General features: G+C 61.9%; 51 protein-coding genes, 1 tRNA gene and 1 rRNA gene (1 of these 53 cut by a window edge). 18 read left to right on the forward strand and 35 right to left on the reverse strand.

All coding sequences use genetic code 11. The annotated features are described in order from the left end of the window. The 3 genes from rrf to ACZ881_RS21160 all read left to right on the forward strand — a co-directional run. Positions 1-94 (forward strand): 5S ribosomal RNA (gene rrf / locus ACZ881_RS21150); the annotation flags it as partial. A 121-nt stretch (positions 95-215) separates the two neighbouring features. Next, positions 216-710, forward strand: coding sequence for an SRPBCC domain-containing protein (locus ACZ881_RS21155; RefSeq protein WP_476117858.1), 495 nt, complete (start codon positions 216-218; stop codon positions 708-710). Further along, the gene (locus ACZ881_RS21160) at positions 703-1,224 is read left to right on the forward strand and encodes a GNAT family N-acetyltransferase (RefSeq protein WP_476117859.1); all 522 of its coding nucleotides are present in this window, start codon (positions 703-705) and stop codon (positions 1,222-1,224) included. Before ACZ881_RS21155 ends, ACZ881_RS21160 begins: the two co-directional genes overlap by 8 nt. A gap of 6 nt (positions 1,225-1,230) precedes the next feature. Here the strand turns inward: ACZ881_RS21160 and ACZ881_RS21165 are convergent, their stop codons facing one another. Next, positions 1,231-2,253, reverse strand: coding sequence for a LacI family DNA-binding transcriptional regulator (locus ACZ881_RS21165; RefSeq protein WP_476117860.1), 1,023 nt, complete (start codon positions 2,251-2,253; stop codon positions 1,231-1,233). Positions 2,254-2,273: 20 nt separating this feature from the next. Then, on the reverse strand, positions 2,274-4,067 hold the full coding sequence (locus ACZ881_RS21170; protein ID WP_476117861.1) for a glycoside hydrolase family 13 protein: 1,794 nt from the start codon (positions 4,065-4,067) through the stop codon (positions 2,274-2,276). Positions 4,068-4,274: 207 nt separating this feature from the next. Between ACZ881_RS21170 and ACZ881_RS21175 the strand changes: the two genes are divergently transcribed. The 7 genes from ACZ881_RS21175 (at position 4,275) to ACZ881_RS21205 (ending at position 14,059) form a co-directional block, all read left to right on the forward strand. After that, on the forward strand, positions 4,275-5,573 hold the full coding sequence (locus ACZ881_RS21175) for a sugar ABC transporter substrate-binding protein (protein ID WP_476117862.1): 1,299 nt from the start codon (positions 4,275-4,277) through the stop codon (positions 5,571-5,573). Between the two features lie 96 nt (positions 5,574-5,669). Beyond that, on the forward strand, positions 5,670-7,328 hold the full coding sequence (locus ACZ881_RS21180; RefSeq protein ID WP_476117863.1) for an ABC transporter permease subunit: 1,659 nt from the start codon (positions 5,670-5,672) through the stop codon (positions 7,326-7,328). Beyond that, complete coding sequence (locus tag ACZ881_RS21185) at positions 7,328-8,263, forward strand: sugar ABC transporter permease (protein WP_476117864.1); 936 nt, start codon at positions 7,328-7,330, stop codon at positions 8,261-8,263. Before ACZ881_RS21180 ends, ACZ881_RS21185 begins: the two co-directional genes overlap by 1 nt. Positions 8,264-8,265: 2 nt before the next feature. Next, on the forward strand, positions 8,266-10,272 hold the full coding sequence (locus tag ACZ881_RS21190; RefSeq protein ID WP_476117865.1) for a glycoside hydrolase family 13 protein: 2,007 nt from the start codon (positions 8,266-8,268) through the stop codon (positions 10,270-10,272). Positions 10,273-10,373: 101 nt separating this feature from the next. Further along, positions 10,374-11,837: an FAD-binding oxidoreductase gene (locus tag ACZ881_RS21195; protein WP_476117866.1), complete on the forward strand. Its 1,464-nt coding sequence runs from the start codon at positions 10,374-10,376 to the stop codon at positions 11,835-11,837. Between the two features lie 411 nt (positions 11,838-12,248). Then, a complete protein-coding gene (locus ACZ881_RS21200) occupies positions 12,249-13,466 on the forward strand; it encodes an MFS transporter (protein WP_476117867.1) in 1,218 nt (405 codons plus the stop codon). A 104-nt stretch (positions 13,467-13,570) separates the two neighbouring features. Continuing rightward, positions 13,571-14,059 (forward strand): pyridoxamine 5'-phosphate oxidase family protein, encoded by a 489-nt coding sequence (locus tag ACZ881_RS21205; protein ID WP_476117868.1) that lies wholly within the window; start codon positions 13,571-13,573, stop codon positions 14,057-14,059. An 83-nt stretch (positions 14,060-14,142) separates the two neighbouring features. Here the strand turns inward: ACZ881_RS21205 and ACZ881_RS21210 are convergent, their stop codons facing one another. The 6 genes from ACZ881_RS21210 to ACZ881_RS21235 all read right to left on the reverse strand — a co-directional run bounded on the left by ACZ881_RS21210 (position 14,143) and on the right by ACZ881_RS21235 (position 21,397). Next, positions 14,143-15,372, reverse strand: coding sequence for an amidohydrolase family protein (locus tag ACZ881_RS21210; protein ID WP_476117869.1), 1,230 nt, complete (start codon positions 15,370-15,372; stop codon positions 14,143-14,145). A 36-nt stretch (positions 15,373-15,408) separates the two neighbouring features. Beyond that, positions 15,409-16,431 (reverse strand): ABC transporter ATP-binding protein, encoded by a 1,023-nt coding sequence (locus ACZ881_RS21215; protein WP_476117870.1) that lies wholly within the window; start codon positions 16,429-16,431, stop codon positions 15,409-15,411. Between the two features lie 8 nt (positions 16,432-16,439). Continuing rightward, entirely contained in the window at positions 16,440-17,498 is a 1,059-nt protein-coding gene (locus ACZ881_RS21220; RefSeq protein ID WP_476117871.1) for an ABC transporter ATP-binding protein, read from the reverse strand. Next, on the reverse strand, positions 17,495-18,496 hold the full coding sequence (locus ACZ881_RS21225) for an ABC transporter permease (RefSeq protein WP_091465538.1): 1,002 nt from the start codon (positions 18,494-18,496) through the stop codon (positions 17,495-17,497). The genes ACZ881_RS21220 and ACZ881_RS21225 overlap by 4 nt, the downstream gene beginning before the upstream one ends. Before the next feature lie 81 nt (positions 18,497-18,577). Beyond that, on the reverse strand, positions 18,578-20,302 hold the full coding sequence (locus ACZ881_RS21230; RefSeq protein ID WP_178996081.1) for an ABC transporter substrate-binding protein: 1,725 nt from the start codon (positions 20,300-20,302) through the stop codon (positions 18,578-18,580). 45 nt (positions 20,303-20,347) lie between these two features. After that, entirely contained in the window at positions 20,348-21,397 is a 1,050-nt protein-coding gene (locus ACZ881_RS21235; RefSeq protein WP_476117872.1) for an ABC transporter permease, read from the reverse strand. A 142-nt stretch (positions 21,398-21,539) separates the two neighbouring features. Between ACZ881_RS21235 and ACZ881_RS21240 the strand changes: the two genes are divergently transcribed. Together ACZ881_RS21240 and ACZ881_RS21245 are read left to right on the forward strand one after the other, a co-directional pair. Further along, a complete protein-coding gene (locus ACZ881_RS21240) occupies positions 21,540-23,006 on the forward strand; it encodes a chlorohydrolase family protein (protein ID WP_476117873.1) in 1,467 nt (488 codons plus the stop codon). Positions 23,007-23,040: 34 nt separating this feature from the next. After that, a complete protein-coding gene (locus tag ACZ881_RS21245; protein WP_243836685.1) occupies positions 23,041-23,742 on the forward strand; it encodes a GntR family transcriptional regulator in 702 nt (233 codons plus the stop codon). On the opposite strand, the gene ACZ881_RS21250 is transcribed toward ACZ881_RS21245, so the two are convergent. The 5 genes from ACZ881_RS21250 to ACZ881_RS21270 form a co-directional block, all read right to left on the reverse strand. Then, positions 23,743-25,158, reverse strand: coding sequence for a DUF4032 domain-containing protein (locus ACZ881_RS21250; RefSeq protein ID WP_011773665.1), 1,416 nt, complete (start codon positions 25,156-25,158; stop codon positions 23,743-23,745). Next, entirely contained in the window at positions 25,155-26,744 is a 1,590-nt protein-coding gene (locus ACZ881_RS21255; protein WP_476117874.1) for a beta-N-acetylhexosaminidase, read from the reverse strand. The genes ACZ881_RS21250 and ACZ881_RS21255 overlap by 4 nt, the downstream gene beginning before the upstream one ends. A 160-nt stretch (positions 26,745-26,904) precedes the next feature. After that, positions 26,905-27,987 carry an ABC transporter ATP-binding protein gene (locus tag ACZ881_RS21260; protein WP_089593814.1) on the reverse strand — a complete coding sequence of 361 codons (1,083 nt, stop codon included), beginning with the start codon at positions 27,985-27,987 and terminating at the stop codon, positions 26,905-26,907. Between the two features lie 206 nt (positions 27,988-28,193). Next, positions 28,194-28,991 (reverse strand): trehalose-phosphatase, encoded by a 798-nt coding sequence (otsB, locus tag ACZ881_RS21265; RefSeq protein ID WP_091465546.1) that lies wholly within the window; start codon positions 28,989-28,991, stop codon positions 28,194-28,196. Then, entirely contained in the window at positions 28,981-30,483 is a 1,503-nt protein-coding gene (locus ACZ881_RS21270; RefSeq protein ID WP_091465547.1) for an alpha,alpha-trehalose-phosphate synthase (UDP-forming), read from the reverse strand. Before ACZ881_RS21270 ends, otsB begins: the two co-directional genes overlap by 11 nt. A gap of 174 nt (positions 30,484-30,657) precedes the next feature. Here ACZ881_RS21270 and ACZ881_RS21275 point away from each other — a divergent pair, with 174 nt between their 5' ends. Continuing rightward, the gene (locus tag ACZ881_RS21275) at positions 30,658-31,536 is read left to right on the forward strand and encodes a DsbA family protein (RefSeq protein WP_091465549.1); all 879 of its coding nucleotides are present in this window, start codon (positions 30,658-30,660) and stop codon (positions 31,534-31,536) included. A 157-nt stretch (positions 31,537-31,693) separates the two neighbouring features. Beyond that, positions 31,694-31,770: transfer RNA gene (locus ACZ881_RS21280), tRNA-Thr, on the forward strand. Between the two features lie 497 nt (positions 31,771-32,267). On the opposite strand, the gene ACZ881_RS21285 is transcribed toward ACZ881_RS21280, so the two are convergent. The 16 genes from ACZ881_RS21285 to ACZ881_RS21360 all read right to left on the reverse strand — a co-directional run bounded on the left by ACZ881_RS21285 (position 32,268) and on the right by ACZ881_RS21360 (position 49,110). Beyond that, positions 32,268-32,627 carry a hypothetical protein gene (locus tag ACZ881_RS21285; protein ID WP_476117875.1) on the reverse strand — a complete coding sequence of 120 codons (360 nt, stop codon included), beginning with the start codon at positions 32,625-32,627 and terminating at the stop codon, positions 32,268-32,270. Further along, complete coding sequence (locus ACZ881_RS21290) at positions 32,627-33,658, reverse strand: hypothetical protein (protein WP_476117876.1); 1,032 nt, start codon at positions 33,656-33,658, stop codon at positions 32,627-32,629. Before ACZ881_RS21290 ends, ACZ881_RS21285 begins: the two co-directional genes overlap by 1 nt. Positions 33,659-33,949: 291 nt before the next feature. Beyond that, positions 33,950-34,198, reverse strand: a complete 249-nt coding sequence (locus ACZ881_RS21295; protein ID WP_476117877.1) for a hypothetical protein — start codon at positions 34,196-34,198, stop codon at positions 33,950-33,952. Positions 34,199-34,315: 117 nt separating this feature from the next. Further along, the gene (locus ACZ881_RS21300; RefSeq protein ID WP_476117878.1) at positions 34,316-34,609 is read right to left on the reverse strand and encodes a hypothetical protein; all 294 of its coding nucleotides are present in this window, start codon (positions 34,607-34,609) and stop codon (positions 34,316-34,318) included. A gap of 256 nt (positions 34,610-34,865) precedes the next feature. Next, positions 34,866-37,253: a beta-ketoacyl synthase N-terminal-like domain-containing protein gene (locus ACZ881_RS21305; RefSeq protein ID WP_476117879.1), complete on the reverse strand. Its 2,388-nt coding sequence runs from the start codon at positions 37,251-37,253 to the stop codon at positions 34,866-34,868. A gap of 3 nt (positions 37,254-37,256) precedes the next feature. Continuing rightward, complete coding sequence (locus ACZ881_RS21310; protein ID WP_476117880.1) at positions 37,257-38,252, reverse strand: aminomethyl transferase family protein; 996 nt, start codon at positions 38,250-38,252, stop codon at positions 37,257-37,259. Next, positions 38,249-40,408, reverse strand: a complete 2,160-nt coding sequence (locus tag ACZ881_RS21315; protein WP_476117881.1) for a GNAT family N-acetyltransferase — start codon at positions 40,406-40,408, stop codon at positions 38,249-38,251. The genes ACZ881_RS21310 and ACZ881_RS21315 overlap by 4 nt, the downstream gene beginning before the upstream one ends. Further along, positions 40,405-40,857, reverse strand: coding sequence for a 3-hydroxyacyl-ACP dehydratase FabZ (gene fabZ, locus ACZ881_RS21320; RefSeq protein ID WP_476117882.1), 453 nt, complete (start codon positions 40,855-40,857; stop codon positions 40,405-40,407). Before fabZ ends, ACZ881_RS21315 begins: the two co-directional genes overlap by 4 nt. An 11-nt stretch (positions 40,858-40,868) precedes the next feature. Then, positions 40,869-41,162 (reverse strand): acyl carrier protein, encoded by a 294-nt coding sequence (locus tag ACZ881_RS21325; RefSeq protein WP_054808455.1) that lies wholly within the window; start codon positions 41,160-41,162, stop codon positions 40,869-40,871. 13 nt (positions 41,163-41,175) lie between these two features. After that, complete coding sequence (gene fabG, locus ACZ881_RS21330) at positions 41,176-41,922, reverse strand: 3-oxoacyl-ACP reductase FabG (RefSeq protein WP_476117883.1); 747 nt, start codon at positions 41,920-41,922, stop codon at positions 41,176-41,178. Continuing rightward, the gene (locus tag ACZ881_RS21335; protein ID WP_476117884.1) at positions 41,903-42,820 is read right to left on the reverse strand and encodes an ACP S-malonyltransferase; all 918 of its coding nucleotides are present in this window, start codon (positions 42,818-42,820) and stop codon (positions 41,903-41,905) included. Before ACZ881_RS21335 ends, fabG begins: the two co-directional genes overlap by 20 nt. Continuing rightward, the gene (locus tag ACZ881_RS21340; protein ID WP_178996093.1) at positions 42,817-43,695 is read right to left on the reverse strand and encodes an ABC transporter permease; all 879 of its coding nucleotides are present in this window, start codon (positions 43,693-43,695) and stop codon (positions 42,817-42,819) included. The genes ACZ881_RS21335 and ACZ881_RS21340 overlap by 4 nt, the downstream gene beginning before the upstream one ends. After that, positions 43,692-44,612 carry an ABC transporter ATP-binding protein gene (locus ACZ881_RS21345; protein ID WP_476117885.1) on the reverse strand — a complete coding sequence of 307 codons (921 nt, stop codon included), beginning with the start codon at positions 44,610-44,612 and terminating at the stop codon, positions 43,692-43,694. The genes ACZ881_RS21340 and ACZ881_RS21345 overlap by 4 nt, the downstream gene beginning before the upstream one ends. A gap of 1,081 nt (positions 44,613-45,693) precedes the next feature. Beyond that, complete coding sequence (locus tag ACZ881_RS21350; RefSeq protein ID WP_166660224.1) at positions 45,694-45,852, reverse strand: hypothetical protein; 159 nt, start codon at positions 45,850-45,852, stop codon at positions 45,694-45,696. Between the two features lie 210 nt (positions 45,853-46,062). Further along, positions 46,063-47,430, reverse strand: a complete 1,368-nt coding sequence (locus ACZ881_RS21355; protein WP_476117886.1) for an MFS transporter — start codon at positions 47,428-47,430, stop codon at positions 46,063-46,065. Between the two features lie 117 nt (positions 47,431-47,547). Further along, a complete protein-coding gene (locus tag ACZ881_RS21360) occupies positions 47,548-49,110 on the reverse strand; it encodes a helix-turn-helix domain-containing protein (RefSeq protein WP_476117887.1) in 1,563 nt (520 codons plus the stop codon). Between the two features lie 168 nt (positions 49,111-49,278). Here ACZ881_RS21360 and ppnP point away from each other — a divergent pair, with 168 nt between their 5' ends. Next, positions 49,279-49,590: a pyrimidine/purine nucleoside phosphorylase gene (gene ppnP, locus ACZ881_RS21365; RefSeq protein ID WP_091465575.1), complete on the forward strand. Its 312-nt coding sequence runs from the start codon at positions 49,279-49,281 to the stop codon at positions 49,588-49,590. 239 nt (positions 49,591-49,829) lie between these two features. Here ppnP and ACZ881_RS21370 read toward each other — a convergent pair whose 3' ends face one another. The 3 genes from ACZ881_RS21370 to pdxR form a co-directional block, all read right to left on the reverse strand. Beyond that, positions 49,830-50,180, reverse strand: a complete 351-nt coding sequence (locus tag ACZ881_RS21370) for a DMT family transporter (RefSeq protein WP_178996101.1) — start codon at positions 50,178-50,180, stop codon at positions 49,830-49,832. Next, a complete protein-coding gene (locus ACZ881_RS21375; protein ID WP_476117888.1) occupies positions 50,180-50,494 on the reverse strand; it encodes a DMT family transporter in 315 nt (104 codons plus the stop codon). The genes ACZ881_RS21370 and ACZ881_RS21375 overlap by 1 nt, the downstream gene beginning before the upstream one ends. Positions 50,495-50,609: 115 nt before the next feature. Next, on the reverse strand, positions 50,610-52,034 hold the full coding sequence (gene pdxR, locus ACZ881_RS21380) for a MocR-like pyridoxine biosynthesis transcription factor PdxR (protein ID WP_476117889.1): 1,425 nt from the start codon (positions 52,032-52,034) through the stop codon (positions 50,610-50,612). Between the two features lie 115 nt (positions 52,035-52,149). On the opposite strand from pdxR, the gene ACZ881_RS21385 reads away from it, so the two are divergent. Then, on the forward strand, positions 52,150-53,037 hold the full coding sequence (locus tag ACZ881_RS21385; protein ID WP_476117890.1) for a dihydrodipicolinate synthase family protein: 888 nt from the start codon (positions 52,150-52,152) through the stop codon (positions 53,035-53,037). Then, positions 53,038-54,261 carry an MFS transporter gene (locus tag ACZ881_RS21390; protein ID WP_476117891.1) on the forward strand — a complete coding sequence of 408 codons (1,224 nt, stop codon included), beginning with the start codon at positions 53,038-53,040 and terminating at the stop codon, positions 54,259-54,261. It begins immediately after the preceding gene. Positions 54,262-54,368: 107 nt separating this feature from the next. Here the strand turns inward: ACZ881_RS21390 and ACZ881_RS21395 are convergent, their stop codons facing one another. The 3 genes from ACZ881_RS21395 to ACZ881_RS21405 are packed head-to-tail and all read right to left on the reverse strand — an operon-like array spanning position 54,369 to position 56,958. Further along, positions 54,369-55,586, reverse strand: coding sequence for a trans-sulfuration enzyme family protein (locus tag ACZ881_RS21395; RefSeq protein ID WP_476117892.1), 1,218 nt, complete (start codon positions 55,584-55,586; stop codon positions 54,369-54,371). Between the two features lie 33 nt (positions 55,587-55,619). Continuing rightward, positions 55,620-56,363, reverse strand: coding sequence for a B3/B4 domain-containing protein (locus tag ACZ881_RS21400; RefSeq protein ID WP_476117893.1), 744 nt, complete (start codon positions 56,361-56,363; stop codon positions 55,620-55,622). Beyond that, complete coding sequence (locus tag ACZ881_RS21405; RefSeq protein WP_476117894.1) at positions 56,356-56,958, reverse strand: helix-turn-helix domain-containing protein; 603 nt, start codon at positions 56,956-56,958, stop codon at positions 56,356-56,358. The genes ACZ881_RS21400 and ACZ881_RS21405 overlap by 8 nt, the downstream gene beginning before the upstream one ends. 150 nt (positions 56,959-57,108) lie before the next feature. On the opposite strand from ACZ881_RS21405, the gene ACZ881_RS21410 reads away from it, so the two are divergent. Continuing rightward, a protein-coding gene (locus ACZ881_RS21410; RefSeq protein WP_476117895.1) for a LysR family transcriptional regulator crosses the window boundary here: on the forward strand, positions 57,109-57,139 show its 5' end (the start). It continues 215 nt past the right edge of the window; only the first 31 of its 246 coding nucleotides appear in the window; it begins with the start codon at positions 57,109-57,111; its stop codon lies beyond the right edge, outside the window.

Raw genomic sequence — 57,139 nt, forward strand, 5'->3', positions numbered from 1 at the left:
AACGCCCGGTCCCATTCCGAACCCGGAAGCTAAGACCCACAGCGCCGATGGTACTGCACCCGGGAGGGTGTGGGAGAGTAGGACACCGCCGGACATAATTTGAAAAGAGCCCCGACCTTTATGGTCGGGGCTCTTTGCATTTAACCGTTCCGCATAACCGAAGCCGTCCTGTTTAACCCAAGTGAGTGCCTTCTGCCCCGGTAGAGTTGGTGGTCATGGAAAACCTCTTCAGCCACCCCGAGTCGGAGCCCGAGCCGTCCCAGCAGGACAGCGATGCTCTGGAGCCCTTCATCATCACCGTCGTGGTCCCCACCAACGTCTCACATGCCTTCCAGGGATTCACGGATCACCCACACCTCTGGTGGCCCCTGGACCAAGAGAGCGTGTTCGGCGAGGGATCACATGTTGAGTTCGAAGAGAACCTGATCCTCGAGACGGCCGAGGACGGACGTACCTCCGTGTGGGGAACCATTGACGATTGGCAGCCGCCATTGTCTTTCCACGCCAGCTGGTATCCCGCGAGCACACCCCTTTGGTCCACCGAGATCCGTGTATCGTTCCGGGCCGTGGAAGAGGGCACTGAGGTTCGCTTGGTCCACGACGGGTGGGAGGGCGCCGAAGACCCCGTGGCCTCGCGCGCGTCCTACGCCGAGGGTTGGCCCCGTGTCCTGGAGCGCTACGTGAGATTCATGGGCGGAGCAGTTGCCTAGGATCCGCAGGCTCCACGCGAAAGATTGGGCCCTGTTGAGGGCCGTCCGCCTGGAGATGCTCAGAGATACGCCCATGGCCTACGTGGAAAGCCTGGATGCTGCGCGCCGGCAAACGGACACCCAGTGGCAGGAGCGTGCTGCCGCGATGTCCGGGGACGCCAGTGTCACCCTGGTTGCCGATGCTGGCAAAGACGGCAGCAGATTCTGCGGCCTGATGCGCGTGGTGGTCAAACACCCCCAGAGCCCGGAGAAACCGCTGCAGGCTATGCTGATCAGCGTCTATGTCGCACCCGAGCATCGCGGGCTGGGACTGGCCGACGAACTCCTCAATGAGGCGTGCAAGGCCGCAGCGGAAGACCTGGCAGCGGAAAGCATTGAGCTTGGGGTGCATGAGGACAACTCAAGGGCACTTGCGTTCTACAGGCGTCACGGATTCGAGACAACGGGTGCCAGCCGGCCTTATCCGCAGGACACGTCAAAGCTGGAGCTCGTGATGGAACGGCCGCTGCCCTAGAACGTCCTAGGATGTGCCGGGCCTGGGCACAGCGGTACTTGTCCGCACCACCAGCTTGGTGGGGTGCTCCGTGTCTGCGGGTTCCAGAACCAGCCCGTTGTTGATGGCCCCCAATAGCGTCCGGACAGCCAATGCCCCCTGCCCCTTGGCGTCCTGGTCGATGGTGGTCAAGCCAAGGACATTGCCCAGGTCATGCCCGTCGATGCCCATGACGGAGAGATCGTCGGGGATGCGCAGGCCGAAGTCCCTGGCGGCAAGGATGGTGCCAATGGCCATTTCGTCTGACGCTGCGAAAACGGCCGTGGGGCGTTCCGGTGCGCTGGCCAGCAGTTGCCTCGCAGCCGCGTAGGCGCCTTCTATGGTGAAGTCCGCGGAAACAATCCATTCGGGCCGGACCGGGCAGCCGGCGTCGTTCATTGCCTTTTCAAAACCGCTGCGGCGGGTTCCCGGCAGATGGAAGTCTTGGTCATAGGCTTCATTGCCGGTGATGTGCGCTATCTTGGTGTGCCCCAGACCCAGTAAGTGGTTGGTGGCTTTCAGCGCGATCCCGGAGTCGTCGATCCTGATAGTGGATGCTCCCGGTAAGGGGCCGCCGATACCCACTATGGGGCGGTGCACCGCGTGAAGCTGCTCGATTTCGTCTTCGCTAAGCTCCAGGGATACTGCGATGACCGCATCCACCCGCTTGCGGAGCAGGAAGTCGCTGAAGACGCTCTGCCGGTGTGCGGGGTTTTCACCAATGTTGTACAGGGTGAGGTCGTAGCCGGCCTCAAGCAATGCCGCTGAGGCGCCCTCGATCACCGCTGAGAAGAACCAGCGGTGGACCGAGGGCACCACCAAGCCGACATTGTGCGTGCGCCCGGAGGCCAGGCTCGACGCATGGTAGGAGAGCACGAATCCCAACTCGGCAGCTGCGGCACGGGCACGTTCACGGCTTGTGGGGGAGACATTGCCCTTCCCGCTCAGCGCCCGTGAGACCGTGGCAACGGACAGCCCTGCTCGCTCGGCTACGTCCTTGATGCCGGTCATGCTGCTCCTTGGTGGAAAAGTTAGCTGGCCGTGAGCCAGATTGTCTCCCCCGAGCCTAGTAGATCAACGCCTGGTAGATCGGCGCTTGGTAGATCGGCGCTTGGTAGATCGGCGCTTGGTAGATCAGCGGCGCTGCCTTCTGCAACGGAGCTCCGCAGGATGGTTTCCCCTGCCGGAAGCGGCATGGCCTCAGCCCCGACGTTCATGATCACCAGGGTGTTGCCGTTGAGGTAGGCGAGCGAGGTCTCACTGCAGTAGTCCTCCACCCACGCGAGGGAGCCCTCGCCCAGACGGTGCGTGGCCCGGAGGGCGAGCATCCGGCGGTACAGGTTAAGGTGCGACGCCGGATCAGACTCTTGCTTGTCTCTCGCCAGCGCGGGCCAGGACTCGGGCTGGGGCAGCCAGGGGTCCATGCCGCTGCCGAACCCGGTGTGAGGTTCTGACGAACGCCAGGGGAGCGGCACACGGCAGCCGTCGCGGCCGATGCGGGCTCCGCCGGTGCGGGCGAACGTGGGGTCCTGGCGCATGCTGCCGGGAATGCTGGAGGAGTCGGGTAGGCCCAGCTCTTCGCCTTGGTAGAGGTACGCGCCGCCGGGAAGTCCGAGCATGAACATGGTGGCCGCAGCAGCGCGTCGTCGTCCGAGTTCTTCGTTGGGCTGCATGTCATCAGGCCCAATGCCGTCACCGTCGCGGGGCCCTGGTCCGTCGTAACCGAAACGGGACACGTGCCTTACGACATCGTGGTTGGACAACACCCAGGTGCTCGGGGCACCCACGGCGTCCAGCGAGACCAGCGAGTCGGTGATGATGTGGCGGAGGCGGTTCACATCCAGTCCTGCGTGCAGGTAGGGGAAGTTGAAGGCCTGGTGCATTTCGTCGGGACGGACCCACTGCGCCAGCCGGGGGAGCGGGTCGACGTTGGCTTCGGCGCACAGGATGCGGTCCGGTCCGTACTCTTCCAGGATGGAGCGCCAGCGGCGATAGATATCGTGCAGGGCGGGCTGGCCGAACATCGGCGCATCCTGACCCGGGAAGCCGTCGGAGCTGTTGCCGTCCGCACGCCCACCCCAGTTGGGGAGGCCAGCGGCCTTGACCAGCGCGTGGGCAACGTCCACCCGGAAGCCGGAGATGCCGCGGTCCAGCCAGAAGCGGAGAACGCGTTCAAACTCAGCATGGACGGCAGGGTTGTCCCAGTTGAAGTCCGGCTGTGAGGAGTCGAAGAGATGCAGGAACCACTGGCCGGGCTGACCGTCAGCTTCGATAATGCGTGTCCATGCCGGGCCGCCGAAGTGCGATTGCCAGTTGTTGGGTGGCTCGTTGCCGTCGGGCCCTTGACCATCACGGAAGATGAACATGTCCCGCTCCGCGCTGTTGGCGCCGGCAGCAAGTGCTGCTTGGAAAGCGACGTGCTGGTCAGAACAGTGGTTGGGGACGAGGTCCGCGATGACGCGCAGGTTGAGCCTGTTGGCCTCTGCGATGAGGGCGTCGAAGTGGTGCAGGGTGCCGAAGAGGGGGTCGACGTCGCAGTAGTCGCTGACGTCGTATCCTGCATCGCGCTGGGGTGAGCGATAGAAGGGGGACAGCCACACGGCGTCGACCCCCAATGCCGCCAACTGCGGCAGTTCGGCAGTGATGCCAGCCAAGTCGCCTACGCCGTCACCGTTGAGGTCCCGGAAGGACCGCGGATAGATCTGGTAGATCACGGCGGAACGCCACCATCCGTGCGCCATTGAGGCGTCGTGGACCGGGGTCACATGCGTGAAAACAGTAGTGGGCTCGGGGCTCGCAACCGAGAGCAAGGAATCAACGGACATGAACACATCGTAGAAGACAAATCTCAAATTTGTAAACGTTTCCAGTCCTAAGGATGCTGTCTTTGCGCCACTCGGGAGGGGTGGGCTTTTCAAATATGCTGCGAGCCCTGTAGTGTGTGGAAGCGCTTGCAGTTGTGAGCCATGTCACCGGCGAAGAGACGGGCCTCAAGCCCTTGCCGTCGAAGCAAAAGAACGAAAGGGACACCAATGAAGGTGCACAATACCCTCGCGACTCACACCACCCGGCGCGTTTTCGCCACCGGGGCGCTCTCCGTGGCCACAGCCCTGGCACTGAGCGCATGCGGTGGAAGCGCCTCCACCGCACCGAGCTCGGAAGCCGCAACACCGGATCTCAAGGCGGCAGGAGCCGGTGTCATCACCATGTGGGTGGACGCCGAGCGTTCACCGGCATTGAAGGACATCACGGAGAAGTTCAAGTCCGATACCGGCATCGAGGTGAAGCTCGTGGTCAAGGACTTCGCCGCCGTGCGCGACGACTTCATAACCCAGGTGCCCACCGGGCAGGGGCCTGACTTGATCGTCGGACCCCACGACTGGATTGGAAAGTTCGTCCAGAACGGTGTGATCGCACCCGTCGAGCTGGGTGACAAAGCCGGACAGTTCCAAGATTCCTCCATCAAGGCCATGACCTACAACGGCGCTGTCTATGGCGTCCCTTACGCCATCGAAAACATTGCCCTGCTACGCAACACCAGCATCGTGGACAGCAAGGCTGCCACCTTGGACGAAGTAGTGGCGAACGGCAAGAAGGCCGTGACAGATGGCAAAGCCACTTTCCCCTTCCTGGTGGGCATGGACCCGAAGCAGGGCGATCCGTACCACCTGTACCCGCTGCAGTCCTCCATGGGCTCACAGGTCTTCGGTAAGAACGCCGACGGCGAATATGACGCCAAGCAGCTCCTCATCGGTGACGCTGCCGGCGTCGAATTCGCCAAGAAGCTGGCCGCCTGGGGCGATGCCGGCGAGAAGATCATCAACTCCAACATCACAGGTGACATTGCCAAGGAGAAGTTCCTGGCCGGCGAATCCCCGTACTTCGTGACGGGCCCGTGGAACGTTCCGGATGTCCAGAAGAAGGGCATCAAGTTCTCCGTAGATGAGCTGCCCACCGCCGGCAACGAGCCCGCCCAGCCGTTCATCGGCGTCAACGGCTTCTTCATCAGCGCCAAGAGCGCCAACGCCTTGGCCACCAACGAGTTCGTCACCAACTACCTCACCTCCGAGTCGGCTCAGGACTCCATGTATGCAGCAGGAGGACGGCCTCCGGCCCTCAAGGCGTCATTCGACAAGGCCGCCAGCGATCCCGTGGTGGAGGCATTCGGCAAGATCGGTGCCACCGGCGTTCCCATGCCGGCCATCCCGGAAATGAGCGCGGTGTGGGCTGACTGGGGTGCTACCGAACTGGCCATCATCAAGGGCCAAGGCGATCCGGCTGAGGCCTGGACCAAGATGGCAGACAGCATCAAGTCCAAGATCGGCGGCTAGCACCGCAACCGGATAACTCCACCGGTCTGCCCGGGCCGGGCGGCACTCCACCGCCCGGCCCTGCCTGCCGCCAACCGCTTCACCCAAGGATCCACAATGCCAAAACCAGATCTCCGCGAACTGCCCTCCAGCCAAGGCCATGCGGCCCCGGCCGAGCCTTCCAGCAGCAGCACCGGCCGTCCAGCGAAGCCCCCACGACCAGCCAAGCCCGCACGCCATCCGGATTCCCTCAAGGGCACCATCCTCAAAGTTGTCCTTCTGGGACTTGTGGACGCCTTCGCGGTGTACGTCCTGATGATGCTTTTCCTCAGCCAGTCGTGGGCTGCGCTGGCAGTGTCGTCGTTGGTGGTCCTGGCCATTAACTGGATCTACCTCCGGAAGGGCGGGCTGCCGGCAAAATACCTGGCCCCCGGGGTCCTGTTCCTGCTGGTGTTCCAGGTCCTGGTGGTGGTATTCAGCGGTTACATCGCCTTCACCAACTACGGCGATGGGCACAACAGCACTAAGGACGATGCCATTTCGGCCATCCAGCTGACAGCGCAGAAACGCGTCCCGGATTCGCCTGCTTACAAGGCTTCCGTGCTGACCAAGGACAACGAGTTCTATCTGCTGTTCACCGATCCGGCAGGGAAGGCGCAACTCGGTAGTAGCGAAGATCCGCTCGCCGAAGCCCCGGACGCCGGCAAAGACTCAACGGGCAAGGCCAACTCCTTGCCGGGCTACCAGGCGCTGAAGTTCCAGGAGATCGTGGCCAACCAGCAGGAGATCCTGAAGATCACGGTCCCGGTTTCGGACGATCCCGCCGATGGAACGTTGCGCACAGCAGACGGCAGCACGGCTTACCAGTTCAAGCCGGCGCTCAACTACGACGCCGCCACGGACACCTTCGTGGACACCGAAACCGGCGCGGAATACCGCGACAACGGCAAGGGCGCCTTCGCCAATGCCAACGGAGATACCTTGGCCACCGGCTGGAAGATCGACGTCGGCATGGACAACTTCGTCCGGGCCTTCACGGATCCCAGCCTCCGCGGGCCGCTGGTGGGCGTGATCCTCTGGACGTTCACCTTCTCCATCGCGTCCGTCGCCCTCACCTTTGTGATGGGCCTCTTCCTGGCAGTGACCTTCAACCGTGAGGACCTCAGGGGGAAGAAGGTGTACCGGATCCTGATGATCCTGCCCTACGCTTTTCCCGCCTTCCTGTCCGGCCTGGTATGGTCCGGCATCCTCAACCCCGAGTTCGGCTGGCTGAACCAAACCTTGCTCGGCGGCGCGAACATTGGCTGGCTGACGGACCCCGTCCTGGCCAAGATCAGCGTGCTGGTGGTCAACGTGTGGCTTGGTTTCCCGTACATGTTCCTGGTCTGCACCGGCGCCCTGCAGTCGCTGCCGTCCGAAATCGACGAGGCAGCCCGCATGGATGGAGCCTCCGCTTGGCGGGTGTTCCGTTCCATCAAGCTACCGCTGCTGCTCGTGTCCGTGGCGCCGCTGCTGATCTCTTCCTTCGCCTTCAACTTCAACAACTTCAACGTCATCTACATGCTCACCGGAGGTGGGCCGCGCTTCGCGGACACTGACCGCGATATCGGTTCCACCGACATCCTCATCACGCTGGTGTACAAAGTCGCGTTCGGCCAAGGCACGGGCCGCGACTACGGCCTGGCAAGCGCGCTCGCGATCATCATATTCATCATCGTGGCCACCATTTCGGCCATCAGCTTCAAGCAGACCAAAGCACTCGAGGACGTGAACTGATGAGCGTACGCACCCTGGCCTCCAGCAAGGAAACAACAACGGTCGACGGCGGCCCGTCGCCGCTGGCGCAAAAGAGCCGTCCCTTTGGGGTCTGGTTCAAGGACAAAGGCTGGCGGCATGTGGTGGGCATCGTCACCACCATCTTCGCCGTGTTCCCGCTGCTCTACGTGCTCTCCGCTGCCCTGGATTCCAATGGCACCCTTGTGGGTTCCAACGGGCTGTTCTCCAGGTTCGACACCGGTAACTTCGTGGCACTCTTCAGCGACCCCACCCGACCCTTCGGCCGCTGGTTCGTGAACACGTTGGTGGTAGGTACGGTTACGTCAGCCGCTACCGTTTTCCTCGGTGCCATGGCTGCGTACGCTTTCTCCCGCATGCGCTTCAAGGGCCGCCGGATGGGACTCCTGACCCTCCTCCTGCTGCAGATGTTCCCGCAACTGTTGGCCGTCGTCGCGATCTTCCTGCTCCTCAGCGGGATCTCGCAGGTAATTCCGGCCTTGGGGCTGGGCAGCCAGCTGGGCCTCATCATGGTGTACCTGGGCGGAGCGCTGGGTGTGAACACCTACCTTATGTACGGGTTCTTCAACACAGTCCCGCAGTCACTGGATGAGGCCGCCAAGATCGACGGCGCCAGCCACGTGCAGATCTTCTTCGGCATCATCCTGCGACTGGTCACGCCCATTCTGGCGGTTGTGGGTCTCTTGGCCTTCATCGGCATTTCCAGCGAGTTCGTCATCGCCAGCGTGGTGCTGACCGATCCCGACAGCCAGACACTCGCCGTCGGGCTTTACTCCTACGTGGCCCAGCAGCGCTCCGAGAACTGGGGCGTTTTCGCGGCCGGCGCCGTGATCGCCGCGATCCCGGTCATGGCACTGTTCCTCTTCCTGCAGAAATACATCGTCAGCGGACTTACCGCCGGATCAGTGAAAGGCTGACCATGCCAATCGCCCTGCCGCACCACGACGGCTCGAGCGTCTTCGTATCCAACACCGCACCCGGGCCTGTGTCCCTCGGCGACACCGTTCGCCTCCGGGTCCGCGTACCGCAGGGCTGGGGACCTGCGTCGAAAGTCTGGGTCCGTTCTGTCCAGGACGGTGAGCCCCGCTACGACGCCGCATTCCGGCTCGGCTCCGCCGATGGCTGGGACTGGTGGGAAGCGGCGATGCTCGTGGCGAACCCGGTGGCCAAGTACCGCTTCCTGCTGGAAGTCACTGACACGCACGACGACGGTGCTGTCGCCGGCACGCCGACTGGCGGGGCACCGGTTGGCACTACCGTCGGGCGGCGCTACTGGAACCTCAACGCCCAAGGCCTCTTCGCCCGGGACGTTTCGGATTCAGCAGACTTTAGGCTGACGGCGTTCGCCCCGGCGCCGGAGTGGCTGGGCAAGGGCACCATGTATCAGGTCTTCCCGGACCGGTTCGCCCGATCCGCCCAAGCGGACGGACACCCCACGCCAGACTGGGCCATCGCTTGCTCCTGGGATACCCCGGTGGTGGGAACGGGCGAGGAAGCCTCCACACAGTTCTACGGGGGAGACCTCCCCGGGATCACGGGCAACCTGGACCACCTGAAGGAACTGGGGGTGGATGTCCTCTACCTGACGCCCTTCTTCCCTGCACGTTCCAACCACCGCTACGACGCTTCCACCTTCGATTGCGTAGATCCGCTCCTGGGTGGCGACCAGGCCCTGGTGGACTTGGTTGAAGCCGCACACGCGCGGGGCATCCGCGTCATGGGGGACCTCACCGCGAACCACTCCGGCGCTGCCCACGAATGGTTCGTCAAAGCGCTCGCCGATCCTGGATCAGAGGAAGCCGGCTACTACTACTTCAGCCCGGACCATTCCAGCTATGAGTCGTGGTGGGGAGTGCCGTCGCTGCCCAAATTCAACTGGTCCTCGGAAGCCCTCCGCCGGCGTTTCGTGACGGACCATGATTCCGTGGTGTCCCGTTGGCTTAAGCCGCCGTTCAACCTGGATGGATGGAGGATCGACGTCGGCAACATGACGGGACGCCTTGGATCTGTGGATCTCAACCATGAAGTTGCCCGGCTCATCGCTGACCGCGTGCGTGAAATCAACCCGAACGCGGCCCTGCTCGCCGAGTCCACATCCGATGCCGCCCCCGACGTTACTGGTGAGCACTGGCAGGGTGCCATGACGTACTCCAACCTCACCCGGCCGCTATGGTCCTGGCTCGCGAAAGACGCGCCGAACGTAAACTTCTTCGGCTCACCCCAGTCGGGGCCCAACAGGATCTCCGCTGAAGATTTCCTTGCGACGCACCAAGACCTCGCAGCGGGATTTAGCTGGGGTGTGCGACAAAACAACATGAACGCGCTCAATACGCACGACACAGCGCGGGCAGCAACGGTAATGGTCGACGGCGGCCCGGAAGCGGGCGCGGTGCTCACCTTCTGCCTGCCGGGAGTTCCGGTGTTGTTTGCCGGCGATGAATTTGGATTCGAAGGGTTCAACGGCGAGGACTCCAGGACTCCCATGCCGTGGGCTGAGTCGGGATCGGAAGGGGAGCCGGCCCCTGTGGTCGAGCATCGCGTGGTTAAGGACTTGCGATCCGTCTACGCAAGCCTCGGGCGGCTCCGCAAGGAAATGCCCGCGCTGACTGAGGGTGGTGTGCGATGGCTGCACGCAGAGGGCGACGCCATGATCTTTGTCCGGGAAACCATGGAGTCTTCAGTGCTGGTCTTCGTCTCGAGGGATGCTGCCCAAGTGGTCCTCGACGATTCGGTTCTCAGCGACGCGCAGCTTAGGGCGTTGCTACTGCCGCCCCTGCACCACTCCGGCGCGGTGGCATCGGCATCGGCATCGGCAACGGCATCGGCAACTGCCGGTCCATCCGGCGTCGAAGGTGTTTGTCTACGCTCGAAAGGTATCTTCGCAGGAATCTGGGCGATCCCCGGAACCCCGCTTCCCCTGCACTAAAGGTTGCCCGATGCCCCGCCGGTGCTGGCTAGACTGGCAAGGAAAAGACTGCGAAGACTGCCGGTTTGGCGTGTCCGCGGTGCTCATGTGGAGGGAAAGCCTTGTCGGACGAAACAGCCATCGCCGGAACATCAGGGGAAAGCATCAAGGAACGCACGGTGGGCCGAGGGGAAGCCGCCAAGCCACCTGCCATCCAGGGGACTTTCGTGGAGGAGCTTGCCGCTGGACTTGGGGCCGGGCAGATGGCGGGCGACGAAGAAACCCTCACCGTGTACTCGGTGGATCAGGGGCCAATGCTGGAGAGGCATCTACCCCTGGCTGTGGTGTGGGCCGAGTCCGTGGAGGACGTGCAACATATTGTTCGCAGTTGCGCGGCGCATCAGGTGCCGATCGTCGCCCGGGGTGCTGGAACCGGTGTCTCCGGGGGAGCGCATGCCACCCAGGGCTGCATCGTCCTGAGCCTTGAACGGATGAACCGGATCCTGGACCTCAACCCCGACGACGAGACCGCCGTCGTCGAACCCGGCGTTATCAACGCCGAACTGAACGCTGCCGCGGCCAAACACGGTCTGATGTATGCGCCCGACCCGGCGAGTTACAAGATATCCACCATCGGCGGCAACGTTGCTACCAACGCCGGAGGACTGCGCTGCGCCAAATACGGTGTAACGCGCGATTCCGTGCTGGCCCTGGACGTCGTCATGGCGGATGGTTCGCTGATGCATACCGGCCACCAGACCTTTAAGGGCGTCGCAGGTTATGACCTGACCGCGCTCCTTGTCGGGTCTGAAGGAACGCTGGGAATCGTGGTGGGCGTGACCGTCCGCTTGAAGTACCTGCCTCGCGAGGTCCACACCATCGCCGCCTTCTACCAGGACTTCCGCAGCGCCGCCGCCGGAGTCCTCGCTGTGGGCAGGGCCAGGGTACAGCCCGCCATCATGGAGCTCCTGGACAACGGCACCTTGGTGCAGCTCGACGAACTCCATGGCGGTGACCTCCAAAAACGCGGCAAGTCATTGCTTCTGATCCAGACCGATGGCTTCGGTGCGGCTGCAGAAGCCGACGTCGTTCGGCAGGTCCTCGCTGAAAGCGGCGCAACAGTGACCATGGAAGCCAGTGCGGAAGCCGAAATGCTGGTGGAAATGCGCCGCAACAGCCGCGGCGTCGAAGTGGATGACGAATTCAGGGTGGGGGAAGACATCGCCGTCCCGCGCTCGCGGCTGGTCGATTTCGTAGCCGAACTTGAAGCGATGGCCACCCGATTCCACGTCCGACTCAAAGTAGTGGCCCACGCCGGCGACGGCAACCTGCACCCCACCTTCTGGATGGACAGGGTTGACCCGGCCACCGACGCGGAGGCCCTGAAGAGGCTGAATGCTGCCTTGGACGAATCCATTCGAGTCGGCCTCGATATGGGCGGCACCATCACAGGTGAGCACGGCGTTGGCCAATACAAGCTGCGATGGCTCGGCCTGGAGCAGCCCGAGCCCGTGAGGGAGCTGCAGCGGCGCATCAAAGAACTGTTCGATCCCCAGGGGATTCTGAACCCGGGGAAGGCTATCTAGGGTCTCGCCTTTGAGTCGGCCCGCAGGGCCGGAACGCTCTGCGCGCTCGGTCGTGCCTCCCTTAGACGCGCGCTGCCGCGTTCCGGCCCTGCGGGCCATCCGCGGACGACTCTCTGACGCTCTATCACGTCCCTCGTGCTTGAGGGTGACGCTCTTTCACGTCCCTCGTGTTTGGTTGTGACGCTCTATCACGTTCAAAATCCGTCCACGGATGGCATTTGCGTTTCTTGGTATTCCAAACTTGACGGCGTTGCACTACGAGTCATCTCATTCACCACTTTTTACAGCATTTACTTTCCGCCCATCACCTCTTAGTCTTGTTTGGTATACCAAAATGGCTATGAGGGGAATGACGTGCGTGTGAAGCGGTTGGCTGGGGCGGGATTGAATCCGAGGCTGATGACTGGCCTGATGCTGCTCGCACTTGTTGTGGTGTCAGTTAACCTTCGACCGGCCATTACGACCGTCGCCGGGGTCATGAACCAGGTTCCGGGCGTTTTCAACCTGGACCCCGCGCTGCTGCCCTTGTTGGGGACTCTGCCCGTGCTGGCGTTTGGTATTTCCGGTCCCATCGGGCCTTGGCTGGCTAGACGATTCGGCACCGGGCGGGCTGTGGCTCTCGCCTTGCTGGTTCTCGCTGCAGCGCTGGTGGTTCGGGCGACCGTGCCGGGACTCCTGCTGCCGGGCACATTCCTGGCCGGCATGGCGATCATGACCGCGAGTGTCCTGGTGCCCCAGATCGTCAAAGCAAACCGCGGCACCGGCTGGTGGACGGGACTGTGCACCATGGGGTTCGGGCTCGGAGCGGCGCTTGGGGCCGGACTGGTCCAGCCACTGGAGCACGCCTTCAGCGGCAACCTGCCATCAGCACTGGCTGTGTGGGCTGTCCCAGCGCTGTTGGGAGCCTTCCTGATCCACCGTGCCGGAGGCCCCGCCGGGGATGGCGCCGCTAGGTCGCTGGCCGGGGACGCGGCGTCGACGATTGTCACGAGAAAGCGGGCCGTCCCGCTCCGGAAGCAGCGCACCGCGTGGGCCGTGACAGCGTTCTTCGGCCTCCAGGCCATGCTCTATTTCGCGATCACATCCTGGCTGGCGGTGTATTTGGTATCCCGCGGGCTAGCAGCAGCCGATGCCGCTGCCCTGCTCGCTTGGTTCAGCCTGGCCGGGTTACCGGCAAGTTTGTTGGCACCCGTGCTGGCCGGTCGTCCTGCCATCCTGCGGATCATGGCACCGGGGCTAGGTGTGTCTGTGGCGCTCGCGCTGTTGGGAGTCCTGACATCGCCGGTTGAGCTGCAGTTCCTCATGGTCGGGATTCTGGGGGTTGTGCAAAGCGCCGGATTCGGGCTCGCCATGGCGTTGGTGGTGATCCGATCTGACGGACCACAATCAGCGGGAAAGCTTTCGGCAATGAGCCAGGGATTTGGCTTCGCGTTGGCGTCCCTCGGTCCGCTGGGCGCCGGGTTGCTGCACACCATGACCTGCGGCTGGGAGCTGACGTTCTGGGCGCTCGCCGCCGAAGCCGTAGTGCTGGCCGGTGCCGGGTTCCTGGCAATCCGGGGACCAATGGTGACTGTTGATCAGGGAAGCCAACAGGCCGAGAATGTCTCGAAAGCTACGCTTGTTCGATAATCCGGCCGTACGAGGGCGGGCGCAGCGAACAAGACCGGGACAGGCCGCCCGGAACCCGAGCCACGGCCTGTCGGGCAGCAACTCCGCGGCGTATCCTCGGCGATATGACTAACTCACCATCAGGGACGCAACAGCCGGAAACACCTGCCACGGAAATCCTGGAAACCAACGAATGCTGGGAGCTCCTCCGTGGCGTCTCAGTGGGCAGGCTTGCCGTTGTTGTGGACGACCACCCGGACATCTTCCCCGTGAATTACAAGGTTGATCACGGGACCATGGTGTTCCGGACTGGCGAAGGCACCAAACTTCATGCAGCCCTGGGCGACGCGCCCGTGGCCATCGAAGCCGACGGCGTTAATGCCGAAACAGGCGTGGCATGGAGCGTAGTGGTCAAGGGCCAAGCATCTGCCGTGGAACTCACGCAGGACGTGCTGGATACCGTCGGGCTCCTCCTTTTCCCATGGGAAGCAGGCCAAAAGGACCAGTTCATCCGCATCACTCCCAGCAAGGTGACGGGTCGGCGATTCACAGTGACCCCCGCTGTGACGTGGTGGACGCCGCTGGATGAAGCGCCCACGGCCAGAGGCGAGTAGCCCGGAACGCAGAAACCCGTCCTCGTCCGGGCTCCTCGCCGTTCAACGGTGAGGAGCCCGGACAAGAGCGGGTTCCGAGGGAGCTAGACCAGTTCCAGCTGGTCCGCCACAACCCTTCCGGCGTGGATCACGGTGCGGTCCCTTCCTCGGTCCATCACCGTGGAAGCCACCGTTTCGCCGTCCACCAGCAACAGTTCCGCGGGATCGCCAACCTCGACGCCGGGACGATGGGCCGTGTCCTTCAGCCTGGTTGCGCGGGGGTCAAGGATGCTCGCACCACCGATGGTGGCGATGGCCAGGCAGTGCTCGATCAGCTCGTCCTTGCGGAAACCGTGCGTGAAGGCGAGCTGCCAGGTGCGGTCCAGCATATCCGTGTTGCCGTAAGGGGACCAGTAGTCACGTTGGCCATCCTCGCCCAACCCCAAACGAACGCCGGCTTCGGTGAGCAAGGGAATGGGCAGTTGGCCTGCAGCAGACGGAGCAACCGAGGCCAAGGACACGTCCAGTTCCGCGAAGGCATCAATGAGCCTGCGCGTAGTGGCCTCGTTGACGCTGCCCAATTGGTACGCGTGGGACATGGTCACCTTCCCCTGCATGCCCAACGCCCGGGTGCGCTCGAGGACCAGATCCGTGCTGAAGACTCCCAATTCGCCGGGCTCGTGGAGGTGGATGTCGATGGGAACCTGATACTTCTCTGCCAGCCCAAACACGATGTCCAGGTGCTTGGCCGGATCGCGGTCCAGCGTGCAGGGATCGATGCCACCCATCACGTTGGCGCCGGCTTTCAGCGCCTCCTCCATGAGCTCCACCGTCCCTTCCTCCAGCAACAACCCGGCCTGGGGGAAAGCGATGATGTCCACGGAAGCCTGGCCGGCGAATTTTTCCTTGGCGGCAGCAACGGCGTCGAAACGCTCCAGCCTGCAGTCCACGTCGACCTGCGCGTAGGAGCGGACCCGGGTAGTACCACGGGCGATCATCCGGCCCAGGGTGTCGTTCACGCGATCCTGCAACGGGACCTCAGCGTTGCGCCAGTTTTGACGGTCGTTCATCATCATGGTCCACACACCCGGACCTCCGGTGTGCTCACGGAAAGGAAGGCCGATCCGGGTGGAATCAAGGTGAACGTGGACGTCCGAGAATGACGGGAGCAGCATACGTCCGCGGCCTTCCACTACCGTAACGCCACCCGGAACCACGCGGGCTGGATCATGCGGTTCGACGGCGGTGATCTTGCCGCCTGCTTCGCCCGCGACAAGGGTGACGTCGCTGAGCGCTTGCCCCCAGGGGCGGACGGCGCGGATCAGGGTATTCAATGGTTACTCCTTTGATAGTGAATCTATTGCCTGCTTCTATTGCACGCCCGCCAGGACCGTTGCGGCCATAGCTGTGTGGTGACAGGCGGGCGCCTCGGGCTTGGCGGGTGTGGGGATCTGGTCGATGCAGCGTTGGCGCTGCTCGTCGGGAAGCGTGCCAATGAGCGGGCACCGTGTCCGGAAGACGCAGCCGCTGGGTGGGTTGGCCGGCGAGGGGAGGTCGCCACGAAGCCGGATCTTCACCTGTTCACGGGCTGCCCGGGGATCCGGAAGGGGTACTGCGGAGAGCAATGCCTTGGTGTACGGGTGCAAGGGATCGCTGAACAAAGCGTCCCGAGGCCCCTGCTCGACGACCTTGCCCAGGTACATCACAGCGACTTCGTGGGAGATGTGCCGGACCACAGAGAGATCGTGCGCGATGAAGATGTAGGAAACGCCGGTGTCGCGCTGGATCTGCTGCAGCAGGTTCACCACCTGTGCCTGCACTGAGACGTCCAAAGCGGACACTGGTTCGTCGCACACAATCACTGACGGACTCAGGGAAATCGCCCGGGCGATACCCACGCGCTGACGCTGGCCCCCGGAGAACTCATGTGGGAAACGGTTGTAGTGCTCCGGCTTGAGCCCCACTTGGTCCAGGAGTTCCTTCACCCGGTTCTTGAGGCCCCCTGGCGGATTGATCCTCTGCGCCACCATGGGAGCGGCGATAGCTGTACCCACTGTTTGCCGCGGATTCAGGGACGCGAAGGGGTCCTGGAAGATCATCTGGACCTTGCGCCGGAAGTTGTATAGATCCTTGCCGCGAAGTTGGCTGATGTCCTCGCCGTCCACCAGAATCCGGCCGCCCGTCGGGTCCATGAGGCGCGCCACCATACGGCCAGTGGTCGATTTACCGCATCCGGACTCACCTACGAGTCCCAAAGTCTGGCCTCGGGCGAGACTGAACGATACGCCGTCGACCGCTTTGACAGAGCGTTTGGCGGCGCCCGGAAGCAGGCCGCCCTTCAGCGGGAAGTGCTTTTGCAGGTTCTCCACCTGAAGAATTGGCTGATGTTCCATGGCCGGTCCTAACGCGAATTCCGAATGGTGATGATCTGCGGGCCGCTCAGATGGCAGCGTTTGCCGTGCCCGTCCTCCACCAGCAGTTCAGGCCGCTGGTTGGCGCAAATGCCGTCGCCGGCGAGTTCTGTGTACTGGCATCTTGCGCTGAAGATGCAACCCTTGGGGAGGTCAAGGAGCGACGGCGGCTGGCCGGGTATGGGGTTCAGCTGGCTCGATGCGCTGTTGAGCGTGGGCATCGAGTTGAGCAGGCCCAGTGTGTAGGGGTGCTGGGTGTCGTAGAAGATCCCGTCCACCGGCCCGGACTCGACGCACTGCCCGCCGTACATGACCAACACGTTGTCGCAGACCTCGGCAACAACACCGAGGTCGTGCGTGATGAGGATCAACGCGGAGTTTGTTTCCTCTTGGAGCTCGGACATGAGGTCCAGGATCTGCGCCTGAACTGTGACGTCCAGCGCCGTGGTTGGTTCGTCCGCGATCAAGAGTTCAGGTTCGCAGATCAGCGCCATCGCGATCATGGCGCGCTGGCGCATGCCGCCGGAGAAGTGGTGGGGGTACTCGTCGTAGCGCTGCTCAGGGCTCGGGATACCCACCCTCCCCAGCATGTCGACGGCGGCCGCCCGGGCCTGCTTCTTGCTCGCCTTGTTATGGACCAGGTACGCCTCGGCGATCTGGTGACCCACAGTGTAGAAGGGGTGCAGCGCCGAGAGCGGATCCTGGAAGATCATGCCGATGTTGCGGCCGCGGAGCGGGCGCATCGCGGACTCGGGCAGGGTGACAAGGTCCTTGCCTTGGAACATCGCCTGGCCACTCACCTGCGCCGAGGTGCCCTTGAGCAGGCCCATCAGCGCTTGGCTGGTGACGGATTTTCCGGAACCGGACTCGCCCACAATGCCAAGGGTCTGACCGCGCTCAAGGGAGAAGTCCATCCCGTTCACTGCGCAGACAACACCGTCGTCCGTAGGGAACTTCACGCTAAGGTCACGGACCTCCAGGAAAGGGGCGGTGGCGATGCCGCCCGCTGGGGCGCCCGCCTGCTGAGTGGTGGTGTTCACATGGGTCATTGGAGCCTCACTCGGGGATCGATGGCGGCGTAGGCGAGGTCCACCACGACGTTGGCCACGATGACGAAGAACGCGGCCAGCATGGTGATGGCCATGGTGACGGGAAGGTCGCCGGAAATGGCGGCATGCACGGCCGTGAAGCCCAGGCCGGGGACGGAGAAGATCTGTTCGGTGAGGACCGCGCCGCCCAGCAACAAGCCGATGTCCATGCCGAGCATGGTCACAACCGGTGTGATGCCGGCCCGTACGCCGTGCTTGAACGTGACCATCCGTGGTGCCAGGCCCTTGGCGCGGGCCGTCCGGATGAAGTCCTCGCCGAACGTCTCGATCATGTTGGTCCGGGTGACACGGATGTAGGAGGCACTGAAAAGCACGGCCAACGCAATCCAGGGCAGCAGGTAGTTGGCCACCCAGGCTCCCGGACCTTGCGGGCCGAACGGGCTGTTGATCTCGTTGGTGGTGAAGGGCAACAGGTGTAGTTGGTTGACGAACAGGAGCAGCAGGAACAGGCCCGTGACGGGGATCGGCAGTGAAACGCCCACGGAGGCGGCGCCCACAATGAACTTATCCACGGGAGAGCCCTTGCGGAGGGCGGCCAGAAGACCAAGCCCTACGCCGGTGACGGTCCACAGCACCAGCGCGCCGATGGCCATGGAGAAGGTGTAGGGGAGTGAACGGCCGATGATGTCGGCTACGTTCTCATTGGTTTGGAAGGACTTTCCGAGGCACGGCCATTCGCAAAGAGTCTGCGCACCCGGGGCGCCAATCATTCGTGAAGAAAAGAGCCCGCGGATGTAATCGGCGTACTGGACGAAGAAAGGTTGGTCCATGCCCAAAGCAACACGGGCCTCGGCCACGCGCTCGGGTGTGCACTCCTGACCGCACGCAGCGGCTGCGGGATCAGAGGGGCCGAGCTGGAAAAGCGTGAAGGTGATAAAGCTGACCGCGGCGAGAAGCAGGACCAACGAACCGGTCCGGCGAAGAATGAAAGTCATCATGGTGGTGGTTGCGGGCCGCCCGCTGAGGCAGGCGGCCCGCTTCTCCTTCTGGACTATGCCCGAATAGTTTTCGAAGCCCGGTTATTGCTCGACGCCGACGATCGAGAGATCGATGCCGCCGAAGAAGTAGCCCACCTGGGCGTTGCGGACGTTGGAACCCACCACACTGTTGGTGTGGCTGCGGATGAGCGGGACGATCGGGTAGGTCTTCAGGGCTGAGCCGAACGCCTCGGACCATTTCTTGCCCAGTTCCTCGGAGGTGCCGTCCGTATTGCGGAGATCGAACATGGCCTTGGAAACTACGGGATCGAAGTATCGGGACGTGTTGGAGAAGCCGTAGCTGGTGCCTTCATTGTTCGGTCCCAGCAGGGGGTCCGCGGAGGTGCGGACTGACGCCGGGTCGGCACCTCCGCACCAGCCGGAACGGCCCATGTCCGGCAGCTGCTCGCTGGCCAGGACGGAGTAGTAGTTGGGTGCCGGGATCGGTACCAGCTCAACCTCGATGCCCAGGGCCTTGAGGTTCTGCTGGACAACCGTGCCGGTGTTCTTGAAGGCGTCCCGATTGTTGGCGTAGCCGTACGTCAGGGTCTTGGGGAAGTCCTTGCCTTCCAGGAGCTTCTTGGCTTCTTCTAATTTGGGCTTACCCGTGGGGTCCAGTTCGAGCTCGGTCTCCACGTAGCCGCGCATCTTGGCGTTCAGCGGGCTCTGGGTGATTTCGCCGAAGCGTCGTCCACCGTACTGAACCAGGATCGACTGGCGATCCAGGGCTAACGCGATCGCCTTGCGGACGTCCGGGTCCTTGATCTTTTCCGTGTTCAAGCTCAGGACGTCGTTGCATCCCAGAAGACCCGAAGCCACCCGGTCTTTCACCTGGGCATCAGCCAGCTTGGCGGAGTCAGAGGTCTGCAGCGCACCGTTGGAATCAAGGGTGATGGCATTCGGATCAGAGTCCGCCAGAAGCTGCTGGCTGATGGTGGCCTGCGAGGTGGAAAGCGAGAAGCTGAACGTGTCCGGGAGTGCTGAGCGGTTGGGGTCCGTCGCGGGATCCCAGTGCGGGTTGCGAACCAGTTTGAGGGACTTGCCACGGTTGTAGGACTCCACCATGTACGGTCCCGAGGACACCGGGTGGTTGGTGTAGTCCAGCTTGGTGTCCTTGGCCTTCGGGACAGGAGCGGTATTGGACCGGGATGCCAACGCCGGGAACTCGGCGAACGGTTTTTTCAGATGGAAGACCACGGTGCGCTCATCAGGCGTTTCAACGGCCTTGAGCACAGCGGAAGGATCCTTGTACGGCCCCTTGTACCCGCCGGCGTCGAGCGCTGCGTTCAACTCTTGCGGCGCCTGGGTGAAGACATCCTGCGCGAAGGTGCGCTCCACGCCGTACTTGATGTCCGCTGAGGTGATGGGTGTTCCGTCCTCGAACTTCACGCCTTCCTTGAGGGTGAAGGTCCAGCTGAGGCCGTCGTCGGAGACCTTGCCGGTGTCCGTTGCGAGGTCCGGGACCACTGTTGGCGGCTGGCCCGCTGTTTCCTTGGCCATGGTCAGGGTGCGGTAGTACAGCTGGCCAACATTTGCCGTCTGAACGTAGTTGCTGTTTCCGGGGTCCAGAGTCTGGAAATCGGAAGACATCAGGACGTTGATGTTGCCGCCCTTGGCAGTGAAGCCGGACTTGACCACGTTGGGCGCCAGTTCCGTGACCGACCCGGCGGGCTTGGAACTGCTTGGCTGGCTTTGGCCGGCTCCACAGCCGGTAGCGGCCATGGCGATCAACACCGAAAGTGCCAGAGCTCTTGCAGGGGTTTTCATGATGCTCCTTGTGAGGGGGGTGAAAGGCGATGCGGGGGATGAGTGTTAGTGGCGCGAAGCTTTAGGGTCAAGGGCGTCCCGGACGGCGTCGCCCAGGAGGTTGAAAGCCAGGACGGTGACGATGAGCATGATGCCGGGGACAGCGAGGAACCACGGATCACTGAGGTACCAGTTGCCGGATTGGGCGGCGTTGAGCATCTGGCCCCACGACGGTGTGGGGTCCTTGACGCCGACGCCCAGGAAGGACAGTGCCGCCTCGGCCGAGATGTTGGTGGGGATCAGCATGGTGGCGTACACCAGGACGACTCCCATGACATTGGGAATGATCTGTCGGAAGAGAATGCTGAGGTGTGAGGCGCCAAAGGATCGGGCGGCTTCCACGAACTCGCGCTCGCGGAGGCTCAACACCTGTCCACGGACGATTCTTGCGAGGTAGGCCCAGCCGAAGAAGCCCAGGATGATGACCAAGGAGGCCATGGGCAGGAAGCTTCCTTCACCCAGCGGCGTATCCCTGAGCCGTGACTGCAGGATGGGCGTCAGGGAGAGCACCAGGAGTAGGTGCGGGAAGGCCAGGAACAAGTCCATGATGCGGCTGATGATGGCGTCGGTCTTGCCACCGAAGTAGCCGGCGGCCGCGCCCAGGACAGTTCCGAGGACCACCGAAACAACGGTTGAGAGCAGGGCGATGGTGAGGGAGACCTGTCCGCCGTACGCGAGTCTCGCGAAGAGGTCGCGTCCCAGCCCGGGCTCCACACCCAACCAGTGCTGGGCGGACGGGTACATGTAGCCGGGGAGCGGCAGGCCGGGCGTTTGAAAGTCGTCCAGAACTTCGGGGCTGGTATTGGACGTGTAGGGATCGTTGCCGGACATGGCACTCAGGACGGGAGCCAGGATGGCGAACAGCAGGATGGCGACCACCATGCACAGGCTGAGGAGGGCGATCTTGCTGCGCCGGATCCTCATCCAGGCAGTGGCGAGGAGGGAACGCGCTTCGGCAGGTGCCTTGGCCTCCGGCGACGTTGCAGGAGGAAGCGGCGGGCTGCCGATGCTTGGTTCGACGGACTGTATCTGGGTCAACGGTTCTGCTCGTTTCATGATCAGGAGCTGGCTCCGGAGTTCTTGTATACCAAAATAGACTAGAGCAGGATTGATGCGATGTAAATCACAAATAATGTACTGTTTGGAATACCAGAGAGTATTACGAGCTGTCCTTGGCGGACAGGAAACAGGAGTCGCCGTGCCTACCAAGGTCACCGCCCGCTACGTGCTGGGCCATCACACCGGACGCCACGTGCTGCTGGAAAACGCGTGCGTGGTCTACAGCGGCCACACCATTGACTACGTGGGAAATGACTACACAGGTCAGGTGGGCGAGGAACGCGATCTTGGCGATGCCTTGCTCATGCCCGGCCTGATCGACCTCGATGCCCTCACGGACATTGACCACCTCATCCTGGACAGTTGGGCAGGTCCGGAGCAGGCCAAGGGTCACCAGTGGTCCGAGGACTATTTCCGTTACCGCCGCGCTGACGTCTTCACCGCCGAAGAACGCCAGGAGGTCCGCGAGTACGCCCTGATCCAGCTGATTCTGCACGGCATCACCACGTACATGCCCATCGCATCGGAAGTTCACTCCGAGTGGGCTGAACCTTTCGAAGAACTCGTGGGCATGGCTGAGTCCAGCCGACGCCTGGGCCTGCGCGGCTACCTGGGCCCGGCGTACCGCTCGGGAGTCAACGTCGTGTTGGAGAACGGCGAACGTTCAGTGATGTTCGACGACGAGCGCGGGCGGGAGGGGCTGGCCGATGCCTTGCGCTTCATTGACCACGCAACGGAACTCGATGACCCGTTGGTCAACGGAGTCCTGCTACCGTGCAGGATCGAGACACTGGACATCGAGCTGCTTAAGGCCACCGCAGCAGCGTCCAGCGAGCGGGACATCCTGGTGCGTCTGCACTCACTCCAGGGCCTCGTGGAGCGCGAGCTCATCCTTGACTGGCACGGAGTGACACCCTTGGAGCTTTTGGAACAAGTAGGGATGCTCAACGAACGCCTGCTGATCCCGCACGCCACCTACACGGACCGAAATCCTGCGGTCCACGGCGAGGACCGCGGCGACCTCACCCGACTGGCGGCCAGCGGTGCCAGCATCATTCACTGCCCTTTGACTTCCATGCGTTATGGCAGCACGCTGGATTCCTTCGACGCCTACAAGGCGGCAGGCATCAACATCTCCTTGGGTACGGACTCGTTCCCGCCGGACCTGATCCGCGGCATTGATGCCGGCGTCCAGCTCGCCAAGATCATGGCCGGGACCAATGACGCCGGCGACGTCGCCGGATATTTCGACGCCGCCACCCTGGGAGGAGCGCACGCATTGCGGCGTCCTGACCTTGGGCGCCTCGAATCCGGTGCCCAAGCAGATCTCGTGGCCTTCTCACTGGGAGACATCCGGGACGGCGTCCACGACGACCCGCTCCGGACCCTGATCCTGAACGGCACTGCCCGCCAGGCCGTGCTCTCAGTGGTGGCAGGCAGGACCATTATGAACAACGGTGTGATCGAGGGAGTGGACCTCGACTACTGGCGCGCAAAAGGGCAGGAGCTCTTCGATAAGATGCGCAACGCCTACACCGTCAGGGACGCCCGGAACCGTGCGGCGGATGAGTTGTTTCCTCCCGTGTATGCTCGGTTGGAACGCTGACCGGCGCCGTCCGGCACATGGAGCGGACACTGGCATGAAGGGAAGTTCGACAGTGGCTGAGGCGATGCCGGAAACCGGAAATGGCCGCGACGAAGAGGCCCGCGCGGAGAACGTCTACCAACTGGTGTTGGAGGGCATCGTCACGGGCACGTACGCGCAAGGTATGCGGTTGCGGGAACGCGAACTTTCGGAGCTTTACAACGTCTCCCGTATTCCCGTGCGCGAAGCCATTCAACGCCTGGAGCAGGACGGCTTCGTTGCAACCTTCCCGCGCCGCGGTGCCGTGGTGCGCCAACTGACCCTGACCGATGTCAACGAACTCTTCGACGTCCGTCTCTGCCTGGAGACATTCGCCGCGCGGATGGCCGCCACGCGTGTAGCCGAAGGACGCGACGGCGGGCGTTTGGAAGAACTTATGGAGGCCTCCAAGGCAGCGATCGACGACGAACGCACCGACGACGTCGCCCTGATCAGCGCCGAGCTCCACGCCGAAATCGTTCGCCTATCCGGGAACAGGCTGCTGATTGAGTCCGTGAAGCCGCTGTTCGGAAGGATGCGCTGGATCTTCGGGCTGGCCCACAACCGCAGCAACGAACTCCAACGCGATGAGCACACGGAACTTTGCAACGCGATCCTGAAGGGTAAGCCGGACCTGGCCTACTCGCTGGCGTACTCGCACATTGAGCTGGGCCGCGAACCAGTCCTGGCCGGCCTCGCCGAGACGCTGGAGCCGTAGCTAGTCGTCAGCGTCCGGGTACTCGTCCTCGTCGTCGTACCGGCCGGATTCCTCCACCTCTACCTCAAGGATCTTCAGCAGTTCCGTGTCCGGGTTCAGCATGATGGCAGCTTCGTCACGGCGGTGTTGCAGCACCGTGTCCAAGTAGGACTGGACGGTCTCAGCCAACGGGACGTACCTGTCCTGCTTCTGGCTCATGTACCAGCGGTGCTCCAGGACCTCGTGCACCACTTCCGCGGGCTCCAGTTTCCCGGCCAAGTGCCGGGGAATGGAACGCACAATGGGCTCGAAGATCTGGCTGACCCAGATATGGGCGCTGATTTCCTCGTCCAGGTCCGGGTTGTTGTCCGCCCGGAACTGGTCCATGTCGTTGAGGAGCCGGCGGGCCTGGTTCTCCTGGGCGTCCAGTCCGGTAAGGCGAAGCAGCCGCCGCTGGTGGTGGCCGGCGTCGACAACTTTCGGCTGGAGCTGGATGGTGGAGCCATCCGCCGTGGTCTTGATGGCGTACTCCTCCACGTCGAAGCCGAGCTCGTTGAGACGCCTGATGCGGGCGGCCACGCGCCACCTTTCACCAAGCTCGAAGGACTCCTTCTCCGTCAGCTCAGTCCAGAGCCGGCGGTAGCTGTCCATGATCAGCTCACTGGTGGCTACGGGATCCACTTTTTCCTCGATGAGCCCGCCGTCCAGCAGGTCCATCAGTTCGCCGGCGATGTTCACGCGGGCGATTTCGAGGTCGTATTCGCGTTGGCCCATGGAGAGGTCCGGGTAGAGCTCGCCCGTCTCGGCATCGACCAAGTACGCGGCGAAGGCGCCGGCATCACGGCGGAACAATGTGTTGGAGAGAGAAACGTCGCCCCAGTAGAAGCCCACAAGGTGCAAGCGCACCAGCAACAGTGCCTGGGCGTCGATCAGGCGAGTCAAGGTGTCTTTGCGGAGCATCTGTGAGAACAGTGCGCGGTACGGCATGGAGAACTTCAGGTGCCGTGTGACCAGTACGGGGTTCAGCGGCCTGCCGTCCGCGGTGGTCCTGCCCGTAATGACGGCCACGGGCTCAACACAGGGAACGTCCAGCCGGGCCAGCTTCCGCAGCATGTGGTACTCGTGGCGGGCAACGTGCTCGGACGTTTCCTTGATGGCGATCACCGAGCCACCCAAGTGCGCGAAGCGGACGATGTGCCGGGAGATGCCGCGGGGGAGCGCGGCCAGGTTTTCGGCGGGCCAGTCTTCCAAAGCAATATGCCACGGGAGGTCCAGCAATTCCGGATCCGCAGCAGCTGCAGTGATGTTAAGGGAACCGATGACACTCGCAGGCGGCGCCGTGTCCTGCGCACTGGCGGCCTCGGTCCTGGGGAGCTTGCCGATCTGCCCGTAGTCGGTGGGTTCGTCGTGCCACTGGGCTTCGTTTTGCTCGCTCATGCCTCAATTGTTCCGTACTTGGAAGGGAAGGACGGCGTCGCGTCCGGAAACGGCCAGTTCGACGTCGCGGACCATTCGACGTCGGGCGCCTCCTGGAAGGCGACTCCCTGGCTGGCGAGCCGCTCGCCCAAGGCGCCCAAGCGGCGTCGGAAGTCACCCGCGTTGCGGACTTCCTGACCGGACCAGGCAACCTCGGCCAGGGAAATCGCCCTCGGGTAAAGGAGCCACTGGGCTTGCTGGTTGTCACGGACTGTTTCAGTCCACAGGGGACCTTCGACGCCAAGGATCCGGTGATCTTTCAGCCCGCCTTGGGCAGGATCCCAGTTGTAGTACTCCGCCCAGGTGAACGGTCCGCCTTCCACCCACTCGAGTCCAACTGGCGAGTCCGGCGCGTATTTTTGGTCCAGGTACGTATTGGCGGCCGGCGACATGATCACGGGTGAACCGCCGGACTCCGCCTGTTGGACAACCGGAGCGAGGTCGCCGTGCCAGTACTGGATCACAGCGCCTTGGGGAAGGGCGCCCGCGGCGTACTCGTTCCAGCCGACCACCGTTTTGCCGGTCCCGGCGGCAATCCTGGCAAACTCCTGAACCATAGTCACGTAGTTCTCATGCCCGGTCACCAAGGCTTCGTCGCCACCAATGTGGAGGTACGGGCCGACCGTGATGGCAGCGAGCTGGCCGAGGACTTCCCGGACGAACTCATATGTTGCCGGCAAGTCCGAGCTGAGAGTCGACCAGCCCACCTCCGCCGTAGTGCTCATGGGCTTGGCTTGGCCGTCAGGGTTGAGCTGCGGAATGGCGGCGAGGGCAGCATTGACGTGTCCCGGGAGGTCGATCTCGGGTACCACGAGGACGTTCTTGCTCGCGGCATAGGCCTGGATGTCCTTGAAGTCCTGCTGCGTGTAAAACCCTTCGCGCCCCCTCGCCGGCATCGCCGTGGGCACCTCTACAGCGCCTTGGCCGCCGATCGCGGTCAGATTGGCGTAAGGCAGCCCGGACGGGTTGCCCGCGGACCCGGGATCGTGAATTTCGATGCGCCAGGCTTGGTCGTCCGTGAGGTGCAAATGAAGGGCGTTCAGCTTGAACTGCGTCATGACGTCGATCTGCTCTTTCACCTCCTCCACGGTGAAGAAGCTGCGGGCGACGTCCAGCATTAGCCCGCGGTACGCGAATCGCGGGGCGTCCGCAATCTCGACGGCGGGAATCACCCAAGTGCCAACACCCGGGTTGGAACCCTCAATGGCGGCTGGGAACAACTGACGGAGCGTCTGCACTCCGTTGAAGAGTCCAGCGGCAGTAGAGGCCGTGAGCCCGGCCCCACCTAGGGTGACGCTTAGCGCATAAGCTTCCGGGCCGCCGTCGAACGTGTCCGTCAACTCGAGGGAGATGTCGCCGGGGCGGGTGTCCTCAACGATGGGCAATTCGAAACCCGTGGCGCCGCGCAGCAGCGAGGCCAACTGCTCGGCGACCGGCACCGCTTGGCGGGGAGCGGCGATCCGGGCGGCAGGGGCAAGCGTGAAGGCCGACCCGTCCACAAGAGCGACGTGCGAAGGACGGGGGATCAGGTTATCTGTGGTGTTCATGCCGTTCTTTCCAGGAGAAAGGTTAACGCGAGAGCGGCCCGACCGGGAGGGGTCGGGCCGCTATCTAAATGCGGAACGTACAGACGCGTCAGCGCCGGGATGGGCCCACGCCGGCAGGGTTCCCTGGCCGAGCGAAGCGAGGCTAGGGTGCCGGTGGGGACTAGTCGCCCAGGCGGAGGCCGGTCTTCGTGTCGAACAGGTGCACGTGGCCGGACTGCGGACGAACGAAGATGGACTCGCCCTTCATCGGGGGGCGACGACCGTCGACGCGGGCAACGATGTCGTGGCTCTTGCCATCCAGGATGGTGTGGCCGTAGACGTAAGCGTCAGCGCCGAGTTCTTCGACGACGTCAACCTCAACCTGGAGGCCTTCGCCGTTGCCGACGGTCTCAAGGTCTTCCGGACGGGAACCCACCGTGACGGTCTGGCCGTGAGCTTCTTCGAGGATGTTGCGCGGGACGGGGTAAACCGTTCCACCGAACTGGACGCCGCCGTCCACTACAGGTAGTTCAAGCAGGTTCATGGCCGGGGAGCCGATGAAGCCTGCAACGAAGACGTTCTGCGGGCGGTCGTAAAGGTTGCGCGGGGTGTCAACCTGCTGCAGAAGACCATCCTTGAGGACTGCAACGCGGTCACCCATGGTCATTGCTTCGACCTGGTCGTGCGTCACGTAAACGGTGGTGACACCGAGACGGCGGGTCAGGGATGCGATCTGCGTACGGGTCTGGACGCGGAGCTTGGCATCAAGGTTGGAAAGCGGCTCATCCATGAGGAAGACCTGCGGGTTACGGACGATTGCACGGCCCATGGCAACACGCTGGCGCTGACCACCGGAGAGTGCCTTCGGCTTGCGGTCCAGGTAAGCCTCAAGGTCAAGAAGCTTGGCGGCTTCGCGGACGCGCTCGGCGCGCTCTTCCTTGGAGACGCCGGCAATCTTCAGGGCGAAGCCCATGTTGTCCGCAACGGTCATGTGGGGGTACAGGGCGTAGTTCTGGAAGACCATTGCGATGTCGCGGTCCTTCGGCGGTACGTCGGTGACGTCGCGATCGCCGATCAGAATGCGGCCGGCGTTGACGTCCTCAAGGCCTGCGAGCATGCGCAGCGAGGTGGACTTACCGCAACCGGAGGGTCCAACGAGGACCAGGAATTCGCCATCGGCGATGTCGATGTTGAGCTTATCGACGGCGGGCTTATCTGTGCCCGGGTACAGACGCGTAGCGTTATCAAAAGTAACTGTAGCCACAGTTATCAATCCCTTCACCGGCAGGTACGTGCCGGACGATCCGTTGTGAATGGTTCATTTTCTTCAGTTGAACTCCCCGGCCGATGGCCGGGGAGGATCGTGTGACGTCGCACGGTACTGTGCGTCACATCACATCCAAGAGTATGTCAGACTTTTGGACGAACTACCTAAATGTTACAAGCGTCACATGTTGCGCCGGTCACTCGCTAGGCCTCCGCAGTCACCCGCCGACGTTCCCGCAGCAAGGCTTCCAGCAACTCTGCCACGTGCACCGGCGCTTCCACCCGGTACTGCGCCTGGGTGAAGTCCAGGCCCACTTTGATGCCGACGTCGTCACCCATCAGCCGGCCCAGCGCATCCTCATCCGTGACGTCGTCACCCGCAAACAGGATGGCTGTTGCACCCGTTGCCTGACGGAGAAACTCCACGGCCTCACCCTTGGATGCGTGGACTACCGAGGTCTCCAGCACACGCTTGCCGGTCTTCAGGTAGACCCCCGGATGCTCGCGGAGCACGCGCATGGCGGCCTCGACGGCGTCTTCGGCAACGTCGTCGTCGGCCATCCTCGTGTGGAGGACGACGCCGGCAGGCTTGTCCTCGAGCAACGTCCCCGGAGCGATGTTCACGATTTCCGCAAGAACCTCGCGGACCGCTGCAAGCTTCAGCCGCTGATCTTCGTCCAGTTCCAGGCCCAAAGAACCCTCACCCAGCCAGACCTCGGCGCCATGGCTGCCGATCAGCAGCGTATCCACCGGAGGCGAGGCGACCAGCCGCAAACTGTCCAGTGCGCGGCCCGAGATGAGTGCCGTCGTCGTGCGTGGCAGTTTTGCCAGGGCCTCCAGCGCAGCGGCGGACCGGGGCAGGGGGCGTGCGTCCTCCGCGTGGTCGACGAGAGGGGACAACGTACCGTCGAAGTCGAGGGCAACCAGGAGGTGCTCCGTGCCGGAAATACGTCGGACGGCGTCCAACAGTTCCGGTGACAGGGTGAGGTTTTCAGCTGTCATCACGCACCACCTTTTCCTCCAACGCAGCCAGGAACTCGGCTGACCAATGATCCACATCGTGGTCCAGGATCTGCTTGCGCATCAGCTTCATGCGGCGGCGGGCCTCCTTGGGCGGGAGGTTCACGGCACGCAGGATGGCCGACTTTAGTCCGTCAATGTCGTGCGGGTTGATCAGGAGTGCTTGCTTGAGTTGGTCGGCGGCACCGGCGAACTCGCTGAGTACCAAGGCGCCGTCGTCTTCCGAGCGGGCGGTGACATACTCCTTTGCCACCAGGTTCATGCCATCGCGCAGGGCGGTTACGAGCATGACATCCGCCGCGAGGTACAGCGCCACCATTTCCTCCACCGGATAGCTGTGGTGCAGGTAGCGGACTGCCGTGTTCTGGATGGTGTCGTAAGTGCCGTTGATGTGGCCAACCGTGCCTTCGATCTCCTCGCGCAGCAGCCTGTACTGCTCCACGCGTTCACGGCTGGGGCTCGCCACCTGGATGAGGGTTGCATCTTCCACCTTGATGCTGCCTTCGCGGAGGAGTTCCTCGAAAGCCTTCAGACGGTGGCCGATTCCCTTGGTGTAATCCAGTCGGTCAACACCCAACAGAATGGTCTTGGGATCGCCCAGGTCCTTACGGATCTGCTTCGCCCGCTCGATGATGTCCGGTCTGGCCGCGAGCTCGCGGATCTGGTCAACGTCGATGGAGATGGGAAAGGCCTGCGCGCGGGCAATGTGGGTGACCTCGCCATCCGGGCCTTTCACATGAACCTGCTGCTGCTTGACGCTGGCACCCAGGAACCGGCGTGCAGAGCGCATGAAATTGCCTGCGTCGCTGGGGCGCTGGAAGCCCAGAAGGTCAGCGCCCAGCAAGCCGTCGATGATTTCCCGGCGCCACGGGAGTTGAGCGAAAATCTCCGGGGGAGGGAAGGGGATGTGGTTGAAGAAGCCGATCTTCAGGTCTGGCCGGGCCTCGCGGAGCATTCGCGGAACCAGTTGGAGCTGGTAGTCCTGGACCCACACGGTGGCGCGATCGGCTGCGTGGCGGATGATGGCGTCGGCGAATTTCTTGTTGACCTGGCGGTAGGAATCCCACCACGTACGGTGGAACTCGGGCGGTGCGATGACATCGTGGTAGAGCGGCCAGATGGTCGCGTTGGAGAAACCTTCGTAGTACAGCTCCACTTCGTGGCTGCTGAGCTGAACCGGAACCAGGTCCATGCCTTCGTGGCTGAACGGACGCACAGTCTCATCCGGGGCGCCATGCCAACCCACCCACGCGCCGTCGGACTTTGTCATCATCGGGGCGAGAGCTGTGACCAGGCCGCCGGGCGAACGACGCCAGCCATCTCCGCCGTCGTCGTTACCGTCGCTGCTGCACCGGTCCACGGGCAGCCGGTTGGAAACCACCATGAAATCGAACGTGCTCGCCGTGGGCTTCTTGGTTGGAGAAGCCTTGGCGCTTTGTTCGTTAGCGAGTTTTTCGCTTGCCAAATCCTGCATTAACGCTCCCTGGGGTTGCTGTGACTCAACTCCCAGCCTACTAGCGGAATCTTCCACGGCAGTTGATCGTTCAACTACCGGGCCGCGAGGTGTGGGGCAAAGCTCAAGTTTGCTCCCGTAAACTGACCCCGTTGCCCTAGCTATGCACTTGACGTCGAATACCCCGAGGAACTGATGAGCCCCGCAAACGAACCACGCCTGTCCAAGGCCGAAAAGACCGCCCAGGCGCGGGAGAAAGCGCGTGCAATCCGCGAAGAACAGCTGAAGAAGGAGAAGCGCAACAAGCTCCTTGTCGGCTGGGGCATCGTGGTGGCCGTGGTGGTCATCATCGCTTTGGTTGCGTTTGTTGTTATCGGTAACGCTCAGAACAACGCGCCCGTGGCTGACCAAGGGCCAACACCGGCCAACGGCAACGTTCATGGCGGCATCACGCTGCTTGCCAACACGGAAGTTGTGAAGTCCGAACCCGCCTCCGTCAACGTGGCAGATGTGCCGGCTCCTCTTGCTACCAAGCCGGCTACGGTGACCGTACCGGGTGGCGAGGCCGAGGCCGGCAAGCCCGTCAAGGTTGTTGCCTACATCGACTTCATCTGCCCGGTCTGCAAGCAGTTCGAGACCGCTTACGGCGAGTCACTCACGAACCTTCGCAACGAAGGCAAGATTTCCGTCGAGTACCGCGCCCTCGGCTTCCTGGACCGCCAGTCCACCACCAACTACTCGTCACGCGCAGCCAACGCTGCTGCCTGCGTAGTCAACTCTTCCCCGGAGAAGTACGCGGAATTTTTCAACCTGCTCTTCGAACGCCAGCCGGCTGAAGGCGGAGCAGGCATCTCCGACAACGACCTCAAAAAAATGGCCACCGAAATTGGTGCGGCAAACATCGACTCCTGCATCGACAGCAAGCAGTTCCGTCCGTGGGTGAAGGTCGCCACGCAGGAAGCTGCAGCAATCGGCGTCACCGGTACGCCCACCGTGTTCATCGATGGCAAGCAGTGGGACGGCAGGTCCGACCTCAACGCCGAGATCCAGACAGCAATTGGCGCCAAGGGCTAACCCCTTTGAAAAATCACGACGGCGGCTGGTCACCCTTGCGGGAGGCCGGCCGCTGTTGCTTTGTAGCGGTGTTGAGCGGTGAATTTCGTTGACGGGGATGGTCTGGGCTAACCTTATCTAGCGCTCTTTTGCGCTTTGCTTCGGGTAACCGGAGCGTGCCTCCTTAGCTCAGTTGGCCAGAGCACCGCTCTTGTAAAGCGGGGGTCGTCGGTTCGAATCCGACAGGGGGCTCCACGAACCCCTCCATCCCGGCGATTTTGCCGGGAACGGAGGGGTTTTTCGTGCCTGCAATGCAGGGCACTACACGTTTACTGCACGCTTTCAAAAAGCCGGACGGCGCCGGCGCATGCTCTGAAGATTGGCGCGGACACGGGCCATGCGGCCGGCGGAGCAATGTCGCGTTGGTGGCGACGGTTTCTTGGCTTGTCCCGGGGCAGTTCATCGGCCCGAGACTCCATGCCAAGGTAACCGCGAACCAGAAGCCCGAAGCCTAAGCATTCGGTTCGTCGGCCAGACATGAGGGACACGATTGCTTCGGCATGCTGTGAAGGCCACGGGCAGCCTGAAAATATCGAGCTTTCCGGCCTTAGTGGTGCCTGTTCCGGCGTCCTGCCCGGTCGGCGAAGGTATCCAGGGCTGCGATGATGTCTGGAGCCACCCACACGCGGGTGCCGCGGGCCGCTGGCCAGGCGTTCCAGCCTTATGGTTTAGCGGGGATCTGGCGCTTATCCCTAACGGTTAACTGCGGGGTCGCATTCGAACACTGCAGGGTTGCGCTGCAGGCCTTCCAGCGAGCAACGACTTCGCTGACTTTCGAAGAGAACATCGACGTGTCCCATGGACCATCCTGAAGCAGCGCGATACCCGTTGCCCCACTTGAGATCGAGGACCTGGCCACCTTTGGATTCGACCTTGGCTATGATCTCGGCCCTTTGCCTTGAATGGTCAAGCTGCATATTGATTCCGTAGGCGATGAACCCCAGCAGAATCACGACCGAGAGCGCGACCGGTATCCGCCGCTCGAGGGTCTTCCTTCGCTGGGATCGGCGTTTCCTCGAGGGCTTCTGCGCCGGCGGTTCGTCCGGGTTCATCAGCTTCCCGCGGTTGCTGTCGAAGCCGCGGCGGGGCAATACTTTGATGCCGATGACTCCGGGAGCCGTAGACGTTGAGGACTCAACCAGTAGTCATAGAGTGGCTGTTCCAGTGCTTTCCAGGGGTCATCGGGAAGGAGTGTGCAGGAATTCGTGCTCAGATGAAGATTGATCTCGCCCCCGGTATTTCCGTTCTCCTCCCTGGTGCGGGATGCAAGCCCTATGCCCAAGGTGAACTCCTGACCAGTGGCGTCCAGCCTGTCGATCGTCGCGGTCAGGTGGGGCCACAGCGTTGTTTGATCCAACGGCCTTGGTGGCTGCTGCGGAATCTCTGTGTTGAAAGGGGTCACGTGTGAGTCACTTACGTTGTACACCATCATCTTTATGAGGCCCTCGGGTTCATAACTGGGCTGGCGTAGGCCAGAGGAAACGGTGACATAGGTGCCATCCGGGGTGTCACCCTGCCAGGCGGTGCCGGCCGCCCTGCCGAGCCCGATCAATTCCTTGTCTGGAAGCTGACCTAAAGTATCAAAGAGGACCCGACCTGCGGTGGTGTCATTGGCTCTGTCTGACACGGCGCCGGTAGTTGGCGTGGTGATCTTCCAATAGGTGGTTTTGGTGTCCAGCTCTGCCGGAATGATGCTGGGAGCCCTATCCAGCTCCTCTGGACTGAGGTTGAGGTGCAACCCTACCTTCAGCTCAAATTCATCAGTGTCGCCGTCGTACTCATTCCGGGAATACAGCTGGCTCTTTGGGTCCACCTCGTGCTGGAGTCTCACCCAGTTTGATGCAACAAACTGAAATTCCTCACGGGAGAGGTCATCCTGTCCGCTAAGCATGCCCACGGCGAGAGTATCGGAATAGAGAACGAACCGACTCTCGTCGCGGTCGGCCACAAACAGTGCCCAGTCCTCCAGTGCAGCTCCGGTTTCATCGACGCCCTCATGCATCGTCCACAAAATGTTCTCCACCTCAGCTGCCGTGCAGTTCGGTGAGACGCCGATTCGGTAGTAGACGACTGGGCCCCTCACTGCGATGTTCCCTCCGCGGGGATCACTGTCTACCCAGGTGACGCATGGCATCGAGGCGAGCTTGCGGTCCAGACCGAATAAATTCGGAGTTGCGAGTGGGGCGGCAATTCTGTACACACATGATGCCAGCAGCACAATCACCCCCAGGAGGATCCCGAGGCCTATGATCCGGCCAGTGCTTAGTGGTCGCTTTTTCGGTTCGGTGGATGCCGAAGGTTGGTCCATCATGCGATCTCTACGGAGATAAGGTGTCCAGACGCGACTGCTACAGGCCGAGCAACCACACCGTCATCAAAAGCAATTCCCATGCCTGTCTCCCCATAGCAGAACAATAAATCCAACGAATAGCATAACTCCTGTTGCTTCCAGGTAGGGCCTTGGCAGGCGCACGAATTCCAGGAAGGACGAATGCCCGATGAACCGAAGAAGCACCGTTTCCTGGCCATCGAACAGGTCGCCGAAGAACTCGACGTCTCCAACCTTGCTGATGCTAGTGCCATTGCGCGCCGCAGCGATGGGAATCAGCGGCTGCATCACCACGAGTACATGCCTGTGCAGTGCCGGGCAGTGCTTCCCGGGTGCTGCTGGGCGCACGCAAGGTTCATGTTTACCCATTGCAGCCTGAGCTGGCGCTGCCAAACCTTCAGCAGTCCCTTCTCAGCACGGGTGCAGTGTCAGTGGTTCGATGTTCTGTGACGCCAGGCTCCAGACGGCATCCCGGCTGGCGGCTGTGTGGACGTACCAATCCCCGTCCGCAGAGCTCTGCCAGCCGTAGTGCCACTGTGGGCTGAGGCGGAGTTCGCCCGCTTTTGGGCGCCGTGCCGCGTTGCCCATCGCTTTCCATAAGGCTTCACCTTGGGTCCATTGCTCGATGCCAACACTGGGCACACCCGTGACGCGCCCCAGCCATCTGAAGGCGGCGTTCCGTCTCTTTGGTGTCTCAATGTCCACACCGACCCAACTTCTTGCCCGTGCTGCGACAAGAATATTCTGCGTGTGTGAAACCGACCAGCCTGACAAACAGCTTCCGCAAAACCACCTGCCGTCCTCTGCCCGGATGACGTGGCAGGGTCGGGACAGGTCATCCGGGCATCGGGTCGACTTCGCCGCTTCCGCGAGAAAGCGGGCACCGGACCGGGACCTGTACCGCCCAAAGTCGTCAGTAGGTGCTGGGCCTGTCGAATGAATCCATACATCCACCATCCTGTTACGTCGCGATGGTGACGGATTGGAAACTGCCTCCGGCCTCACACGTGGATACCAGGGTCCGGTAGACCTCTCCGGCCTTGCCGCTGCCTGGTACGAGTCCTGCAGGGCCGGACGCGACGACTCCGGCGTTGCCTGGGATGAACTTTTCCTGGCTCATCCACACTGCTTGTGCGACACCCAACAGACCACCTGAGGCGCCCGCATCGCCGAAGATTGCCTTGGGCGTCGAAATAGGTCGCCCGCTCAGGCCAGTTGCCGCCAATGCCTCGATCTCCAAGGTATCCACGGCTTCCCGCCCGCAAGCGGCAGCAACGACGGCATCAACGGTTTCCGGTGAATGGCCGTCGAGGGCCAGCCGGAAGGACCGCGCCCAAGCCCCTGACCCTTGGCGCAGACGGCTGGGGCCACTGCCGTCACCGGTCATGCCAAAGTTCTCGATGCGGCCAAGAACTCTCCCGGGATCGACGCTGTCTTCGCTTTCCAACAGGATGGCCACGGCGGCACCGGAGATGACCCGGCCCGAGTTCGTGTAGGGGAGGCAGACCGAACGTGCCAAGTAGCCCGGAATCGGCGCGTAGGCGGCGAGCATCGCGTGCGGTGCTTCGTCCGCCGCCAAGACGATCATCCGGTCCACGACCCCGTTCGAGATGAGGTTCTGGGCGAAATGGAGCGCAGTGATAGCCCCCGTGTTGCCGGCACATATGGTCGCAGTGGGTCCTTGCAGCTTGTTCAACAACGCGACGTGCCCGGGCGCGGCGTTCATGACCGTGTTCGGGAACAGCAGGGCGTTGCCGCTGCCCGTAGTCAGGAGCTCACGTTCGAACGCCTCAACGGTGGAGATCGGTCCGGTGCCGGTGGCGAACAACAGCCCGGTGCTGGTTGCCTCCGCTCGTGAGAGGCCCCGTTGTTTCAGGAGTTGGCTGACAGCCAGCGCCGACCTGCGTCCCAAGGTGTCCATGTGACGCAGGTACTTTGGGTCGATCCCTTTTTTGAGCTTGTCGACCGGAATGTCGCCAAAGGGGAAGGATCCGAATCCCTCGACCTCGACAGTCCCGTCACCGTAGACGGGCCGGCCCTCGAAAAGGGCGGCCTTTACGTCCTCAGTGGTGACGGCATCACCGGCAAGTGCGCCGATGCCGGTGATGACCACCGGTCGTACGCTCTTTGGTGCTTGGGCTGAGGGGTCGGCGCTGTATTCCCGGATGGCCAGCGAAGCGTTGTTGCCGCCGAAGGCAAACGAGTTTGAAAGCACGGTTTTCAGCCGCGCCTTCTTGGCTGTTTCTGCAACGATGTCCAGGCCTGTGGGTGAGCGCAGGCCGTCGGGTGTGACCGTTGGAGGCATCTCCTGGTTTTGGATGGCAAGCACTGATGTCACCGCTTCAATGGCTCCGGCGGCACCAAGGGTGTGTCCGATCATGGACTTCGTGGAACTTGCCGGGGGAGCGGCGCCCTCTCGCAGGTTGGCTATGGCTTTGGCTTCGACGCTGTCATTAGCAGCCGTTCCGGTTCCGTGGCCGTTGACGTAGTCGACGTCGTCGACAGTGTTCCCGGACATCCGCAGTGCCGCGTGCATGGCCCGTAACGCTCCTCGGCCCATGGGGTCCGGCGCTGTAGCGTGGTAAGCGTCGGCGCTGAGCCCGTACCCTGCGATTTCAGCGTAGATCGCAGCTCCCCGGCCGACAGCCGAAGCTTCACTTTCCAGAACAAGGAAACCAGCTCCTTCACCCAGGTTGAGTCCCGAACTCCGGGTGTACGGTGCGCAATGCAGGGGATCCAGTGCCTTCAGGCTGGAGAAACCACCGAAGGACAACAGCGCGAGCGGGTCAACGCCGCCGGCGAGGACCATGTCAGCGGCGTCGGATTCGAGGAGTTCGATCCCGTAGGCGATGGCGACAGCGCCGGCCGCGCAGGCGTTGGATTGGACACTCCGGGGTCCGAACAGCTGGAACTCAGAGGCAAGGTAGTCCGCGACGCTATGGAGTGGGTATTGCCGCAGCAGACCGGTGTTGGCCTTACGCAATCCGTCCTGTATCCACTGGCGATGGAATTCTTCTCCACTGCGGGCCCCACCCAACGATGTTCCCAATGACAACGCGATTCTGGTCCGGTCAACGGAGGTCTGGTCGACCCGGGCATGAGTCAAAGCTTCGGTCGCGGCGGCTGAAGCCAGCCTGTGGCAGCGATCAACGTAAGTGGTCCGGGACGACGGGGGCCCCGTTTCCACTTCCGACTCGACTTGGCCACCCATCGAACTAACCAGACCATCGGTAGGAACTACGGTCGTTCGAACGATCCCCGATTTTCCGTTGGATATGGATTCCCAGCTTTGTTCTGCGTCCGGGCCCACTGCTGCTCTGAGGCCGAAACCGGTGACAACTATTTTCATGGCTTAACCGATCGGTTCGGTCCAGGAGACCGGATCAACTGAGGGGCGCGAAATCGTCGTCAAGGTCACGCCGCCTGCTTGCAGTTCCAGACCCGGCACGTTGAAGGGGGCATCCAAGAGGGCCAGGGCGAACCCTTGTGGTTGCCCAGCGGAGGGAAGCGTATGGTGGATCCGGCCGATTTCGGTTTCCCCTGCGGTAACGCTGGTTCCTGCCGCCGGGATCGATGACGTGGTGGCAGTGACGGCGACTAGTGAACGCGCGGCTTTTTCCTTCTCAAGCTGGTCGCTGCCGAGGAAGTCGTCATCACGGTCCGCTGAGAGCATCCAGAGGGCAGCAGCTTCCCGGACGGTCAGGCCACTGAATTGCTCAGGGTAGAGGGGGTGGCTGACTTCGGCCTGAGCGCGCTGTAGTGCCTCGGTGCCGACTCGTTGGCCGCCTAATTCCGTGGCGATCGTTGAAATGAACTTCAGCAGCGCGTCACGGTCGGTGTCCGGAGCGAGAATCAGGTAGCCGTACTCGGCGGTGGTGCCGGTACGGATAATGGTCGCCGGCTGCTCTGATACCGGCAACGTCGCAGTGCAGCTTTCGCCCAAGAGGACGCCTGCGATTTCTTCGTCGGCGAAGTCTTGGACAACTTTCCAGGCCACGGGTCCTTCCACAGCTACGACGGCGGTGGACGCGGACAGGTCGGTGACGCGGACGGATTCCAGTCCGCGTTGCTTCGCGATGGTGGTGATGTCGACGTCGATGGGCTGTTCTGCAATCAGCAGGACGCGTTCCTCTTCGATATAGGCCGCGACGTGGCCTGCAACGGAAGCATCTTCCCTGAGGACCAATGATTCAACGACGCTTCCGGGTTGGGCGAATTCGGTGCGTTTGGCTAGCAGGAAGGAAACGAGTTCCTCCCGCTGCTCGCCGGCGATTTCGAGAACCAGTTCACCGGTGGGGTAAACGGCGGCGGTGGAACGAATTGCCTCGTAGTCAGTCGTAGCTGTCATGACGGATTCTCCTTGATGGTTGTGGTGGGGCTCCCTAGTTCCTGAGCGGAAAGGAGCCATGATGTCGTGTTGGTGTCCTCGGCTCTGGCGAGGAGGGACAGCAGGAGGTACTCACCGGAGGACCTGATCAAAATTTCGGGATGGCTGCCTTCGTCGTTTTCGATGACCAACCAGGTGGTCCCGCCCAGACCTATGGCCGCTCTCCGCACTGAGGCCCGCCACGGAGTCCGGTCCCGGGCTGCTGCCCACCACAGGTCGGTATTGGTATCCGTCTGAAAAAGGATCGGCGCCCAGTTTCGGGCCTGCATTTGGGCGTTCGGCGTGAGGTGCGTGACCTGTTCAGACCCGTTGGCGCCGTCAACGACGATGCGGAGCGCTGTCAGATCGCTGTCGCGCTGCTGGATTTCCCAGCGGGGTCGATCTGATGGGCTGTCAGCGAGGTGGGATGTGCAACCATCGCTGCCCCACTCGATGCCTTGCTCCGGGTCTTCTCGCCCTCCCTGGTCCGAGACCCAAAGACCGGAATGCCATGCCGTCAGGGGCCCAAGTGTCCGTGTTTTCGGGAACGGCGCCGCGAGGACCTGAGTTTGGCCTGACTTCCACGAAACGATGCCCCGGTCGGGAGCAACGAGCAAAAACCCGTTGCTCCCTACGGCCTCAAGCACATCGACACGCGACCTTTCCGCCGCCACCCACTGGATGGGCTTCCAATCCCCCTGGGTTCCGGAGGATAAGGGGTGAAACACCGGTGTTAATGAAGGAAGGATTTCCGGGTTTTCGGGAACGGGCATAGCATCTGCGCCGTCGAAGAGGTCCACGTCATACAGGATGGAGCCGTTCTCGGAGGACGCCGCCGGAAGATGGGAGCCTTCGACGCGGAGCTTCCCATCCGAGTTCCAGGTAGCAGCCAATGCGAGCCCCAGCGCAGTATCGGTCCAAAGGGCGGAAGCGCCGTTGCTTTGATCATCGAAGGCACTTTCGGCGGCTTCAAAGTCGGTCCTGTCCGGCGGCCAGATACCGCGGACGATTGGACCGCCTATGGGGCGCTGGCGGTTTTTCGTGTTGAGGTGGAATTCCCCTGAACGTAGATTCACCCACGGGAACGCCGTCACCTTTTGATTTCTTTGGTGGCTCACTGCGATGCTGATTTTGCTGCCATGAACACGGATTTCGCGGGTAATCGGTCCCTGCCGGGTCGTCCATCCGTCGGGAAGATCCTGGCACGTGACGTTCAGCGCGGCGGGACGGCGCCAGAAAGGTGCACCGTCGGCTCCTACGGGGAAATGATCGGTCAGTACCGGACCCGGGTGCCGAGGATGCTCAATCGTCAACGTCCCTGCCGCGTTCAGGGAGATAGTGAAAGCGCCAAGCCGGCGGGAGCCGATTGAAGGCCCGTGGTTGCCGTTCGGAGCAGCACGTTGAGGGGATTCCGGCCAGTCGAAGAGTTGGCCGTTGTGGCGCGCCTGGACGACGGCACCTGTTGACATGTTGACCTGGACTTCAACGACGTCCTTCTTCACGGGGAAGGTGTAGGTCAGCAGCGGGGTGCCGTCCTGGACGGAGACGCCGTCCATGAGGTCTTTGCCGCGGGCTGAGCCCATGCTTCGCCAGGAGTACTTCGAAAACATGTCCTCTGAGGAGGCGCCGGCAAAGGGCGTTTGAAGCAGATCTGATACGACGCCGGGGAGGAAACTGATGAGTTCGATGTAGCCGTCCTCATCAGGCCTGATGATGCCTGCCGTCCTGAAGCCAACCCGTCCGTAGAGCGGGAAAGCCTTTTGGTTGGCTGGATCAACTTCAAGGCGCAGAGCCCGGACACCCTGTTCGACCAGCTTGATGAAGGACTGCATGAACAGGTCACCGGCCAGGAAGCCCATCCGGTAGCCCGGGTCGATGAGGAACATGCCGGAAAAGAGTTCTCCGTCGCCGGCGACCCGTCGGCCCGAGACCTTCAGGTAGCCTATGGTGCCAACAATGTTCCCGCGGTCTTCCCCCACCATGAACAGTGCTGCGCCGCGTTCTTTCAACACTGCGTTAACGTCGTTGCCAGTAAGAGGTGAGCCGCTCTGGATCGTGCCGTAGTTGTTTCGGTTGTAGAGCTCCGCGACACGTGCCGCGTCCAGTTCCGGGTCGTAGAGCCTTACTGCCGGTTTCATGTTGATGGGTCCGGGTCTATGCGTGCAAGAGCCAGGGACCCGGAGGCCACGATCTTGCCGCTGACTTTGATGTCGACGCTGAAGTCCGCAAGATTGGCGTGGCTTACGCCCGCGCGTGCTTGGATGCTCAGCACATCGCCAGGGTAGACCGGGGTGATGAACTTGAATTTGCGCACTGACGCCAGGTACCCAAGGACGGGGCCGTCTTCACCTGTAGGGGAGCCCAACAGGAGCCCGCACAGCTGTGCCGAGGCTTCAATCATGTAGACGCCAGGGTACACGGGGTTGTTGGGGAAGTGGCCTTGGAAGACGGGGTCCGAGATCGTGATGTTCTTGATTCCAGTCGCGGATTTGCCGTAGTTGAGGTCTTCAACCCTGTCCAGGAGGACCATGGGGTGACGGTGTGGGAGCCGGGCCAGGATGTCGCTGGCCTTGAGGGCGATGGACATTGCCCTTGCCCCTAGTCGTCGTCGCTGTTGGCAGCGATGAAATCGGCAATCTTGTTGATTGACCCGAAAACTGTCCGGTCCTCGTCGGTAATGTAGACGCCGAACTCCTCTTCAACCAAGCTCACGATTTCAAGGGTGTCGAGGCTGTCGAGTTCGAGTCCGCGCCCAAAGAGAGGCTGGTCGTCCTCGATCTGGTCACCGGTGATGGGCAACTCCAATCCTTCGGACAGCAGGTTTTTCAGGCGGGCGTTGAGTTCGGTCCTCTTCCGCCCGGCGGACAGGGAGGCTTCATAAATGTCGTTCATTGGGAGTTCTCCTTCAGGAGGTCAGGCCGCCGTCGACGGCGAGGACCTGACCGGTGATGTATGAGCTTTGGTGTCCTACGAGGAATGCCACAGCTGCAGCTATCTCGTGGGGTTCACCGATTCGTTGCAGCGGGATGTGCTGGGTATATTCGCGACGTGCTCTGGCATCCATCTGTTTGAGCATGTCGGTGTTCGTAAATCCGGGTGCCACAGCGTTTACCCTGATGCCGAAGGACGCCATTTCCTTGGCCATGGATTGGGTCAGGGCGTTGATTCCGCCCTTGGTCGCGCTGTAGTTCGCTTGGCCGGGCTGGCCGCTGATACCCGAGGTGGAGCTGATGAGCACGATCGAGCCGCCTGTTTTACGTAAAGCCTTGACACTTTCGCGACAGACCAGGAACGCGCCGGTCAGGTTGGTGCTGATGACGCGCTCCCAGTTATTCAGGGACATTGTTGCCAGGAGCCCGTCAGCGGTGATTCCGGAACTGTAAACAACGGAGCCGATTCGTCCGAAGTCTTTGAGAACCGTACGGAAGGCTGCGCGGACGTCGGCTTCAACGGAAACGTCGACGCGGACCGCCAAGGCCCTGCGTCCCAGTTCCCGTATCGCTTCAACTGTTCCAGCAGCGCCCTCGTCGTCCTGCCGGTAGAAGATCACAATGTCATGACCGTTCCTGGCAAGTTCCAGTGCGCAGGCTTTGCCGATGCCCCGGGATGCGCCCACAACCAAGGTGATAAGGCTAGGTACGACGTCCAACATACGTGTCCTCCACGATCTGAACTGTTTGAGTTTGATTCCGTCTGAGACGGGAAAGTGATTTTGCTGTTCCCAAGTAAACCCAGGTCCCGAAACTGTCCGCGCTTTGAAGGACCTGGTCCCATCGCACCGGTTGTCGGATGCCGAAATAGAGCTCGTTGGAGACCTCCATCGCGGTTTCCAGGCGCCGGGGTGAGGTGCAGCCCAGCAGTGGTACGTCCCCGTCGCGGAACGGCGCGTGGCGCAGTAACTCCTGCCATTCGCCCATCACAGGGTCCATCAGCCGGGAATGGAATCCGTGGCTGACGTTGAGCTGGGTTGATTTAGCGCCGAAGTGTTTCCGCGCGTCCTCAATGTCGTTGATGGGCCCGGAGAGAACGATCTGGCGTTCGCCGTTGACTGCGGCTACGTCGAGACCGAACGTTGCTGCCGAGGCGATGAGTCCATCTCGTTGTTCCTCTCCTCGGACAGCCACGGCCAACATCGACCCTCGTCCAGGGGCCGAGGCCATCAAATGACCTCGGCGCCTGGCAAGTTTGATGCCATCTGCCAACGGTATGTATCCGCCTGCAATGGCCGCTGACAGCGCCCCGATGCTGTGTCCGGCTACTGCGTGGGCCAGGTTGCTGCCCACCTGGGTCCACACCCTCCAAGCGGCGATGCTGGCCGCGACGAGCGCCACTTGCGTGTTTTCGGTTTTCCCCAGTTGCTCCGGGGCTGAATCCCAGGCAAGTTCACGGACATCAATGCCGAGCGCATCGGAACATTCATCAAAGACGTCGTCGGCCACCTGGAAATTCTTTGTCAGGGCCTTGCCCATTCCCGGACGCTGGCTGCCTTGGCCCGGGAACATAGCGACGGTGGACTCGAGGCCTCCCCACAGGTCCTCGTTGCCGGTCATCGTATGCGCCGACCGATTCGCCAGGAGCCCAGTGCGATGAAGACCACAACCATTCCAAGGAGCACGGAGATCGCCAGTGTGTTCGTCACCGCGAGATCGCCGACTGAAGCTGTGATGCCGTAGAACGTCTGGACTGCGTCAACGGCCTGGTCTTGGTTATTTGTCAGCGCTTCAAGTGCCTGCGACGTGTAAGGCTGGCGGATCAACATGGCTGATTGTGCGAAAGGAAGTGCGTTCAGGACATTGACCACACCGGAGGGCAGGGTGCCGGCCGGGATGTAAGCGCCGGCAAGGAACCCGATGATGGTTCCAACGATGGTGCTCAGAGCGGAGAAGGCGGTGCTGGACTTGATGAAAGTGACCACGAAGCTGGACAGCGCGGCAAACGCCGCAGATGAAACCAGGACGACGGCGGCGCATTGTCCAAGCTGGGCCCAGGTCATCAAGGGTTCACCGCGGAAGAGGATGTAGAGCTGGCCCACCAGGATAACCACCGCTGTCATGATGACGGAGATGACGAAGCTCGCGATCAAGTATCCGAGAATCATGTTCGTCCGCCTTATAGGGGAGACGAGGAAGTCACGGAAACGCCCGGTCGACGCATCGTCAACAAATACGTTGAGGGCGGCAAGTCCGGTGGTCAGGGTGGTGATCATCGTGATGCCTGCAAAAACCCAGGCGTTGACGAAAGCGCTGATTTCCGAGCTGCTTGCGTCAGGGAATCTTGTCTGCAGGTTATCCACTTGCAGGTTGCCGAGGAACAGGGCGTAAAGGGCGATGAGAATCAGCGCCGAGAGCAGGGAGAAAAATACCCCGGCTCTGTCGCGGAAAAAGATCATCAGGTTACGGCCGCTGAGAATCATGATGCTGTTCACGGTTCGCTCCTCTTGGATGTCAGTGCAAGGAAGACATCGTCCATGCGTCCGTGCCGGAACTCGAAGTCGTGGACGCGTTCTGCGCCCACAATGAGCAGGTGCCGGGCCTGCTTCGAGTCATCTACCTCAACGCGATAAACATCATTGTCGAGTGTCCAGCTCAGGTCGGCGGTCCTGCAGTATTCCGCGAGGAATTCATGATCGTCTGTGGTGACGGTGAGGATGCTGTTGCTGTGCTGTTCACGCAATTGCGCAGGCGTTCCCTGGGCGACCAATTTTCCCGAGTCGATGATGGAGACCTGGTCCGCCACCTCGGTCTCTTCCATGTAGTGGGTCGTGAGGAAAACGGTCAGGCCGTCGTCGTCGCGAAGTTTGTGAATGGTTTGCCAGACTTGTTCCCGGCTCTGCGGGTCCAAGCCGGCGGTCGGCTCGTCAAGGAAAAGAATCTCGGGTCGATGGATAAGAGCCCGCGCGATGTCCGCCCGGCGCTTCTGGCCACCGGAGAGCTTCCCGTAGAAGGGCTTCTCGAGGAAAGACTCGAGACCTATGAGCTGGGCGAGTTCACTGATGCGCTGGGTCCGCTCGGACCTGGTGAGCCCATAAAAACCTGCTCGTATGTCGAGGTTCTGCCTGACCGACAGTGTCGGGTCCAGCAGCGACTGTTGGAAAACGACGCCAATCTTGCGTCGAATCTCATCGTCTTCCTTGCCCACGATATGCCCGGCGACCTGAATGGTTCCGCTGTCGAATCCGAGAGTGGTGGTGATGCAGCCGATGGTGGTGGACTTGCCGGCACCGTTGGTTCCCAGAAAGGCAAAGATGGATGCGCGCTCCACTTCCAGGGACAAATCCTGGACGGCCTGCAAAGAGCCGTATCTCTTGCTTAGGTTACTGATTTTAATGACGTTACTGGTCACGCATAGCCCCCACTGTGTGCCTTGAAAACAGTTCTGTGGGGCAACAAATGTCGCCCCCATTCGACAAAGTAACCACAACGTACCCGATGGATATGAGTGCCGCAAAACCGGCTCCCGGTGGAAAGTGTGTCCCGATCCTCACTGCTGTCGATGCAAGTATGCTGCGGGGCCGGAATGATGTGATGGTCGAGACTTCAATTGCTTCGAGGTGTGAGATGCGCAATTAGCCCTGTGTCAGTCGTGGTGAAATTCTGCGTGGTACTCATTTCAGTCACATAAATTCTCAAGTTTTCAACACGTTTGTGCAGTTCCTTGGCCGCGGCGGCCGGTGTAGTGTAGGGCATCGGCATCCACGGTGCCTCTAGTCCTTCGATTGGCCGGTACGCCTACTGATGTTATGGCGAAGGGACTTCGGTCAACGAGACGGTGGACGAAATTTCATAATTTCCGACAGTCGGCTTGTCTTTGTGATGCTGCCGTTTTGGCATCGCGGGGGGATGTTTCTGTCAATCTCATGACAAGTAATTCAAATTTACTGCTGACTTTCCATTGTCTTGAATAATCCGGAATATTCCTTGCTCGTGAGCGGAGAAATTATCTGAACCGGACACTCGCGGATCAGCGACGGCTGGCTGTGATGCCCGAATGTGTCGAAGGGCAATACCGGGTTCAGCGAGACGTCATAAACGGTTCGCTCGACCCGAGCGGCAGGCCGATAAGGCAGAGTTCTGCTGCAGATCCGCATTGCTTCGGGCCGGAATCACCATCACACGAACTCCAATCCCAGGTTTTTCGGCACCGATCATTACAACTCGGTACTTATGGCCTACTTGAAAGTGACCACTAAATGAACAGCGGGTGCATTGCGTGCGCCTTTCAGCCGACGGTTGAAATCGGTCCGGGTCAGTTCATCGGCCCTAGTCTCCAACCCCGGACGACTAAGGTCCCGAATTCGGAAGCGCGAGCAGTCTCGGTGAGGCAGCGTATCCCGCTCCCTAATCTCTGCCGTGCTGTGCGACTTGGTCGACCGCTACCAGGACCTGACCAGGCGCCGCTGCGTTCTCGCAGTTTCGCAGGGGAGTCAGCGGTCCTCGGCCCCTGCAGCCCTCTTCAACTCTGCGATCCTCAGCCGCAAGAAAATGATGGACAAGACCAGGGCGTACACGGCCAGGACGGCCACGGCGATCACGAAAACGGCGTATAGGATCCCGATGATTCCAAAAGCCGGACTTAAATTCACTGCTACCCCCCCCAATAGTCGTTGAGCCCAATGCTATGCAGACGACCAGCGATTCCGCTGTACCAAGGAAGTCGTGCCTCGTTAGATGCGGAGGCTCGCCTGGGCGAGTAACTACTGCTCGCATCTGCACTGAGGGCCGGACAGCAATTACCGGAAATGCTGTCCGGCCCTGAGCTTGGTTCTGAAGCCGAGTCGTTTGGTGTCGGGGCGCTACACCGTGGCGACCGGCGCCTTGCTTACTTCAGCTTGCTCGTCGGCGAGTGGTTTGCGTGCGGTTTCTGCGCTCATGAGGAGTCCAACCAGTGAGAGGAGTCCGATACCCATCAGGAAGAATGCCGGTGAACTGGGGTTGCCGGTGGTGGCGATCAGCCAGGTGCCGATGAGTGGTGCGACGCCGCCGAAGAGCATGGCTCCGACGTTGAAGGGCAGTGCGAACCCGAGGTAGCGGGAGCGGGTGCCGAACAGCTCGGTGAAGAAGGAAGGGAAGACGGCATCGTTCATGGCGAAGAACATCAGTGACACGATGAGGACCGCGGAGGCGAGGACCACTCCTCCGAAGGAGAGCAGCGTCATGATCGGGTAGCTCAACACGATGAAGGCGATGCTCGAGATCATCAAGGTCCGTTTGCGGCCGATCCGGTCGGAGAGGCGGGCCGCCAGGGGGGTGAAAATGATGTGCGCGACGAGGCCGATCGTGACCACCAGCGTCGCTGTGGCTTCGCTCATCCCGGCTTCTTCTATCAGGAATGATGGCGTGTAACTGAGCAGCAGGTAGTAGGCGCCGGCATTGAGTGACATAACGAGCAGTGCTTTGAACATCGACGGAAGGCTCTTGCGGGTTTCTGACCAGCGGTTTGTGACCGGAAGTTGGTCGGCCGCTGTCTTGAGCTGTTTCTTCTCGAGTTCCAGCGCCCTGCGGAATTGCGGGGTGTCTTCCAGTCGCATGCGCAGCCAGAGGCCAACGATACCGAGGGGGCCGGCGATCAGGAACGGGATCCTCCAGCCCCACTCCTGCATGAATTCCGGTGAGGTGCTGGCGTAGAGGACCGTGGCCATGAGGGAAGCTACCAGGAACCCTGCGGCAGCGGCGATGGGTACCACGCTGGTGAGCAGGCCCCGTTTGGCTGCAGGGGCGTACTCGGCAACGAAAGTGCCAGCGCCGGCGTATTCGCCTGAGGCGGAGAAGCTCTGCGTCACTCGGAGCAGGAGAAGAAGGATCGGTGCGGCGACGCCGATGGTGGCATAGCTTGGAATGAAGCCAATGAGGAACGTTGCCCCGGACATGAGGATGATTGTCGTAGCGAGGATGCTCTTGCGTCCGATTTTGTCGCCAAGGCTGCCCCAAACGAAGGCCCCGAGTGGGCGAACAAGGAACGAAAGTGCAAACACCGCAAAGGTGCTCATGAGCGCAACTGCCCGGTCCTCCGGGGGAAAGAAGACCACGGCGATGGTGGTCGCGAGGTAGCTGTAGCTGGCGTAGTCGAAGTACTCCAGTAAGGTGCCAAGCCCGCTGGCAATCACGACTCGGCGGAGTATGGATCGGGGGACTGAATCTGTGGTGGCTACGGTGGTGGGCATGATGTCGTTCCTCATTTGAGTACCGGATCTTCGCGGTGGGTCCGCAGGATGTGACGACCATCATGGCACCGAAGGTCACGACAGAATATGGCCATCGCGGCGAACCTCGACTGTTGGTTATGGCCCGACGGGTGAGTCCCTAGTGTCGCGGAAGCCTCGGACTTTCAGCGCGAGCCACAGCTCGGTTTGTGCATCGATGCCGTCAAGATCGTGACCGGTGATCTGGACGATCCGTTGCATCCGGTTCCGCACAGTGTGTCGGTGGACCCCCATCCGTTCCGCCGTCGCCTCGACGGATCGGCGCTCAAGAAGCCACGTGTGCAGTGTGTTCAGGAGGGCTTCGCCTCCTCGCGACTTCTCGATGGGGGCAAGGACGGCGCTGGAGAAAGATTCCAGGTAGTCCGATGGGGCGGCGTTGATCAGGAACTCGTGCGAGGCCCCGTCGACGTATTCGATGGGAGTGCCGGCCCGACGGCTGGTCTCCAATGCCAGGGTAGCCTGCCTGATGCTGCGGGCTGAGTGCTCGGGAGCCCCCCGCGTGCCGATGCCCGTGGGGACGCCAAGGCCGTAGTCAGCCAATGCCTGCCGGGGATCGACAGTTGCCAGGCACTCCACGATCCGGTGGCGATGCCGGACGAAGGGGGCGGCGAGCACCACGGCGAGGTCGTCGATGAGAACTTCAGCATGTGTCTCATTGCGCGCTTCGATGCTTACGCCCCACAGCGGACCCGAATCGATGCCGATACTGCGGAGGAATGTCCGAGCACTGCCCGGCTCCGTAAGCGTCAGGAGACGGGCAAACCGTTCAGCGCGTTTGCGGCGCGCTGACTCGTCCAGGAACCACACACGTTCAAATTCGAGGGCAAGGAGGGAACGCAGCGCCGGTGCAGCGAGTTCGGCCGTCTCATGGCCTGTAGTAATGCGGACACAGAACCCGCGTACGGTGTCGTTGCCCGCGAAGGGGGAGATTTCGACCGTTCCTTCGGGGCTTGTAGACGTGCCATCGGGATCGGCAGCCAGCTCGGTTGCGTTCAGGCGAAGTTGTTCTCCGAGTCGTGGAGCTTCTTGACCGGCGAGGCGTTTGCCCAGCGGAGCGAGCAGGTTCGCTGGGAAGGACGAGCTTCTGGCCATGACCTGCCCGAGGCGATCATACGCGGCTACCGGCTCCTCGGTCCGTTGCTGCCAGCCAGCGAGCAGGTCTCCGAACGAACCGCCGCGGGCCACGATCGCGGTGATCTCCATCTGAAGGTCGAGCGGTCGCCTGAACGATTCCCGTTGTCCCTCCGAGTGGAGAACGGTGATAGTGTGCGCAATCCGCCCGAAGTCGGCAATGTCGCCGGTCAGCAGTGGCAGGTCATGTTCGCTTGCCAGGGTCTGCACCTGTTCCGGGAGGCTTTCGAAGGCTGCCTCTGTGCCGAGGCCAATGATGAGCCCGGAGGCGCCGGCGCCCGTAGCCGCCAGCAGGAAACTCTTCCAGGCTGTCCAATCCTCACCGATGTGCAGCCCGCTGGTAAGCACTATCTCACCGCCGTGGAGCTCAGGGAACCGCCCCTTCCGCTCGACGGAGATCGGGATACCGGCGGCTCGTTCAACTCCGCTGCCTCCGTGCGCCATGGTCAGCCCGATGTTTGGAATGGAGGCAAGCCTGGCCACCGTGAAGGACTTAGATTCAAGTGCCATGGCCCTATGTTAACAACGATCGGGCCGTATTTCTGTACACAGCGGCCACTACTTAACTAGCAAAGAGTACGCTCCGGCGATGGTACGGGAAGCATGGCTTCAATAGTGTGATTCTCAGCAGGCCGCAATCAGCGAGCCGAAGACCGCAACTGCGAATGGGAGCATGTCATGATCGGCCAGAACGAATACTTCGAGGGACAGGTACGCAGCCTCGAATTCAAGAACGAGCAGGGCAACTTCACCGTCGGAGTGATGGAGCCTGGCGAGTGGAAGTTCGAAGCCCCCGTCAAGGAGTGGATGCATCTCGTGCGCGGTACCTGGGATGTCCAGCAGCCTGCCGGTCAGGGGGAGTGGACCACCTACAAGGAAGGCGAACGGTTCGAGGTCCCTGGGGGTACCGACTTCACGGTCCGTGTGAATGACACAGTCGCCTACCTTTGCCCATATACCGGAGAGTTCCTCGGCCACCTGGACATGTAGTCCTCAAAGAATGAGACACCACTCGTTGTGAGGTTTCAGAAGTGGACCGGCCGAAGGGACCGTGAGTAGCTGGGCCTGATTCGGGTGAGACGCGGATCAGGCCCAGACTCAGCAGCGCCATGTACGGGATGGTTTTCAAGCGTCCGGAAGCGCGGCGCTGAGGCGGGATCGCCGTCGTAATTCTTGAGATGGAAGGCCCGCGTCGGGGGCGTGTGCCACGGGTTGGGCGTTTCAGATCGTCACGGAATGAATGTGTCGGCTGACTTGATGGTTTTTGCGGGTATGAGTTTCAGGCCGATGACACAGGCGATGATGCCCACAAGGAAGATTATTCGGAGTGGAGTGGGTGTCTCGTTGCCTTCGACCATTGCCCAGGTAACAGTCAGCGCGGCTCCGGTGCCGGTCCATACAGCGTAGGCGGTGCTCATTGGAATCCGTTTGGCTGCAAATCCCAAACCGAGCATGCTGAGCACCAGACCTACAGCGAACACGCTTGTTGCAATGGTGTTGGTGAATCCCTCGCTTTGCCCGAGGGCCGTGGCCCATACGGCTTCGAGGACGGCGCTGGCAAGAAGCACTATCCAGTGCATTAGCTGACCACCTTCAACCCGACGACGCACCCAATCAGGGCGGTCAGCAGTGCGGCGCGTGAAAGGGAAAGTTTCTCCTGCTTGCGTAGGACGGCAAGCACCGCGGTGAGTACCGCGCCGATGCCCACCCATACGGCATAGGACGTGCCGGTGGGCAGTTCTTTCATCGCGTAGGCCAGGCCGGCCATGCTGACGGCCATGGAGGCGATGAAGATAAATGTTGGAAGCTTGCGCTTGAAACCGTCTGAGGCTCCCAGTGCTGTTGCCCAGACGGCTTCGAGCACGCCGGAAATGATGAGTACGAGCCACGCCATGAGCTTTCCTCGCTGAAGAGAAACCCTGATCTGCACTTAGGTGCGGAGGGATTAGTGAACGCTGCGGATAACTCTTATTATGCACTATTAGGGCAATGAAATGCACTTATGGTTGCTAATCGGAGGGGTCTGGCCTCAAGCCCTGGGCGCCGCCTCCTATCAGGCCCGAGAGAACAGCCAGGGCCTTGGCAAGTTGCAGGTCGGAGACGGCCCCATAGCCAACGACCAAACCGTTTTCGGCTGGGCGATCGGCGTAGTATCCAGCCAAGGGGACCACCCGCACTCCTAACTCCAAGGCCTTTGTGGCCACGCTTGTAGCGTCGGGGCTTTTGAAGCGAATCACCGCATGCAGCCCGCCGTCGAGTGCGGTGAGTTCCAAGTCATCCCGCGGGTTCAGGCGGTCCATGAGGAGGGATCGTCGATGCGCATATTCGCGCCTGGCACGCGTGATATGCCGGGAAAGCCCGCCGCCCTTAATGTAGTGTGCGATAGCTGATTGCAGCACCCCGGCCACGGGCGTGTCCAAGGCCTCCCTCATGGCTTTCAGCATTTCGCCGGCGTTGCCCCGAACCACTAAGTATCCGCATCGCAGCCACGGGCTGAGGTTCTTGGAGAACGTACCCAGCAGGACGACGTCGGCCGCGCTTGGGAGGGATGCCATGGCCGGAAGGGGCATTCTGCTGTGGCGGAATTCGCTGTCATAGTCATCCTCCAGCACAAGAACACCATGTTGGTCTGCCCATTTAAGCAGCCCCAGTCTTTCCTGGACGGCCATCCTGCCGCCCAAGGGGTATTGGTGGCTCGGGGTCACCAGGACTGCATCCGGTATTTCCTCCAGCAAGGCCAGCTGTGAGCTGTCCAGGCCGTTTTGATCCACCGGCACTGTCGCCAGCTGTGCGCCGGCCGCCGTCATGACCCGGCGTGCTGTGGGGTAGCCAGGGTCCTCTACCAGGATGCGCGGCTGTGGCGAGCGGTTGCGGAGCATGGCGACGACGAGATGCAGCGCGTCACTGGTGCCACCGGTGATGATGACGTCTTCTGCATCGACGGCGAGCCCTCGTGATACGGCAAGGTGATCAGCCACTGCTTCCCGGAGTGCCATGGTCCCCAGGGCTGGTGGGAGTTGGATGTTCCCCTGTTCCCCTATGGCCGACTTCCAGGCGCTGCGCCATTGCCTGTCCTGAAACGGTGATCCGGATGGGCGGCCAGGCGTCAGGTCTATCACGTCAGCCGGGAGAGGGGGCCTGCTGGGTTGTTTCCCGTTGGAAGGGCGGGGTTGCATATCGGGACGGACGGCCACCTTGGTCCCGCCCGAGCCGTTGCTCTCGAGGAACCCTTCGCCTGCCAGTTGTTCGAATGCGCGCACCACCACACCCCGTGATATGCCCAGTTCTGTTGCGAGTCTTCGGGTCGCAGGCAGCGTGTGCGCTGGCTGGAGAATGCCATTGAGGATTGCGGTGCGCAGCTTGCTGGCCACTTGTGCCGCGAGCGACATCGGGCTGTTCCTGTCCAGTTCAATCGGTATTTCCGCTTCGCTCACTTGGACCTCCAGGCTTATACGTTCTTGGACCTAGTGTAGGACCAAGGCCTTTGGAAGCATGGACCACGTCACCACGAAGCGCTGCGATTCTGCAGCATGACGAAAGTAGGAACCAGTGTTCAACGGCCTCAGTGCATTCCCCCTCACCCCCATGGCCGGTGAAAGTGTCGACCTGAAGGCACTTGGCCGGGTGGTGAACCGCGTTGCGAAGGCCGGAGCAGATTCGCTGGGTGTTCTCGGTTCGACCGGAAACTACGCCTATCTCTCACGCGAGGAACGGAGGGCTGTCCTCGAAATTGCTGTGGAAGCAGCAAACGGGGTGCCTGTTCTCGCCGGAATAGGAGCTGTTCGTACGCGGGACGTCCAGGTATTTGCCGCTGATGCCCAAAACGCCGGTGCTTCAGCCCTGCTGCTGGCACCGGTGTCCTACCAAAAGCTATCGGAGGCCGAGGTTTTCGGGCTCTTCGATACCGTCGCGGCAGAGTCCGATCTCCCAATTGTTGTCTATGACAACCCAGGCACCACCGGCTTCACCTTCAGCGATGACCTGCACGCCAGGATTGCCAGGATTCCGGGAATTGCTTCCATAAAGATTCCGCCGCCCGCCTCCGGTGAAGTAGCCGCCAGGGTTGCCAAGCTCAAGGCCGGTTTGCCGGAGGAGACATCACTGGGCATCAGTGGAGACTGGGCGGCCGCCGAGGCACTGCTGGCTGGATGCAACGTCTGGTACTCGGTGATTGCCGGTGTGTTGCCTCAACAGGCAAGGACCCTTGTTGATCATGCTGTCGCGGGTCGAAACGATCTGGCATTGGCCGCCTCCTCGGATCTGGAACCGATCTGGTCCCTGTTCCGTACCTATGGAAGCCTTCGCGTCACCGCAGCCCTGGCTGAGGACCTAGGCGTCGTGCCGTCCTCGGCTTTGCCGCTGCCCCTCCACGGCTTGGACTCCGAGGGGCGGGAAAGAGTGGCCGAGGCCATTCGGCAATGTGGTTTGGAGGCTTAGGTGTCACTTAGCCTGGCAAGAAAGAACCAGAACCGTAAGACGAACCAGCCGGGCTTTCCGGGTGGCCTTGCACGGTATGTCCTGGCTGCCACCCTGGCACGTAGTGCCGATGGCGGCGCAGTTGTTGCGATAGTCCTGCTCGCAAGCACGAGCGGAGCACCCGGCTGGTTGGCCGGAATTTTGGGTGCCTGCATCACGGCGCCGCATCTCTTCGGGCCCCTCATAGCGCGCAGCCTGGATACAGCCAGGGATGGTAGGACAGTAATTGCGTGGGCATGTGTTGTCCATGGCGCAACCCTCGCGGCTGCGGTTCTTCTTTTCCCCGTAAGCCCGCCCATTGTTCCCGGTCTCCTGCTCATCGCCTCCGGCCTGGTCGGTCCTCTGCTCACGGGCGGCATCAGCAGCAGATTGGCAGCAATCGCCGGCCCTGAGCGCACCAGCCAAAGGCGCGCTCAGGGCTGGGACGTGGCCACGTACGGCATCAGCGGGACGATCGGACCGTCCTTGGTGGCGGCCGTCTCGGCCTGGGCCAACCCCGCCACTGCCGCACTGATCCTTGCAGGATCAACGTTTGTGGCCGCTGCTGTCATCAGGCTATTGCCCTACACGCCTCCGGCTTCGGTTGCCGCCGAAGTTCCCCGGCCTGGCCGGACACTGCTGATGATGATCTCCAACGGCCCGCTGCGACGAACCCTCTGCATGACCGTTGTCGTGGCCCTGTCAGTGGCCGCACTACCGATCACCGCTGTGGCATCCACAGGCGAACTGGGGGTAGCGCCGGCAGCAGCCGGCATTTTGACAGCAGCCTATGGACTGGGCGGACTCCTGGGATCAGCGGGCGTCATGATCCGGCCCCTGCAAACAGACGCAGACCCATTAATGACCTGGCTGGCCGCTGCGGTAGGGATTGCCTTGGGCGGTGCGGCCATAGCGGGGATATTCCCGACGGCGGTTGGAGCCTTTGCTTGCGCCGGCGTGCTGAACTCCTACTTCTTCGCCTCCACCTTGGCGGCCCGTAGCGAATACGCGCCGGCAGCGGCGCGAGGTCAGGTATTCGTCTGGATCGGCGCCCTGAAAATCACTGCCGGTTCGGCCGGGACAGCGCTTGCGGGGGCACTCGTCGCGCCTGCAACCCGGCTTCCCTTATACCTGGCAGCCGGGCTCGTCGTCTCGGCTGTGGTGGTCTCCTTGGTTGACCGCCATCTCGATCGGTCCCGAAGCTGATCCCTCCTGGCGACGAGTTCGTGTGCCGGACCGGACAGATTGGAAAGAAGGCAAAGCCTGGGACGGGCGCTGCTCCAGCGTCCGTCCCAGGCTTTGTCCTATGGTGTCTACTTGTCCCCGAAGGTCTTGTCCAGGGCGCTGAGGATGTCATCAATAATGTCCTCGGGGTCTTCAAGCCCGATGGACAGGCGCAAGTGGCCGTACTTATGGAATGATGCCGGGTAGTTTTCCGATCCGCCGCGGGCATCCGGGCCGACGTGGACGATCAGCGTTTCATCGTGGCCGAGCGAGACCGCCGACGTGATGACCTGCAGGTTTTTCACGAAGGTGTTCTGGGTATTTGAGTCACCTTCCACAGCGAATGCGAGAACGCCTCCGAAGCCGCGGCCTCCGAACTGTTTGCCGGCCAGTTCGTGCTGCGGGTGGGAGACCAGGCCAGGGTAGAGGACGTAGGCGATCCGCCGGTCGGATTCGAGGACTGCCGCTACCTTCTCCGCGCTGGAGAATTGCTGCTTGAGGCGCAGCGGCAGGGTCACGGAACCGCGCATGATCATCCAGGCGTTGAAAGGCGAAATCACTCCGCCGGCATCAACGATGGCATCGTGCCGGATGTGCTGGACGAGTTCGCGTCGTCCAATGACCACACCGCCCATTGCGTCGCCGTGACCGTTGATGTACTTGGTCAGCGAGTGGATGACCAAGTCTGCGCCGTCGTCGAGGGCTCGGTAGAAAGGTGCCGGAGTGAACGTGGCATCTATGGTCAGCAGGATGCCGGCGTCCTTGGCGATACTGGCCAGGGCGGCGACGTTGGCCACCTTGGTAGTGGGATTGGCGATGGTTTCAGCGTGAATCAGCTTCGTGTTCGGACGAACGGCTGCCCGGACTGCTTCCAGGTCGTCCGCATCAACGAAGGTGGCCTCAATGCCGTACTTTTCCGGAAGAAGTTCCCCGAAGAGACGGTAGACCGCTTCGTAGGTGACGTTGGAAACCACCACGTGATCGCCGGACTTCAGGAGGGCGAAGAACACTCCATGCAAGGCGGCCACGCCCGTGGCGAAAGCGGCTGCCGCGTCGGCGCCTTCCATAGCGGCAAGCTTTGTTTCCAGGGCGACCTGGTTGGCTCCGGCATTTCGGGTGTAGACCAGTCCGTCGTCAACGCTCGACCAATCCATGTCCGAGGGGTCGTCCGGGAGAAGGTAGGAGTTGGCCATGATGAGGGGAGTGCGGAGGGCGCCGGTGCCTTTGTCGATGCTGTTTCCGCCATGGACGGCCCAGGTGGCGTCATGGACGGAGGCCCGGTTGTGCTTGTCAGGTGCGCGGTTCATGGTTCGGGTTTCCTTTCGGAGGGTACGCCCTCATCAGCGGGCAGTGGAATGCGGCGCTGGGCGGTGGCTGATCAGGCGCTGGACGCTGACGACCTCTGAACCCAGCGTGGACAGGTGCTTGGTAAGGTCAGCTCCTGCAGCAAGCAACGATTCGGTGCTCATCGGTGCAAGTGCGTCCAAAATGAACAAAGCTGCGGTGGTCTCGTCACGCAATTGCGTGCGGCGGCCTTGACGCCAATTCCATCGACGGCAGGTGACGCCGTCGTCGTCGCACCAGAGAACTTCACCGGCGTCGGGGTATTCGACGACCGGTTCTCCGCTGGCTATGGTGTCGAAAGGTTCCTGGCCCGTCGCACGAACCAGTCGTGGTGCCCCGCTGTATCGGGCGAGGTCTTCGCCGCCGAGCGGGATCTGGTGCATGACCGAGATTGCGTTGTAAAGGTCCGTGAGCCTGTTGACCCTCGGGAGGCCCGCATCCGCCCGCCGAACCAATGCTTCAAGGCTGTTACGTGTGCGGTTGGGCTTGGCGCCGAAGGCTTGGTACGCCTCCCGCCATGCGGCAATGTGCGGAAGGTGTTCGGCCTTCTGCTCGCTCAGGGCTGTCCGGGCACCTTCCTCAGCCTGCTCCAGCAAGGCGTTGCTTGCTTCATCGCTGGCCCCGGGGACGAGGCCATCGACCGCAATCAGCAGGGCCCGGTAGTCGGGTCGAAGTTCGAAAACAGCGGGTTCAACTTGGGCGGCGTCCAGGGTTTCCTGAAGGGCTTGGGTACTAGGCATTGCCTGCCTCCCGATGGCCTGAACCGACACCGCGTTCAAAGACGGCGAGGGAGAACCGTGCCGGTTCGGAGGTGCTGTTGCTGTAAGAGTGGGCTACATCCCCGGGGAAGGTGACCGAGTCCCCGACTTCGAGAACGATCGTTTGGTCCGCAATGCCCACTATGACGGTGCCTTGTTGAACCTGCAGGAGTTCCTTGGTGCCGGGAGTATGTGCTTCGCTTGAGTGCTGGTCGCCTGGTCCGAGGATCCAGTCCCACAACTCCACTACTTCCGGTGGCGCTGTTCCGCCGACCAGCACGCCGCGTCCGCCCGCATCGCTGCTCCACAGCACGGCACCTTCACCCTTGCGGGTCACTGTGACGGCCTTGGGCTCGGGCGACTGGACCAGGTCCGGCAGCCCGACGCCCAAGGCATCGCTGATCCTTAGCAGAGTACCGACGCTGGGATTCATGGTTGCTTGCTCAACGTTGACCAGCATGCGGCGGCTCACGCCCGCCGCTTCGGCCAGTTGATCCAGAGTCATACGCCGGGCCAGGCGCTCCTGCTTCACCCGCGTGCCGATGGCCGAAGCCAAAGTTGCGATGTTTTCATCCATGAATGCAGCATACTGCACTTAGAGTGCACTTTCGATGGGCATCGATCCCGGAAGTGTGACAGGTTCCTTTGCCGGTTCCTGGCCCGGTCGGGAGCGGCGGAAACATAGCGTCCGTGAGATATGTTGGTCTCAACGATTAAGGTAAGGCTTATGGATCCGTATCAACTCAGCGTCTTGCGCG

It is taken from the genome of Paenarthrobacter sp. TE3676, from assembly GCF_056279165.1.

Excerpts from the sequence above, each read along its gene's own strand:
- ACZ881_RS21370 (WP_178996101.1), bottom strand. The coding sequence starts at position 50,180 with ATGCACTGGATAGTGCTTCTTGCCAGCGCCGTCCTCGAAGCCGTATGG.
- ACZ881_RS21405 (WP_476117894.1), bottom strand. The coding sequence starts at position 56,958 with ATGGATGAAAACATCGCAACTTTGGCTTCGGCCATCGGCACGCGGGTG.
- ACZ881_RS21315 (WP_476117881.1), bottom strand. The coding sequence starts at position 40,408 with ATGAAACCGGCAGTAAGGCTCTACGACCCGGAACTGGACGCGGCACGT.
- ACZ881_RS21310 (WP_476117880.1), bottom strand. The coding sequence starts at position 38,252 with ATGACAGCTACGACTGACTACGAGGCAATTCGTTCCACCGCCGCCGTT.
- ACZ881_RS21395 (WP_476117892.1), bottom strand. The coding sequence starts at position 55,586 with ATGAACCGCGCACCTGACAAGCACAACCGGGCCTCCGTCCATGACGCC.
- ACZ881_RS21200 (WP_476117867.1), top strand. The coding sequence starts at position 12,249 with ATGCTGCTCGCACTTGTTGTGGTGTCAGTTAACCTTCGACCGGCCATT.
- ACZ881_RS21175 (WP_476117862.1), top strand. The coding sequence starts at position 4,275 with ATGAAGGTGCACAATACCCTCGCGACTCACACCACCCGGCGCGTTTTC.
- ACZ881_RS21215 (WP_476117870.1), bottom strand. The coding sequence starts at position 16,431 with ATGGAACATCAGCCAATTCTTCAGGTGGAGAACCTGCAAAAGCACTTC.
- ACZ881_RS21270 (WP_091465547.1), bottom strand. The coding sequence starts at position 30,483 with ATGCAGGATTTGGCAAGCGAAAAACTCGCTAACGAACAAAGCGCCAAG.
- ACZ881_RS21250 (WP_011773665.1), bottom strand. The coding sequence starts at position 25,158 with ATGAGCGAGCAAAACGAAGCCCAGTGGCACGACGAACCCACCGACTAC.
- ACZ881_RS21190 (WP_476117865.1), top strand. The coding sequence starts at position 8,266 with ATGCCAATCGCCCTGCCGCACCACGACGGCTCGAGCGTCTTCGTATCC.
- ACZ881_RS21335 (WP_476117884.1), bottom strand. The coding sequence starts at position 42,820 with ATGACCGGCAACGAGGACCTGTGGGGAGGCCTCGAGTCCACCGTCGCT.
- ACZ881_RS21400 (WP_476117893.1), bottom strand. The coding sequence starts at position 56,363 with ATGCCTAGTACCCAAGCCCTTCAGGAAACCCTGGACGCCGCCCAAGTT.
- ACZ881_RS21180 (WP_476117863.1), top strand. The coding sequence starts at position 5,670 with ATGCCAAAACCAGATCTCCGCGAACTGCCCTCCAGCCAAGGCCATGCG.
- ACZ881_RS21170 (WP_476117861.1), bottom strand. The coding sequence starts at position 4,067 with ATGTCCGTTGATTCCTTGCTCTCGGTTGCGAGCCCCGAGCCCACTACT.
- fabZ (WP_476117882.1), bottom strand. The coding sequence starts at position 40,857 with ATGTCCATCGCCCTCAAGGCCAGCGACATCCTGGCCCGGCTCCCACAC.
- ACZ881_RS21275 (WP_091465549.1), top strand. The coding sequence starts at position 30,658 with ATGAGCCCCGCAAACGAACCACGCCTGTCCAAGGCCGAAAAGACCGCC.
- ACZ881_RS21225 (WP_091465538.1), bottom strand. The coding sequence starts at position 18,496 with ATGATGACTTTCATTCTTCGCCGGACCGGTTCGTTGGTCCTGCTTCTC.
- ACZ881_RS21205 (WP_476117868.1), top strand. The coding sequence starts at position 13,571 with ATGACTAACTCACCATCAGGGACGCAACAGCCGGAAACACCTGCCACG.
- ACZ881_RS21235 (WP_476117872.1), bottom strand. The coding sequence starts at position 21,397 with ATGAAACGAGCAGAACCGTTGACCCAGATACAGTCCGTCGAACCAAGC.
- ppnP (WP_091465575.1), top strand. The coding sequence starts at position 49,279 with ATGATCGGCCAGAACGAATACTTCGAGGGACAGGTACGCAGCCTCGAA.
- ACZ881_RS21360 (WP_476117887.1), bottom strand. The coding sequence starts at position 49,110 with ATGGCACTTGAATCTAAGTCCTTCACGGTGGCCAGGCTTGCCTCCATT.
- fabG (WP_476117883.1), bottom strand. The coding sequence starts at position 41,922 with ATGTTGGACGTCGTACCTAGCCTTATCACCTTGGTTGTGGGCGCATCC.
- ACZ881_RS21305 (WP_476117879.1), bottom strand. The coding sequence starts at position 37,253 with ATGAAAATAGTTGTCACCGGTTTCGGCCTCAGAGCAGCAGTGGGCCCG.
- ACZ881_RS21165 (WP_476117860.1), bottom strand. The coding sequence starts at position 2,253 with ATGACCGGCATCAAGGACGTAGCCGAGCGAGCAGGGCTGTCCGTTGCC.
- ACZ881_RS21155 (WP_476117858.1), top strand. The coding sequence starts at position 216 with ATGGAAAACCTCTTCAGCCACCCCGAGTCGGAGCCCGAGCCGTCCCAG.
- ACZ881_RS21355 (WP_476117886.1), bottom strand. The coding sequence starts at position 47,430 with ATGCCCACCACCGTAGCCACCACAGATTCAGTCCCCCGATCCATACTC.
- ACZ881_RS21185 (WP_476117864.1), top strand. The coding sequence starts at position 7,328 with ATGAGCGTACGCACCCTGGCCTCCAGCAAGGAAACAACAACGGTCGAC.
- ACZ881_RS21220 (WP_476117871.1), bottom strand. The coding sequence starts at position 17,498 with ATGACCCATGTGAACACCACCACTCAGCAGGCGGGCGCCCCAGCGGGC.
- otsB (WP_091465546.1), bottom strand. The coding sequence starts at position 28,991 with ATGACAGCTGAAAACCTCACCCTGTCACCGGAACTGTTGGACGCCGTC.
- ACZ881_RS21375 (WP_476117888.1), bottom strand. The coding sequence starts at position 50,494 with ATGGCGTGGCTCGTACTCATCATTTCCGGCGTGCTCGAAGCCGTCTGG.
- ACZ881_RS21255 (WP_476117874.1), bottom strand. The coding sequence starts at position 26,744 with ATGAACACCACAGATAACCTGATCCCCCGTCCTTCGCACGTCGCTCTT.
- ACZ881_RS21285 (WP_476117875.1), bottom strand. The coding sequence starts at position 32,627 with ATGAACCCGGACGAACCGCCGGCGCAGAAGCCCTCGAGGAAACGCCGA.
- ACZ881_RS21325 (WP_054808455.1), bottom strand. The coding sequence starts at position 41,162 with ATGAACGACATTTATGAAGCCTCCCTGTCCGCCGGGCGGAAGAGGACC.
- ACZ881_RS21245 (WP_243836685.1), top strand. The coding sequence starts at position 23,041 with ATGAAGGGAAGTTCGACAGTGGCTGAGGCGATGCCGGAAACCGGAAAT.
- ACZ881_RS21230 (WP_178996081.1), bottom strand. The coding sequence starts at position 20,302 with ATGAAAACCCCTGCAAGAGCTCTGGCACTTTCGGTGTTGATCGCCATG.